At 73.6% G+C, this 57,671-nt stretch carries 45 protein-coding genes, 1 pseudogene and 1 riboswitch (1 of these 47 running past the window's edge); of the genes and pseudogenes, 22 read left to right on the top strand and 24 right to left on the bottom strand.

Annotated elements, in window-relative coordinates:
- From LO763_RS24825 to LO763_RS24800, 6 genes are all read left to right on the top strand, one after another.
- Positions 1-680, top strand: the 3' portion of a protein-coding gene (locus tag LO763_RS24825) for a M20/M25/M40 family metallo-hydrolase (RefSeq protein ID WP_230790385.1). It extends 643 nt beyond the left edge of the window; the window shows 680 of its 1,323 coding nt (coding positions 644-1,323); the start codon falls outside the window, past its left edge; it ends in the stop codon at positions 678-680.
- Between the two features lie 108 nt (positions 681-788).
- Positions 789-2,723 (top strand): prolyl oligopeptidase family serine peptidase, encoded by a 1,935-nt coding sequence (locus tag LO763_RS24820; RefSeq protein WP_369432081.1) that lies wholly within the window; start codon positions 789-791, stop codon positions 2,721-2,723.
- Entirely contained in the window at positions 2,720-3,652 is a 933-nt protein-coding gene (locus tag LO763_RS24815; RefSeq protein ID WP_230790379.1) for a S66 peptidase family protein, read from the top strand. Before LO763_RS24820 ends, LO763_RS24815 begins: the two co-directional genes overlap by 4 nt.
- A 208-nt stretch (positions 3,653-3,860) precedes the next feature.
- Positions 3,861-5,639, top strand: a complete 1,779-nt coding sequence (locus LO763_RS24810; protein WP_230790376.1) for a glycoside hydrolase family 3 protein — start codon at positions 3,861-3,863, stop codon at positions 5,637-5,639.
- 9 nt (positions 5,640-5,648) lie between these two features.
- Positions 5,649-6,899, top strand: a complete 1,251-nt coding sequence (locus tag LO763_RS24805) for an exo-beta-N-acetylmuramidase NamZ family protein (protein ID WP_230790373.1) — start codon at positions 5,649-5,651, stop codon at positions 6,897-6,899.
- Positions 6,900-6,922: 23 nt separating this feature from the next.
- Positions 6,923-8,671, top strand: coding sequence for a serine hydrolase domain-containing protein (locus LO763_RS24800; RefSeq protein WP_230790370.1), 1,749 nt, complete (start codon positions 6,923-6,925; stop codon positions 8,669-8,671).
- Positions 8,672-8,745: 74 nt separating this feature from the next.
- Here LO763_RS24800 and LO763_RS24795 read toward each other — a convergent pair whose 3' ends face one another.
- Positions 8,746-9,747 carry an SDR family oxidoreductase gene (locus LO763_RS24795; RefSeq protein ID WP_230790367.1) on the bottom strand — a complete coding sequence of 334 codons (1,002 nt, stop codon included), beginning with the start codon at positions 9,745-9,747 and terminating at the stop codon, positions 8,746-8,748.
- 88 nt (positions 9,748-9,835) lie between these two features.
- Positions 9,836-9,900, top strand: a riboswitch (guanidine-III (ykkC-III) riboswitch).
- A 14-nt stretch (positions 9,901-9,914) separates the two neighbouring features.
- On the opposite strand from LO763_RS24795, the gene LO763_RS24790 reads away from it, so the two are divergent.
- Both LO763_RS24790 and LO763_RS24785 read left to right on the top strand, forming a co-directional pair.
- Positions 9,915-10,229 carry a DMT family transporter gene (locus LO763_RS24790; protein WP_230790364.1) on the top strand — a complete coding sequence of 105 codons (315 nt, stop codon included), beginning with the start codon at positions 9,915-9,917 and terminating at the stop codon, positions 10,227-10,229.
- Position 10,230: 1 nt separating this feature from the next.
- Positions 10,231-10,590, top strand: coding sequence for a DMT family transporter (locus LO763_RS24785; RefSeq protein ID WP_230790358.1), 360 nt, complete (start codon positions 10,231-10,233; stop codon positions 10,588-10,590).
- Here the strand turns inward: LO763_RS24785 and LO763_RS24780 are convergent.
- Complete coding sequence (locus LO763_RS24780; protein ID WP_230790343.1) at positions 10,556-10,738, bottom strand: hypothetical protein; 183 nt, start codon at positions 10,736-10,738, stop codon at positions 10,556-10,558. The genes LO763_RS24785 and LO763_RS24780 overlap by 35 nt on opposite strands.
- A gap of 98 nt (positions 10,739-10,836) precedes the next feature.
- Here LO763_RS24780 and LO763_RS24775 point away from each other — a divergent pair, with 98 nt between their 5' ends.
- Entirely contained in the window at positions 10,837-11,484 is a 648-nt protein-coding gene (locus LO763_RS24775; RefSeq protein ID WP_230790338.1) for a hypothetical protein, read from the top strand.
- A 55-nt stretch (positions 11,485-11,539) separates the two neighbouring features.
- On the opposite strand, the gene LO763_RS24770 is transcribed toward LO763_RS24775, so the two are convergent.
- Positions 11,540-11,950, bottom strand: a complete 411-nt coding sequence (locus tag LO763_RS24770; RefSeq protein ID WP_230790335.1) for a VOC family protein — start codon at positions 11,948-11,950, stop codon at positions 11,540-11,542.
- A 53-nt stretch (positions 11,951-12,003) separates the two neighbouring features.
- Positions 12,004-12,672: a TetR/AcrR family transcriptional regulator C-terminal domain-containing protein gene (locus tag LO763_RS24765; protein WP_230790330.1), complete on the bottom strand. Its 669-nt coding sequence runs from the start codon at positions 12,670-12,672 to the stop codon at positions 12,004-12,006.
- A 103-nt stretch (positions 12,673-12,775) separates the two neighbouring features.
- Here LO763_RS24765 and LO763_RS24760 point away from each other — a divergent pair, with 103 nt between their 5' ends.
- The 3 genes from LO763_RS24760 (at position 12,776) to LO763_RS24750 (ending at position 14,960) form a co-directional block, all read left to right on the top strand.
- Complete coding sequence (locus LO763_RS24760) at positions 12,776-13,696, top strand: alpha/beta fold hydrolase (protein ID WP_230790300.1); 921 nt, start codon at positions 12,776-12,778, stop codon at positions 13,694-13,696.
- 95 nt (positions 13,697-13,791) lie between these two features.
- Positions 13,792-14,580 carry a hypothetical protein gene (locus LO763_RS24755; protein ID WP_230790298.1) on the top strand — a complete coding sequence of 263 codons (789 nt, stop codon included), beginning with the start codon at positions 13,792-13,794 and terminating at the stop codon, positions 14,578-14,580.
- Between the two features lie 119 nt (positions 14,581-14,699).
- A complete protein-coding gene (locus LO763_RS24750) occupies positions 14,700-14,960 on the top strand; it encodes a hypothetical protein (RefSeq protein ID WP_230790296.1) in 261 nt (86 codons plus the stop codon).
- 28 nt (positions 14,961-14,988) lie between these two features.
- Here LO763_RS24750 and LO763_RS24745 read toward each other — a convergent pair whose 3' ends face one another.
- Genes LO763_RS24745 through LO763_RS24735 form a run of 3 tightly spaced genes read right to left on the bottom strand, consistent with a single transcriptional unit; the run spans position 14,989 to position 16,360 of the window.
- A complete protein-coding gene (locus LO763_RS24745) occupies positions 14,989-15,246 on the bottom strand; it encodes a hypothetical protein (RefSeq protein WP_230790293.1) in 258 nt (85 codons plus the stop codon).
- A gap of 2 nt (positions 15,247-15,248) precedes the next feature.
- Positions 15,249-15,719 (bottom strand): DUF2269 family protein, encoded by a 471-nt coding sequence (locus LO763_RS24740; protein ID WP_230790290.1) that lies wholly within the window; start codon positions 15,717-15,719, stop codon positions 15,249-15,251.
- Positions 15,716-16,360 carry a DJ-1/PfpI family protein gene (locus LO763_RS24735; RefSeq protein ID WP_369432080.1) on the bottom strand — a complete coding sequence of 215 codons (645 nt, stop codon included), beginning with the start codon at positions 16,358-16,360 and terminating at the stop codon, positions 15,716-15,718. Before LO763_RS24735 ends, LO763_RS24740 begins: the two co-directional genes overlap by 4 nt.
- A gap of 161 nt (positions 16,361-16,521) precedes the next feature.
- On the opposite strand from LO763_RS24735, the gene LO763_RS30140 reads away from it, so the two are divergent.
- The 3 genes from LO763_RS30140 (at position 16,522) to LO763_RS24720 (ending at position 21,549) form a co-directional block, all read left to right on the top strand.
- A complete protein-coding gene (locus LO763_RS30140; RefSeq protein WP_230790282.1) occupies positions 16,522-17,460 on the top strand; it encodes a GlxA family transcriptional regulator in 939 nt (312 codons plus the stop codon).
- 240 nt (positions 17,461-17,700) lie between these two features.
- Complete coding sequence (locus tag LO763_RS24725; RefSeq protein ID WP_230790280.1) at positions 17,701-20,418, top strand: pectate lyase family protein; 2,718 nt, start codon at positions 17,701-17,703, stop codon at positions 20,416-20,418.
- Positions 20,419-20,613: 195 nt separating this feature from the next.
- On the top strand, positions 20,614-21,549 hold the full coding sequence (locus LO763_RS24720; RefSeq protein ID WP_230790277.1) for a diacylglycerol/lipid kinase family protein: 936 nt from the start codon (positions 20,614-20,616) through the stop codon (positions 21,547-21,549).
- 27 nt (positions 21,550-21,576) lie between these two features.
- Here LO763_RS24720 and LO763_RS24715 read toward each other — a convergent pair whose 3' ends face one another.
- On the bottom strand, positions 21,577-22,371 hold the full coding sequence (locus LO763_RS24715; protein ID WP_230790275.1) for an SDR family NAD(P)-dependent oxidoreductase: 795 nt from the start codon (positions 22,369-22,371) through the stop codon (positions 21,577-21,579).
- 883 nt (positions 22,372-23,254) lie between these two features.
- Between LO763_RS24715 and LO763_RS24710 the strand changes: the two genes are divergently transcribed.
- Positions 23,255-23,578 carry a hypothetical protein gene (locus tag LO763_RS24710; RefSeq protein WP_230790273.1) on the top strand — a complete coding sequence of 108 codons (324 nt, stop codon included), beginning with the start codon at positions 23,255-23,257 and terminating at the stop codon, positions 23,576-23,578.
- 600 nt (positions 23,579-24,178) lie between these two features.
- On the opposite strand, the gene LO763_RS24705 is transcribed toward LO763_RS24710, so the two are convergent.
- Both LO763_RS24705 and LO763_RS24700 read right to left on the bottom strand, forming a co-directional pair.
- A complete protein-coding gene (locus LO763_RS24705; protein ID WP_230790271.1) occupies positions 24,179-25,828 on the bottom strand; it encodes an MGH1-like glycoside hydrolase domain-containing protein in 1,650 nt (549 codons plus the stop codon).
- 193 nt (positions 25,829-26,021) lie between these two features.
- Positions 26,022-27,023: pseudogene (locus tag LO763_RS24700) on the bottom strand (ABC transporter substrate-binding protein); the annotation flags it as partial.
- Between the two features lie 673 nt (positions 27,024-27,696).
- On the opposite strand from LO763_RS24700, the gene LO763_RS24695 reads away from it, so the two are divergent.
- Together LO763_RS24695 and LO763_RS24690 are read left to right on the top strand one after the other, a co-directional pair.
- Entirely contained in the window at positions 27,697-28,638 is a 942-nt protein-coding gene (locus tag LO763_RS24695; RefSeq protein WP_230790269.1) for a carbohydrate ABC transporter permease, read from the top strand.
- Positions 28,628-29,524, top strand: a complete 897-nt coding sequence (locus tag LO763_RS24690; RefSeq protein WP_230790267.1) for a carbohydrate ABC transporter permease — start codon at positions 28,628-28,630, stop codon at positions 29,522-29,524. The genes LO763_RS24695 and LO763_RS24690 overlap by 11 nt, the downstream gene beginning before the upstream one ends.
- Here LO763_RS24690 and LO763_RS24685 read toward each other — a convergent pair.
- Entirely contained in the window at positions 29,517-31,838 is a 2,322-nt protein-coding gene (locus tag LO763_RS24685) for a M28 family peptidase (RefSeq protein ID WP_230790265.1), read from the bottom strand. The two genes, LO763_RS24690 and LO763_RS24685, sit on opposite strands and share 8 nt — an antisense overlap.
- A 41-nt stretch (positions 31,839-31,879) precedes the next feature.
- Positions 31,880-34,957 (bottom strand): DUF5107 domain-containing protein, encoded by a 3,078-nt coding sequence (locus tag LO763_RS24680; protein WP_230790263.1) that lies wholly within the window; start codon positions 34,955-34,957, stop codon positions 31,880-31,882.
- A 91-nt stretch (positions 34,958-35,048) separates the two neighbouring features.
- On the opposite strand from LO763_RS24680, the gene LO763_RS24675 reads away from it, so the two are divergent.
- Together LO763_RS24675 and LO763_RS24670 are read left to right on the top strand one after the other, a co-directional pair.
- The gene (locus LO763_RS24675; protein WP_230790260.1) at positions 35,049-35,912 is read left to right on the top strand and encodes a helix-turn-helix transcriptional regulator; all 864 of its coding nucleotides are present in this window, start codon (positions 35,049-35,051) and stop codon (positions 35,910-35,912) included.
- 63 nt (positions 35,913-35,975) lie between these two features.
- Positions 35,976-36,482 (top strand): GNAT family N-acetyltransferase, encoded by a 507-nt coding sequence (locus tag LO763_RS24670; RefSeq protein ID WP_230790257.1) that lies wholly within the window; start codon positions 35,976-35,978, stop codon positions 36,480-36,482.
- A 49-nt stretch (positions 36,483-36,531) separates the two neighbouring features.
- Here the strand turns inward: LO763_RS24670 and LO763_RS24665 are convergent, their stop codons facing one another.
- The 8 genes from LO763_RS24665 to LO763_RS24625 all read right to left on the bottom strand — a co-directional run bounded on the left by LO763_RS24665 (position 36,532) and on the right by LO763_RS24625 (position 49,844).
- Positions 36,532-37,449 carry an aldose epimerase family protein gene (locus LO763_RS24665; protein ID WP_230790255.1) on the bottom strand — a complete coding sequence of 306 codons (918 nt, stop codon included), beginning with the start codon at positions 37,447-37,449 and terminating at the stop codon, positions 36,532-36,534.
- Positions 37,439-39,583, bottom strand: coding sequence for an alpha-galactosidase (locus LO763_RS24660; protein ID WP_230790252.1), 2,145 nt, complete (start codon positions 39,581-39,583; stop codon positions 37,439-37,441). The genes LO763_RS24665 and LO763_RS24660 overlap by 11 nt, the downstream gene beginning before the upstream one ends.
- Before the next feature lie 5 nt (positions 39,584-39,588).
- The gene (locus LO763_RS24655; protein WP_230790249.1) at positions 39,589-40,452 is read right to left on the bottom strand and encodes a carbohydrate ABC transporter permease; all 864 of its coding nucleotides are present in this window, start codon (positions 40,450-40,452) and stop codon (positions 39,589-39,591) included.
- Positions 40,445-41,368, bottom strand: coding sequence for a carbohydrate ABC transporter permease (locus tag LO763_RS24650; RefSeq protein WP_230790246.1), 924 nt, complete (start codon positions 41,366-41,368; stop codon positions 40,445-40,447). Before LO763_RS24650 ends, LO763_RS24655 begins: the two co-directional genes overlap by 8 nt.
- Entirely contained in the window at positions 41,365-42,612 is a 1,248-nt protein-coding gene (locus LO763_RS24645) for an ABC transporter substrate-binding protein (protein WP_230790243.1), read from the bottom strand. Before LO763_RS24645 ends, LO763_RS24650 begins: the two co-directional genes overlap by 4 nt.
- 2 nt (positions 42,613-42,614) lie before the next feature.
- Entirely contained in the window at positions 42,615-45,440 is a 2,826-nt protein-coding gene (locus tag LO763_RS24635; protein WP_369432079.1) for a glycoside hydrolase family 97 catalytic domain-containing protein, read from the bottom strand.
- Positions 45,441-45,617: 177 nt separating this feature from the next.
- Positions 45,618-48,260, bottom strand: a complete 2,643-nt coding sequence (locus LO763_RS24630) for a glycoside hydrolase family 97 N-terminal domain-containing protein (RefSeq protein ID WP_230790240.1) — start codon at positions 48,258-48,260, stop codon at positions 45,618-45,620.
- 315 nt (positions 48,261-48,575) lie between these two features.
- Positions 48,576-49,844 (bottom strand): cellulase family glycosylhydrolase, encoded by a 1,269-nt coding sequence (locus LO763_RS24625; protein WP_230790238.1) that lies wholly within the window; start codon positions 49,842-49,844, stop codon positions 48,576-48,578.
- A 289-nt stretch (positions 49,845-50,133) separates the two neighbouring features.
- Between LO763_RS24625 and LO763_RS24620 the strand changes: the two genes are divergently transcribed.
- Complete coding sequence (locus tag LO763_RS24620; protein ID WP_230790236.1) at positions 50,134-51,327, top strand: ROK family transcriptional regulator; 1,194 nt, start codon at positions 50,134-50,136, stop codon at positions 51,325-51,327.
- Positions 51,328-51,723: 396 nt separating this feature from the next.
- Here the strand turns inward: LO763_RS24620 and LO763_RS24615 are convergent, their stop codons facing one another.
- The gene (locus LO763_RS24615; RefSeq protein WP_230790429.1) at positions 51,724-52,731 is read right to left on the bottom strand and encodes an N-acetylglucosamine kinase; all 1,008 of its coding nucleotides are present in this window, start codon (positions 52,729-52,731) and stop codon (positions 51,724-51,726) included.
- The gene (locus LO763_RS24610) at positions 52,728-53,978 is read right to left on the bottom strand and encodes a family 4 glycosyl hydrolase (protein WP_230790234.1); all 1,251 of its coding nucleotides are present in this window, start codon (positions 53,976-53,978) and stop codon (positions 52,728-52,730) included. Before LO763_RS24610 ends, LO763_RS24615 begins: the two co-directional genes overlap by 4 nt.
- Positions 53,979-54,164: 186 nt before the next feature.
- Here LO763_RS24610 and LO763_RS24605 point away from each other — a divergent pair, with 186 nt between their 5' ends.
- Positions 54,165-55,514: a cytochrome P450 gene (locus LO763_RS24605; protein ID WP_230790232.1), complete on the top strand. Its 1,350-nt coding sequence runs from the start codon at positions 54,165-54,167 to the stop codon at positions 55,512-55,514.
- Positions 55,515-55,745: 231 nt separating this feature from the next.
- On the opposite strand, the gene LO763_RS24600 is transcribed toward LO763_RS24605, so the two are convergent.
- Positions 55,746-56,168: a hypothetical protein gene (locus LO763_RS24600; protein ID WP_230790230.1), complete on the bottom strand. Its 423-nt coding sequence runs from the start codon at positions 56,166-56,168 to the stop codon at positions 55,746-55,748.
- Positions 56,169-56,375: 207 nt separating this feature from the next.
- Positions 56,376-57,311, bottom strand: a complete 936-nt coding sequence (locus LO763_RS24595) for a phosphotransferase family protein (RefSeq protein WP_230790228.1) — start codon at positions 57,309-57,311, stop codon at positions 56,376-56,378.
- Between the last annotated feature and the right edge of the window lie 360 nt (positions 57,312-57,671).

Here is a 57,671-nt window from a genome sequence, read left to right as displayed (position 1 = left end):
CGGCCGGCCACGGGTCGAAGGCCAACCCCGACAACGCCGTGAGCAAGCTCGCGGCCGCCGTCGCGCGCATCGGCGCGCACGAGTGGCCGGTGCGCCTGACGCCGACCGTGCGGGCCGCGCTGACCGAGCTGAGCGCGCTGTACGGGGTCGAGCCGGACTTCGGCGACGCGGACGGGACGGTCGCGAGGCTCGGCCCGGCCGCGCAGCTGGTGGAGTCGACGCTCCGCAACAGCGCCAACCCCACGGTGCTCCAGGCCGGGTACAAGGTCAACGTCATCCCCGAGCACGCGAGCGCCGAGGTGGACGGCCGGATGCTGCCCGGGGCCGAGGACGAGTTCGCCGCCACACTGGACGAATTGTGCGGTCCGGACGTGCGGTGGGAGTTCCAGCACCGCACCAGTCCGCTCGGCGCGCCCGTCGACTCGCCGACGTTCGCGGCGATGCGCGAGGCGGTCCGCAGGTTCGACCCCGAGGGGCACCCGGTGCCGTTCTGCATGTCCGGCGGCACCGACGCGAAGCAGTTCGCGGCCCTCGGCATCACCGGCTACGGCTTCTCCCCCCTGGGGTTGCCCCCCGAGTTCGGGTACGGAAGGCTGGCTCACGGCGTGGACGAGCGGGTCCCGGTCGAAGGGCTCCGGTTCGGCCTGCGGGTCCTGGACGACTTCCTGCGGCGCGCATAGCCACCGACGCCGACCTGAACAGCACCGGCGCAGACGAACAGCACTGAGGAGCCCGTCATCTTGCAGCAGTCCCCTTACGGCACGTGGGAGTCCCCGATCACCACGGCGATGGTCGCCGCGGCGGACGGCAGGCCGGGCCATCTCGGCGCCGTCGGCGGCGAGCTGTGGTGGACCGAGCCGCGGCCCGCCGAGGGCGGGCGCCGGGCCCTGGTGCGCCGCCGCGAGGACGGGACGGCCGAAGCGGTCCTGCCCGCGCCGTGGAACGTGCGCAACCGCGTCCACGAGTACGGCGGGCACCCGTGGGCCGGGACCGTCGGCGACGACGGCCCGCTCGTGGTCTTCACGAACTACGCCGACCAGCGGCTGTACCGGTTCGAACCGGACGCCGGGGGCGAGCCGGTGCCGCTGACCCCGGCCCCGGCGATCCCCGGGGGGCTGCGCTGGTGCGAACCGGTGTTCGCGGACGAGTTCGGCGAGGTCTGGGCGGTCCTGGAGGAGTTCACCGGAGAGCGGCCCACGGACGTGCGCCGCGTCCTGGCGGCGGTCCCGCTCGACGGCTCGGCCGCGGGCGACCGCGCGAAGGTCCGGGAGCTGACCGACGACGCCTACCGGTTCGTCACCGGGCCGAAGCTGCACCGCTCCGGGTCGGCGGTGGCGTGGATCGCCTGGAACCACCCGCACATGCCCTGGGACGAGACCGAGCTGCGCGTCGCCGAGATCACCGCGGACGGCCGCCTGGAGGGGGCCGCCACGGTCGCCGGGGGCGAGGGCGAGTCGATCGCGCAGGTCGAGTGGGCCGGGGACGGCACGCTGGTCTTCGCGGGCGACCGCACCGGCTGGTGGAACCTGCACTGGGTCGACCCCGAGAACGGGAACACCGGCGAGATCCACCCGGCGGAGGAGGAGTTCGCGGGACCCATGTGGGGGCTGGGGATGCGCTGGTTCCAGCTCCTCGCCAGCGGCGACATCGCCGCCGTCCACGGCAGGGGCGGGCAGCGCCTGAGCGTCTTCGACGCCTGGGACCGCGAGCTCAACCCGGTCGAGGGGCCCTGGACCGACTGGGCGCCCGGGCTCGTCGCCGTGGGCGACAGGGCCTACGGGCTGGCCGCGAGCGCCTCCAGCGGCTACGAGGTGGTCGAGGTCGACACCGTCGAGGGCACCGCCCGCGTCGTCGCCGCCGCGCACACCGACGCGGTCGACCCGGCGTACTACCCCGTCCCCGAGCACCGGACGTTCACCGGCCCGGACGGGCGCGACGTGCACGCCCACGTCTACCCGCCCCGCAACCCGGACTTCGAGGCGCCCGAGGGCGAGCGGCCGCCGTTCGTCGTGTGGGTCCACGGCGGGCCCACCAGCAACGTGCGGGCCGTGCTCGACCTGGAGCTGGCCTACTTCACCTCGCGGGGCATCGGGGTCGTGGAGGTCGACTACGGCGGCTCCACCGGCTACGGGCGCGAGTACCGCGAGCGGCTGCGCGAGCAGTGGGGCGTGGTCGACGTCGAGGACTGCGCGGCCGCGGCGCGGGCCCTCGCCGCGGAGGGCGCCGCCGACCCGGCGCGCCTGGCGATCCGCGGCGGCAGCGCGGGCGGCTGGACCTCGGCCGCGTCGCTCACCTCCCCGGCCGCGGCGGGGCTGTACGCGTGCGCCGTGGTCAAGTACCCGATCCTGACCCTGGCGGGCTGGACCGGCGACGACACCCACGACTTCGAGGCGCAGTACGTGCACTCGCTGGTCGGCCCGCCGGAGGTGCTGGAGGAGCGCTCGCGCGAGCGGTCGCCCGTGGACCACGCGGACCGGATCGCGGCGCCGTTCATCCTGCTCCAGGGCCTGGAGGACGAGATCTGCCCGCCCGCGCAGGCCGAGCGGCTGCTGGAGCGCGTCGCCGGGAAGGGCGTCCCGCACGCCTACCGCGCCTACGAGGGCGAGCAGCACGGGTTCCGGCAGGCGTCGACCATCGTGGACGCCGTGCTCGCCGAGCACGCCCTGTACGCGCGGGTCTTCGGGTTCGAAGGCCCCGACTTCGATCTGGAGCTGCACCCGTGAGCCTCGAGCCGCTGCGGCGGCCCCGCCGACTCGCCCCCGGGGACCGGGTCGCCGTGGTGTCCCCCTCGAGCCCGTCGCCGCCGGAGGGCGTGGACACCGCGCTGGAGGTGCTGCGGCGGTGGGGACTGGAGCCGGTCGAGATGCCCCACGCCCGGGACCTCCATCCGTGGTTCACCGCGCTCGCCGGGACCGACGAGGACCGCGCCGCGGACTTCCAGGCCGCCTGGGAGGACCCGTCGATCGCGGCGGTCGTGTGCGCCCGCGGTGGGTACGGGGCGAACCGCATGGTCGACCTGGTCGACTGGGAGGCGCTGCGCGGGCGCGAACCGAAGGCGCTCATCGGGTTCAGCGACATCACGACCCTGCACGAGGCGGTCGCGCTGCGGCTGGGCGTCGCGTCGGTGCACGGGCCGATGCCGACCTGGTCGGTGTTCCTGGCCGACGAGGGCACCCGCGAGCACCTGCGCCGCACCCTGTTCGAGCCCGAGGGGGCGCGGCGGGTCGAGTCGGTCGCGGGGCGGCCGCTCACCGGCGGGACGGCCGCCGGGGTCACCGTCGGCGGGTGCCTGTCGATGCTCGCCGCGGGCGTCGGCACCGCCGAGCACCGCGACGACCTCGGCGGGGCGATCCTGCTCATCGAGGAGACCGACGAGCGGCCCTACCGGATCGACCGGATGCTCACCCAGCTGCGGCGCGCGGGCTGGTTCGACGGGATCGCAGGGGTGGCGCTGGGGTCGTTCACCGACTGCGGCCCCTACGAGGAGGTCCGGCCCGTGCTGCTCGACCAGCTCGGCGGACTGGGCGTGCCGGTCGCCGAGGAGTTCGGGTTCGGGCACTGCGCGCCCGCGCTCACCATGATGCTCGGCGTCGAGGCCGTGCTCGACGCCGACGCCGGAACCCTCGAATACCGCGAGGAGCCGCTGCGCTGAGGGTGGGCAACGCCGATCGGTTGGGCCGCAGCGGGCTTGGGTTCGACGGGCGCGGGCGCCGGCGGCGCCCCGCCGAAACCAGTTACGAAAATTCTCTCCGTAGTCTTGCCTTCACCTGAAAGTTTCTGCCAGGATGAGCGGATCGGGCCATACCCGGTCGAAAAGGGACCCCATCCCCCGTTCACCCGCACAGAGTGGAGCCCTGTCAATGGAGACGCATCCCCGCCGGACCGTGCTCGCCGCCGCCCTCGGGGCCGCCGCCGCGGTCGCCACCGCCGGCGCCGCCCAGGCGCACGGCGACCGGGAGCGGCGCCGGTTCGTCAAGCGCCGCCTCAAGGCCATGAGCCTGGAGGAGAAGGTCGGCCAGCTCTTCACCACGTACGCGTACGGCCGGACCGCCGACACCGCGGACCCCGCCGACGTCGCCAAGAACCAGGCCGACCACGGCGTCGACAACGCCGTCAAACTCCTCGAGAAGTACCGCCTCGGCGGGGTCATCTACTTCGCATGGTCGAACAACGTCGCCGACCCCGACCAGATCACCGCGCTCTCCAACGGGCTCCAGGAGGCCGCCACCGCCTCGTGCGGCACGCCGCTGCTCATCGCCACCGACCAGGAGCACGGCCTCGTCACCCGCATCGGGCCGCCCGCGACCCAGCTGCCCGGGGCGATGGCCCTCGGCGCGACCCACGACCCCGAGGTCGCGCGCGAGGCGGCCGCCGTCGCCGGGGCCGAGCTGCGCGCCATGGGGCTCAACCAGAACTTCGCGCCCGACGCGGACGTCAACGTCAACCCGGCCAACCCCGTGATCGGCGTCCGCTCCTTCGGGTCCGACGCCGAGCACGTCGCCGGCTTCGTCAAAGCGCAGGTCGAGGGGTACCAGGCGCGGGGCGGCCTCGGGTCGTGCGTCAAGCACTTCCCCGGCCACGGCGACACCGAGGACGACAGCCACGCCGAGCTGCCGCGGATCGACCACACCTACGAGGAGTGGCAGGCGATCGACGCGCCGCCCTTCCGCGCCGCCATCGCGGCGGGCGTGGACGCGGTCATGACCGCCCACATCCAGTTCCCGGCCCTGGACGAGAGCCTGCGGCCCGCCACGCTCTCCGAGCCGATCCTCACCGGGCTGCTGCGCGAGGAGCTCGGCTACGACGGCGTCGTCTTCACCGACTCGCTCCAGATGGAGGGCGTGCGCGAGGGCTACGGCGACGACCGCGTGCCCGTGCTCGCGCTCCAGGCCGGCGTCGACGTGCTCCTCATGCCGCAGGACATCGGCCTGGCCTACGACGCGGTGCTCGCCGCCGTCGCCGGCGGCGAGCTCACCGAGCGGCGCATCGACGAGTCGGTCACCCGCATCCTCGACCTCAAGTACCGCCTCGGGCTGTTCCGCGACCCGTACGCCGACCCCGAGGAGGTGGGCGAGGTCGTCGGCGTCCCCGAGCACCTCGAAGCGGCGCAGGCGATCAGCGACCGGACCACGACCATGGTCGTCAACGACGGGACGCTGCCGGTGGTCACCGACGGCGGATTCGCGCTCGTCACCGGCTGGGGCGAGACCACCACGAGCGTCCTCGCCGACGAGTTCGGGCGGCGCGGCTGGTCCGCGACCAGGCTGGTCACCGGGATCGCTCCGACGCAGGCGCAGATCGACGCCGCCGTCGCCGCGGCCGAGGGGCAGGGGCTGATCGTCGTGGCCACCAACGGGGTCGCGGACAACCCGGCCCAGACCGACCTGGTGAAGGCCCTGGCGGCCACCGGCGTCCCGGTCGTCGCGCTCGGCGTCAGGAACCCCTACGACATCGCGCATTTCACCGACGACGTCGCCGCCTACCTGGCAACCTACTCGTACGCCGCGGACGGCCTCGAGTCCGCGGTCGGCGCCGTCCTCGGCGGCGCGCCGCCGCAGGGGAGGCTCCCGGTCGACATCCCGCGCGCCGACGACCCCGAAACGGTCCTGTTCGCCTTCGGCCACGGCCTGAGCTACTAGGAGGACGACATGCAGCGCAGAAGACTCCTCGGCGGCGCCGTCGCCGGGACCGCCCTCGCCGCCACCGCGGCCGCCGTCCCGGCCCAGGCGCGCGGGCGCCGGGTCGCCACGGGCATCGAGGTCCTCGCCGACGACGACTTCGCCGAACTCGCCGGCCAGAAAGTCGGCGTCGTCTCGAACCCGACCGGCGTGCTCCCGGACCTGAGCCACGAGGTGGACCTCATGCACGGCAGCGGGAAGGTCGACGTCGTGGCCGTGTTCGGCCCCGAGCACGGCTTCCGCGGCGTCTCGCAGGCGGGCGAGGGCGAGGACTTCTTCCTCGACCCGAAGACCGGCATCCCGGTCTACAACGCGTACAACGACAAGGACCGGATGGCCGAGCTCCTGGCCGAGGCCGGGGTCGAGACCCTGGTCTTCGACATCCAGGACGTCGGCTCGCGGTTCTACACCTACATCTGGACCATGTACCTCGCGCTGGAGGCGGCCGGGGAGCTGGGCCTGCGGTTCGTCGTGCTCGACCGGCCCAACCCGATCGGCGGCCGGGCCGCGAGCGGCCCGGTGCTCCACCCCGAGCACGCGACGTTCGTGGGCCTCAAGCCGATCGCGCAGCGCCACGGCATGACCGTGGGCGAGCTGGCGGGGCTGTTCAACGCCGAGTTCGTGCCCGAGCCCGCCGACCTCACCGTCGTGAGGATGCGCGGGTGGAAGCGGGACATGTACTTCGAGGACACCGGCCTGCCGTGGGTCGCGCCCTCCCCCAACATGCCCACGGTCGCGACCGCGGTCGCCTACCCGGGGACGTGCCTGTTCGAGGCCACCGCGCTCTCGGAGGGGCGGGGCACGACCAAGCCGTTCGAGCTGCTCGGCGCGCCCGGCGTCGACCACGCGTGGTCCGAGGCGGTCCAGGGCCTGCCGGGGACCCGGTTCCGCGAGGCCTACTTCACGCCGACGTTCTCCAAATGGGCCTCGGCGGTGTGCGGCGGCGTCGAGCTCCAGGTGACCGACCGGAGGGAGTTCGACCCGATCCGGACGGGCCTGGCGATGATCATCGAGCAGCGCCGCCTGTTCCCCGAGTACGGGTGGCGCTCGCAGGACGTCACCTCGTTCTGGCTGGACAAACTCACCGGCAACCAGGCGGTCCGCCTCGCGATCGAGGCCGGGGCGGACATCGACGAGGTCACACCTTTGTGGACTGACGAACTGGATGCGTTTTCCGAGCAAAGAGAGTCGCACTTGCTCTATCGCCGCACCGCTCAGTGATGGCACGATAACCAGGAGACACGATGCAGCGTCGAACCATGCTCGGGGGCGCGGCGGGGGCGATCTGTTCGGCGCTCGCGCTCGCCTCCCGCGCCAACGCCGAGGAGCTCCCCTCCATGCCCGAACTGACCGGCCCGCCGACAGCCGGACCCTACGACGTGACCTTCCCCGAACACCCGATGCGACTGCGGTACGGCTCCTGCGGCGAGGCCCGCCTCACCGCCGCGCACCTCGACCGGATCGCGCCCGGCCTGGAGGCCTTCACCGCCGGCCCGGCCCCCTCCTTCCCCGGCTACACCGTCCTGGCCGCCCGCCACGGCGTCGTCGCCCTGCACGAGGCGGGGGGCCACCGGCTCCGGTACGAGGGCTGGGACGAGGCGGCGAAGACCGCCGTCGAACTGCCCGAGGACCGGTGGGAGCCCGCCGAGAAGGACACCGTCTACGACCTCGCCTCCATCTCGAAGCTGTTCACCGCCACCGTCACCGGGAGCCTCATCGACGAGGGCCTGATCGACCTCAAGAGCCCCGTCGTGGAGCACCTGCCCGAGTTCGACTCCTTCGACCCCGAGAAGAGCCCGATCACCTTGGGGCACCTGTTGTCCCACACCTCCGGGATGATCGCGTTCATCAACCTCTACGACGAGCCCGACGAGCAGTCCCGCATGGCGGCGATCTACGCCCACCCGCTGCGGCGCCCGCCCGGCAGCGGCTACGAGTACTCCGACCTCAACCTCATCGTCCTGGCGAAGGTCCTGGAGGCCGCGGCCGGGAAGCCGCTGGACCGGCTGGTCGACGAGCTCGTGTGCGAACCGCTCGGGCTCAAGGACACCGGTTACAACCCGCCGGACCCCGGGCGCACCGCGGCCACGGAGTTCCAGCCGTGGACCGGGCGCGGCATGGTCCGCGGCGAGGTGCACGACGAGAACGCGTGGGCCTTCGGCGGCGTCGCCGGGCACGCGGGCGTCTTCGCGACCGCCTGGGACCTGGCCGTGTTCGGCCAGATGATCCTCAACGGCGGCCGCTACCGGGGCGCCGAGGTCCTCACCGAGTCCACCGCGCGGCTGGTCTTCACCGACCAGAACGCCGGGATGGGCGAGAGCGCCGCCCGGGGCCTGGGCTGGCAGCTGGGGCAGCGCTGGTACATGGACGCGATGAGCTCGCCGGTCACGGTGGGCCACACCGGGTACACCGGCACGTCGCTCGTGCTCGACCCGCTGGCCGGGACGCTGCTGGTGCTCCTGACCAACCGCGTGCACCCGACCCGCAACTGGGGCACCGCGAGCGCCTACCGGCGGGCGGCGAGCCGCCCGATGGGCCGGGCGGTGCCGGTGCGCCCGCGCACGGGCGGCCACGCCTGGTACTCGGGGCAGGTCGACGGCGCGTCCGCGACGCTGACGGCTGCGCTGCCGACCGCGAGCCTGGGCGCCGAGGCCGAGTTCGCGCTCTGGTACGACACCGAGGCCACCGACGAGGCGGCGCTGGAGGCGAGCCCGGACGGGCGGGACTGGGCGCCCGTGCCGCTGGACCTGCGCACCGACGACCACCACTGGCGGACCGAGGGGGCCTTCTCGGGCTTCTCGGGGCGCCAGTGGATCAAGGCCCGCGCGCGGGTGCCCGACGGCACCCTGCGGCTGCGGTGGCGGTACACGAGCGACCCGGCCTACCAGGGCCGGGGCGTGTACGTCGACAAGGTGAAGGTCCGCGAGGGCCGGTCCGTGGTGCACGACGGCACGGGCCTCGAGGCGGACGGCTGGGAGCTCGTGCGGGACTGACGGCGTGGGGGCGGCGGCCGGGGACCGGAGTCCGGTTCCCGGCCGCCGCGCGTTTCAGGGCCGTCCGGGGGGCGTCACAGGGGCCGGGGCGCGTAGCGCTCGGCCAGGCGGTCCATCAGGGCGTCCGTCTCGGCGTCGGCGACCTGGTGCTCGGGGTGGGCGTCGTACCAGGCGAGCACCTCGCGCGCGCCCAGCTTGTACGGAGTGGTGCTCCGCCCGAACTCGGGGACGAGGGCCTTGACCTTCGCGTTGTCGAAGACCATCGAGTGGGCCTTGTCGCCGAGGAGCCCCGCGCCCCAGTTCGCGTCCGCGGCGGCGATGGCGTCGGAGGGCACGTGGACCAGCTCCGGGTCGTCCACGCCCGCGGCGTCGGCGACGTGGCGGAAGATCTGGTTCCAGGTGGGCGCCTCGTCGCCGGTGATGTGGAAGGCCTCGCCGATCGCCGCCTCCTTGCCGAGCAGGCCGGTGAAGCCGACCGCGAAGTCGCGGCTGTGGGTGATGGTCCACAGCGAGGTGCCGTCGCCGTGCACGATGACGGGCTTGCCCTTGCGCATGCGGTCGACGACGGTCCAGCCGCCGTCGAACGGCAGCATGGTCTCGTCGTAGGTGTGGGAGGGCCGGATGATCGTCGCCGGGAAGTCCGCGTCGCGGTAGGCGGCGACGAGCAGCTCCTCGCAGGCGATCTTGTCGCGCGAGTACTGCCAGAAGGGGTTCTTCAGCGGCGTGGACTCGGTGACAGGCAGGCGCGCGGGCGGGGTCTGGTAGGCCGAGGCGGAACTGATGAACAGGTACTGGCCGGTGCGCCCGGCGAACAGGTCGATGTCGCGCTTCACCTGCGCGGGCGTGAAGTTGACCCAGTTGACGACCGCGTCGTAGGTCGCGTTCCCGAGCGCGTCGCGGACCGCCTGCGGGTCGTTGACGTCGGCGGTGACGGTGTCCACGCCGGGGGGCAGCGCCCGCTCGCCGGTCCTGCCCCGGTTGAGGACGGTGACGTCCATGCCCTGGCGGACCGCCTCCCGCACGCACGAGGTGGAGATCCGGCCGGTACCGCCGATGAACAGCACGCTGACGCTCACGTGAAACCCCTTTCAAGTCGAAGACGGTCCCACCCTACTCGGCGGTCCCGGTTCCCCGCCGGAGTCGAGAGCGGTTGCTAGCATTGGCGCGGGGCCCGGCGATCGGGCCCGCGGACGAGGGAGCTGTACCCGCACCACGACAAGACGGCCACGGAATCGAGGTCGCCATGGCATGGATCGTGCTGATCGCAGCGGGGATGATGGAGGCCGTCTGGGCCACCGCGCTCTCCGCCTCCGACGGTTTCAAGCGGCTCCGGCCCGCCCTCCTGTTCTTCATCGCGCTCGCGCTGAGCATGGCCGGCCTGGCCTGGGCGATGACCTCCCTGCCCACCGGCACCGCCTACGCGGTGTGGGTCGGCGTCGGCGCGTCCCTGACCGTGGTGTGGGGCCTCTGGCGGGGCGAGGAGCGGCTCACGCTCGCTCGGTCGCTGCTGCTGCTCCTCCTGATCGGCTCGGTCGTGGGCCTGAAGGCGGTGAGCTGACGTGCCGTCGGCGATCCTGCTCGCCAGCGCCGTGCTCGAGGCCGTCTGGGCCACCGCGCTCGGCCGGTCGGACGGGCTCAGCGAGCCCGTCCCGACCGTCGTGTTCTTCGCCGCCCTGACCGGCAGCATGATCGGGCTCGGCCTGGCCGCGAAGCACCTGCCGATCGGCACCGCCTACGCGGTGTGGGTCGGGGTGGGCGCGGCCCTGACGGTGGCGTACGCGATGGCCACGGGGGCCGAGGACGTCTCGGTCGGCAAGGTCGTCTTCCTGGCCGGCGTCATCGGCGCCGTCATCGGGCTGAAGCTCGTGTCGAACGGGTCCGAGGCTAGCGGAACACGCGGCGGCGCCGGAGGCGCTTGAAGGACCGGTGCTCGCCGCTGACGGCGGCGCCGACCGCGAACCCGATGAGTCCCAGCAGCAGCGCCAAGAGCACGCCGAGGCCCCCGCCCGCGACGATCGCGACGGCCAGCAGCATGCCGGCCAGGAGCCCGGTGAAGGACGCTCGCATGGCGTCTCCCTTCGTCGACTCCACTGTGGCTACCCGGTGGCGGGCGTTCGAACCGCGCTCGGCCGGGCCGGCGGGACGCGGCGGGCATAATCGGGCCGGTGCGCACACCTGATCCCGCCGTCCCGTGGGGGCGGCCCGTCGTGGCGTCGATCCCGCTGCCCCCGTTCGCGTCCCCGGCCGAGCACCAGCGCTTCACGCGGGCCCTCCAGCTGCATGTGGCGCTGGTGGACGACGCCGCGCCCTCGCTCGCGGCGAAGGTCCTCGGCGAGCAGCTCGCGGCGCAGGGGCGGGGGGCGGACCTGACGCCGTTCGAACTCGGCACGGCCATGGCCACGTACTTCCCCGCGCCGTGGACCCCCGGAGCGCTCGCGGCGGCGCTGGCGCAGGGGCGGCGCGACGCGCCCCGCCTCCTCGAGGACGGGCGCTGGAGCTGGCTCTACGACCCCGACTTCACCGCCGCGCCGCGCGAGGGCGGCGGCTGGGAGGTCGAGCGGCACGAGCGCGGCTCCCGCCGCGCCGAAGCGGTCCTGGAATCGGAAGGCGACCTGGTCCTGATGTGGATGGACCACTTCCACAGCCACTTCGACTACCCGTACGGGTGGCGGGTGGACGAGCCGGACCTCGACGCGTTCGCCGCGGCGGCGCGGGCGGTCCGCGCGGCGCACGCCGTCGACGCCGCGAGGCCGTACCTGGCGAACTGGCGCGCCGAACGCGAAGCGGCCCTGGGAGCGCCGGCCGCGGACTGAGCGGTCCGGTCCCGCCGGAGGGGCCGCGGACCCGTCCGGCGGGACCGCCGCCGGTTCAGGCGAGTTCGCTGATGCGGACCATGTTGCCCGCCGGGTCGCGGAAGGCGCAGTCGCGCACGCCCCACGGCTGGTCGGTCGGCTCCTGGACGACCTCGGCGCCGCGGGCGACGGCCTGCTCGAAGACGGCGGTGAGATCGGCGGCGGCGAGGTTGACCCCCGCGTAGGTGCCCTTGGCCATCATCTCGGCGATGACGCGCTTCTCGTCGTCGGTGACGCCGGGGTCGGCGGCGGGCGGGTGGAGCACGATGGAGGTGCCGGGCTGGCCGGGAGGGCCGACGGTGATCCAGCGCATGCCGTCGTAGCCGACGTCCTTGCGGACCTCGAAGCCGAGGATGTCGCGGTAGAACGCCAGGGCGGCGTCCGGGTCGTCCTGCGGGAGGAAGCTCGATTGAATGGTGATGTCCATGCCCGCAACGGTATGGCGGGGGCGCGGCCCGGGGCTTCTCGATTCCTGACCGATCAGACCAGTCCGGTGAGGACGCGGGAGACGACCCGGTCGAAGGCCTCGCCGGGGCCCTCGGGCGGGGCCGGGGCGGGGTCGGCGAGCGCGGCGGCCAGGTGCGGGCGGCGCCCTTCGGCGGCGAGGCGGGCGAGCGCCGCGGGGCCCGCGGCGTCCCGGTCCGCGCCGGCGGTCTCGGCGCGGACGAGCATCACGACCAGGGCGTTGAGCACGCCTATCGCCTCGAACTTGGTGCGGGTGTCGGTCTCGGCGGATTCGAGGACGCCGAGGGCGCGGTCGAGGTAGTCGGCGGCGTTGGGGCCGAGCGGGCGGGGCGTCTCGGCGACCTCCAGGAGCCAGGGGTGGCGCAGGAGCATGCGGCGGCTCTCGCGGGCGAGGGCGAGCAGTCCGGCGAGCCAGTCCCCCGCGGGCGCGGCCTCGCCGTCGATCTCGCCGTAGGCGGCGTCGGCCATGAGCTCGACCAGTTCGTCGCGGGTGCGGACGTAGCGGTAGAGCGAGGCCGGGCCGGTGCCGAGGGCCGCGGCGACCGCGCGCATGGTCACGGCGGCCAGGCCGTCCGCGTCGGCGAGCGCCAGGGCGGCCGCCGCGATCCGGTCGAGGTCGTGCTCGGGCGCGGGGCCGCGGCGCCCGCGCCGCGGCCGCTCCCAGACGCCCGGTGACTGCTCCACGATGTCTCCTTCCACACCGACCCCTTTTCTGCGAACGACGTGTGCAGTATAGTGGCGGCAAGATACTGCGAACATCGATCGCAGTAAAAGGAGGGAAACCGCCATGGACCGCGACACGACACGACGGGGACGCGCCGGCTGGACGGCCACCGCGTACGCCCGGAACGGCGGGGCCGACCTGGCCTACGACCGCCGCGAGGGCGCCGGGTCCGAGCCGCTGCTGCTCATCATGGGCCTGGCCACGTCGCGGTTCTGGTGGCCCGAGGGGCTGTGCGACGCGTTCACCGGGGCGGGGTTCGACGTCGCGCGGTACGACCAGCGCGACGCGGGCGAGTCCTCCCGCATGGCCGAGACCGCCGTGGCCAATCCGTTCAAGGCGCTGCTGCGGCGCCAGGGGTCGCCGTACACCGCCGAGGACATGGCCGACGACGCCGCCGCGGTGATGGACGCGCTCGGCTGGGAGCGGGCGCACCTCTTCGGACACTCGCTGGGCGGGGCCGTCGCGCAGCGGGTCGCGCTGCGCCACCCGGACCGGACGCTCAGCGTCACGTCCTCGGGCGCGGCCCCCAGCGACGCGGCCGGGCTCGGCGTCCTGCGCCACCTGCGGTTCGGGCTCCTGGCGAAGCTCGCGCGGACGCGGTTCCCGGAGGGCCGCGAGGGCGACGTCCAGGCCTCGCTCGCCGTCTGGCGCGGGATCGCCTCCCCCGCCTACCCGTTCGACGAGGCGGCCGCGCGCGCGTGGATCGAGTCCGAGGTCGACAGCGGGCCGAGGGACGCGAAGGCGCAGAGCCGCCAGATCGGGGCGCAGTGGAGCGGCCCGCGGCTGCGGGAGCTCAAGGCGCCCATGCTGGTGCTGCACGGCGAGGCCGACCCGATCCTCAGGGTCGGCGCGGCGCGGGCGACCGCGGGGGCGGTCGAGGGCTCCCGGCTGGTGACGTTCCCGGGCGTGGGCCACGACCTCCCGGAGGCGATCTGGCCGCGGATCGCGGCGGAGGTGCGGCGGAACGCCGCGAGAGGCCGATGAGGGACGCCGGTTTCGAGCGCTGGGCGCTCGGCGTGCACCGGCTGGCCGCGCAATTGCGATTGACGCCCCGGAGCGGGCGCGGCTACGGTCGGCCGGTGCAGACGCCGACCGAAGACGTCCTCGCCGCGTTCGGCGCGAGCGGCGGGCCCCGGCCGCTCGACGGCGGCCAGGGCCGGACCTGGCTCGCGGGCGCGACCGTGCTCAAACCGGTGGACCTCGCGGTCGAGTCGCGGTGGCGCGCCTCGGTGCTCGACGCGCTGCCCGAGACGGACCGGCTGCGGATCGCCCGCCCCGTCCGCGCCGCCTCGGGCGACTGGGTGCACGGCGGCTGGGAGGCCTCGCGCCACGCCGCGGGCCGGACCGACCCGACGCGGTGGGACGAGGCCCTCGAAGTGGGCGACGCGTTCTGCGAAGCGCTCGCCGCCGTGCCGAAACCGTCCTTCCTGGACGAGCGCGACAACCGGTGGACCCGGGCCGACCGCGCCGCCTGGGACCTGGCGGCGAGCGCGGACGAACCGCTCCTCGACCGCCTCATGCGGGCCCGGACGCCCGTCGCGGCCGATTCGCAGCTCGTCCACGGCGACCTGCTCGGCAACCTCCTCTACGAGCCCGGCCTGCCGCCCGCGGTCATCGACTGGGCGCCGTACTGGCGCCCGGCGGCGTGGGCCGCGGCGGTCACGGTGGTCGACGCGCTCTGCTGGCACGGCGCCGACGCGGCCCTGGTGGAGCGCGGGTCCCGGCGGGAGCAGTGGCCGCAGCTGCTCCTGCGGGCCCTGCTGTTCCGCATGGCCACCGACCGGGAGGCGGTCCGAGAGGGCGGCGGAGCCTGGCGGCCGCACCCGGCGCACGGGCCGGTCGCGGACCTGGTGCTCGCGGCCGTCTGAAGCCGCTCCGCGCCGGACACGCGCGCACCGGAGCTGCGCGACGGGCCGCCCCGCGGCTACCGTTGTGAGTGTCCACCATGTGGCGCAACGACCCTCGAAACAGTGAAGGACCACTGCTCATGGCCAGTACCGCAGAGATCAAGGCGCAGATCCAGGCAGCGATCGAACAGGCGAACGAGGCATCGGGGGCGATCGGCTCGTCGATGACCCAGCTGGAGACCGCGGTGGCCTCCGGCATGGAGGCCACCCAGGAGACCTCGAGCTCGCTCCCGCCCGAGGCGATCGGCCAATGGCAGCAGGCGCGCGAGCGCCTCGAAGAGGTCCTCGGCCTCATCCAGGCCGCCAACGGCACCTTCGAGCAGTACATGAACACCATCTGAACGGGCCCCGGCCTGCGGCCGGGCCCGTTCAGGGCGTCCGCGGCGGAATGCCGCGGGCGGCCAGCAGCCCGCCGGCCCCGGGTATCAGCGCCAGGAGCCAGACCCGGTGGCGGCCGGCCGCCAGCAGCGCGGCGGCGACGACGGTGCCGGTGTAGACGAGGCCGTGGAGCGGGCCGACGACGTCGGTGACCACGGGGTGGTGGACGGTGCCCAGGTTCAGCAGCATCAGGGCGAGCGTCGCCAGTTCGGCGGTTCCTGCGATGTGGAGGATGCGGCGCGGGTCCACGGTCAGACTCCCGTCGTCGAGCCGGGCCGGTAGATCATCAGGACGACCACGATCGCCCAGAGCAGGTTGAAGACGCCCGCGTGCATCGCGAGCCGGCCGGACGGCGGCGCGGCGCCGTCCTCCTCGGCGGCGGCGCCGAGGTCCGCGAGGGCGCGGCGCTGGGCGGGGAGGACCAGGGCGATGAGGACCGCCGCCGCCCCGGCGGTGAGGACCATCGAGGCGATGAGCCACGCGTCGCCGAGGACGCCGAGGCTCGCGCCCGTGGCGAGGCCGAAGACGGGGACGACCGCGCCGATCGTCGCGTAGACGCGCGTGACGCGGTGCAGCACGGCGGCCGCGGCGGCCTTGCGCGCGTTCGCCGGGTCCTGCGCGGCGGCCCGCCACGCCGGAGGGAACATGCTGGCGGCGACGGCGACCGGGCCGACGGTCAGGATCGCGGCGAGGACGTGGACGGAGAGCAGGAACGCGGTCACCGGCCGGCCCGCTTCCCGTCGGGGCGCCGCCAGGCGGTGCCGCGGCGCTCGTACTCGAAGAGCTCCTCGACCGCGAGGGCGGCCTGCGGCCCGAAGTCGCGGTCCAGGAGGTGGAGGGCGAGGTCGAGGCCCGAGGTGACGCCTCCAGCGGTGACGAGGTCGCCGTCGTCCACGACGCGGGCGCGCACGACGCGCGCCCCGGCGGCCTCGAGCATGGCGAGGCCCATCGCGTTCGTGGTGGCGCGGCGCCCCGCGAGGAGCCCGGCCATGGCCAGCGCCAGCGAGCCGCCGCAGACGGTCGCGACCGTCACCGCCGGGTCGTCGACGACGCGGCGCAGGAGCGGCGCGGCGGCGCCGGAGGCGAAGCGCGCCAGGAGGTCCGGGATCGTGTCCGCGCCGGGTTCGGGGGCCGCGGGCCCGGAGGCGCCGGGCACGACGACGTAGGCCGCGGTCGGGTCCAGCGCCGCGGTGGCGGTCAGGGAGACGCCCGGGGTGCCGGAGGCGACCTGGCGCGGGCCCTCCGCGGTCACGAGCGCGACGTCGAGCCGACCGAGGCGCTCGTTCGCGGCGGTGAGGACTTCGAGCGGGGCGACCACGTCGAGCGGGTCGAAGCCGTCGAAGAGCACGAATTGGGCGCGGATGTCGTCCATGGTGTTCCTTCCTTCAGGAGGTGCCACCATGTTCGCCCGGCGCCCCCGGGATCGTCAGTGTCCGTCTCGCCAACTTCCTCCTGGATCCGGCCATCGCCGCGACGACCGGTCCGGCCGTCTCGGAGCGCCGGTCGACCGGCTAGCATCGGGTCGTGCACACCGTCGCCGTGCTCTCGCTCGAGGACTCGATAGCGTTCGATCTGGCCACGCCGGTCGAGGTCTTCGGGCGCGTCCGCCTGCCCGACGGGCGGCCCGGCTACCGGGTCGTCGTCGCCGGGGAGGCGCCCGTCGTGTCGGCCGGTCCGCTCCGCATCGCCACCGACGCGGGGCTGGAGGCGTGCGAGCGCGCCGACCTGGTCGTCGTGCCCGGGCGCAACGAGCCGACCCGGCCGACCGCGCCCGCCGTGCTCGACGCGCTCCGCGAGGCGGTGGAGCGCGGCTCGCGCGTCGCCTCGATCTGCGTGGGCGCGTTCACGCTCGGGGAGGCGGGCCTGCTGGAGGGCAGGGAGGCGACGACGCACTGGCTCGCCTCGGACGAGCTCGCCCGCCGCCACCCCGGCGCCCGCGTCGACCCTGACGTGCTCTACACCGACAACGGCGACGTCCTCACCTCGGCGGGCGCGGCGTCCGGCCTGGACCTGTGCCTCCACATCGTGCGGTCCGACTACGGGGTGGCCGTGGCGGCCGACGCCGCGCGCCTGGCGGTGACGCCGCTCCAGCGCACGGGGGGCCAGGCGCAGTACATCCTCCGCAACCGGCCGACCTGTCAGACCGCGACGCTCGAGCGGGTCCTGGCGTGGATCGAGGAGCACGCGCACCGCGGCCTCTCGCTGGCCGACATCGCCGCGGCGGCGGGGCTCAGCCCCCGGACGCTCACGCGGCGCTTCGCCGCCGAGACGGGGCAGAGCCCGATCCAGTGGCTCGGGGGCGTGCGCATCCGCCACGCCCAGGAGCTGCTGGAGACCACCGACCACACCGTCGAGCGGATCGCCGCCAGGACGGGGTTCCCCAGCGTCTCCAACTTCCGCGCCCAGTTCGCGCAGACCGTGGGCGTGACGCCGGGCGCCTACCGGAGGGCGTTCCGGACCTGACGGCCCCCGCACGGTCTGCCCCTCAGGGCCGTTCAGCTGGCGTTTCGAGCGCTTCAGCAACCGCTGGCCGCCTGGCGGGGCACCTCCCGGGACCACTGCGCCACGGGGTTCGCCGTGACCGGCGGCGGAAAAATTCGAACTTCTAGGCAATCGGTTGCAGATTTCCCTTGACTCCTTGAAAGCCCTTGCCTTAAATTCATTCAAATACCTCAATGTCTCCCTCAAGAGAGGTACTCAATGATGAGACGAAAACTCCTACTCAGAGTCGGAACGGCGGTCGCGACCGCGGCCGTCGTGGTCGCGGGCGTCGCGCTGTCGATGACGACGGCCGCGGCGCAGACCACCGGGGCCACCGGTTACGCGACCCAGAACGGCGGGACCGACGGCGGCGCCGGCGGACAGGTCGTCCAGGCCAGCTCCGGCACCGACATCCACGAGGCCCTGTGCAACCGGGCCTCCACGGACACACCGGTCATCATCCAGGTGTCGGGCACCATCAACCACGGCAACACCAGCGACGTCGACGGCGACAGCTGCGACACCGCCGACGACGTCATCGAGCTCAAGGGCGTCAGCAACATCTCGATCATCGGCGTGGGCGGCGGGGCCACCTTCGACCAGATCGGCATCCACATCCGCGACTCCAGCAACATCATCATCCAGAACGTCACGGTCAAGAACGTCAAGAAGTCGGGCTCGCCCACTTCGAACGGCGGCGACGCGATCGGCATGGAGAGCGGGGTCCGCAACGTCTGGGTCGACCACGTCACCCTGGAGGCCTCGGGCGGCGAGTCCGAGGGCTACGACGGCCTCTTCGACATGAAGAACGACACGAAGTACGTCACCCTGTCGTACAGCATCCTGCGGGGCTCCGACCGCGGCGGCCTCATCGGCTCCGGCGACAGCGACACCGACAACAGCTTCGTCACGTTCCACCACAACCTGTACGACAACCTCAAGTCCCGCGTGCCGCTCCTGCGCGCCGGCACGGCCCACACCTACAACAACCACTTCACGGGCATCTGGGACTCCGGCATCAACTCCCGGGTCGGCGCCAAGGTCAAGGTGGACAACAACTACTTCGAGGACTCCAAGGACGTCCTGGGCACCTACTACACCGACTCGATGGGCTACTGGCAGGTCAGCGGGAACGTCTTCGACAACGTGACCTGGTCGGCCGAAGGCAGCGACAGCCACCCCGCCGGCCCGAACCCGACCTCGACCACCACGGTCAGCATCCCGTACTCGTACCCGCTCGACCAGGCCAGCTGCGTGCCGTCCATCGTGGCGGAGACCGCGGGCGCCAACAAGGGCCTGAAGGTCTCGGACGGGAACTGCTCAGCAGAGACGCCGTCGGAGGACCCGGACGACCCCACCACCGACCCCGACGACCCGACCACCGACCCCGGTGAGGAGCCCGGCGGCGAGAACCTGAGCCTCAGCTCCGACGCGGGCGCCGACGGCTCCGGCAAGGCGAGCGGCACCAGCTACGGCAACGTCATCGACGGGGACATGGGCACCTACTGGTCGCCGAGCGGCTCGACCGGGCGCGTCTCGGTCAAGTGGGACAGCGCCAAGACGGTGTCCGCCATCGTCATCCGCGAGGCGTCGGGCGCCGAGGGCAACATCGGCTCCTGGCAGGTGGTGAACCACGCCAACGGCGACGTGCTGGCCTCCGGCAGCGGCGCGGGGACCATCACCTTCTCCGCGACCTCGCTGAAGAAGATCAACTTCGTGATCACCAGCGCCAGCGGCACGCCCAGGATCGCCGAGTTCGAGACCTACGCGAGCTCGGCCCCCGGCGACGGCGACCCGACCGACCCCGACGACCCGACCACACCGCCGGACGACGACGACCCGACCGACCCGCCGGCGGGCGGCGACGAGCTCTACGTCGCCCCGAACGGCAGCTCGAACGCCTCGGGCACCCAGTCCGACCCGACCTCGCTGGTCTCGGCCATCGACCGGATCGACCCGGGCGGCAGGATCTACGTGCGGGGCGGGACCTACAACCTCTCCTCGACCGTGCACATCGAGCCGGGCAACGACGGCTCCTCCGGGAACCGCACCGAGCTCTTCGCCTACTCGGGCGAGACCCCCGTGCTGAACTTCTCGGCGCAGTCCGAGGACTCGGCCAACCGCGGCCTCGCCATCGGCGGCGACTGGTGGCACATCAGGGGCATCATCGTCGAGCACGCCGGCGACAACGGCATCCTGCTCGGCGGCAACAGCAACATCATCGAACGGGTCGTCACCCGCCACAACGCCGACACGGGCCTCCAGATCGCCCGGTACACCGCCGGGGCGCCCAGCAGCGAGTGGCCGTCGAACAACCTCATCCTCAGCTCGGAGTCGCACGACAACGTCGACTCCGACGGCGAGGACGCCGACGGCTTCGCCGCGAAGCTCACCTCCGGCGACGGGAACGTCTTCCGGTACTGCGTGGCCCACAACAACATCGACGACGGATGGGACCTCTACACGAAGGACGACACCGGCCCCATCGGCGAAGTGACCATCGAGGACTCGCTCTCCTACGACAACGGCACGCTCTCCAACGGCGGCCAGGCCGGCAACGGCGACCGCAACGGCTTCAAGCTCGGCGGCGAGGACATCGCCGTCGACCACACGGTCGTGCGGTCCATCGCGATCGACAACGGCAAGCACGGGTTCACCTACAACTCGAACCCGGGCTCGATGACGATCTCGAACAACCTCGCCATCGGCAACGGGGAGCGGAACTTCAACTTCGACGAGGGCAGCCACGTCTTCCGCGGCAACACCTCCTGCGACAGCGGCTCGAACGACCGCATCGTGGGCAACTCCGACAGCTCGAACCAGTGGGACACCGGCTCCAACGGGTCCCGGTGCTCCCAGTACTCCGGCAGCCTCGGCTGGAGCTTCGGCTCCGGCGGCGCGCTGACGGTGACGCTGGGCGGCGACGTGGTCGACCTGTGACCGACCCGGTCGGCGGTCCGTGAGGCGCCGCCGACCCCTCACAGCGCCCCCGGCGGCCCCGCCGCCGGGGGCGTCTCCGTGCCCGGGGGCGGGCGGGGGCGGTACGCTCACGGTCAGCATCGGGCGAGGGATCGCACGGGGGGCCGCACCGCGGCCGCGAGGCCGTGCGGCCCCGTGCGCGGCAAGGAGAACATGATGGCCGAGGGCCGGATCGCGATCGTGTGGAACCCGTCGAAGACGTCGCGGGAGGACCTCGAGGAGGTGCTGCCCGAGGACGCCGCCGAAGCGTCGGTCTCGTGGTACGAGACGAGCGTCGAGGACCCCGGCGGCGGGGCCGCCGGGGAGGCCCTGGCCGCGGGCGCCGACGTGGTCGTCGCGGCGGGCGGCGACGGGACCGTGCGCGCGGTCGCCGAGCGGCTCGCGCGGGACGAGGCGGCGGCCGACCTCGCGATCGTCCCGCTCGGGACCGGGAACCTCCTCGCGCGCAACCTCGGCGTCCCGTTGAACGACGCCGCCGGCGCGCTCGCGCGGGCGTTCGGGGGCGAGCCGCGCGCGATCGACCTCGGCTGGGTCGAGGCGGACGTCGACGGTGAGCGGGTGCGGCAGGCGTTCGCCGTCATCGCCGGGTTCGGGATCGACGCGCACATGATCGTCGAGACCGACGAGGACCTCAAGAGCAGGATCGGCTGGCTCGCCTACGTGGAGTCGCTGGGCCGCGCCCTGAGCGCGAGCGAGGTCGTGGAGATCGACCTCGCCGTCGACGGCGGGGCGGCCGAGTGGGTCTCGGGGCACACGCTCATGGTCGGCAACTGCGGGACCCTCCAGGGCGGCATCATGCTCCTGCCCGACGCCGACCCGGCCGACGGCGCGCTCGACCTGCTCCTGCTGAGCGCCGAAGGGCTCGACGAGTGGACCGACACGCTCCGCTCGTTCGTGTGGGACAACGGCATCCGCAGGCTCCTGGGCGGCGGGGAGCCCGCGCGGAGCGCGGACACGACGACGCATGCCAAGGTGCGCCGCCTGTCGGTGTCGCTGTCGGAGCCGCGCGTGCTGGAGATCGACGGCGAGGACCTGGGCGAGACCGGGGGCTTCACCGTCGAGGTGCAGCCGAACGCCGTGCGGGTGCGCTGAGCGGCGCTCAGGACGGCCGGGCGCGGTTCACGACGGGCCGCCCGCCCGGCCTACCACCGGGCGCCTGCCGGTCCGGGTGAGCACCAGGTCGATCAGGCGCATCGGGAGCAGTCGCGCGAGGACCACGATGATCTTGTACCGCCAGCCGGGGACGCTGAGCGCCTTGCCCCTGCGCGAGTCCCGCAAGGCCCTCGCGACCAGGAAATCGGGCTCCAGCCACAGGAAGCGCGGGATTCCGGACATGTTCATCCCGGCGCTGCCGTGGAAGTCGGTGCGGGTGAAGCCGGGGCACAGCGCCGTCACCGCGACGTTGCGCGGCCGCGTCTTGACGGCGGCCGACCGGCTGAAACTGATGACCCAGGCCTTGGTCGCGGCATACGTCGAGCTCGGAAAGAATCCGAGCACTGAGGCGGTGTTGATGACGCCTCCGCTGCCGCGTTCGATCATCGGCGGCAGTGCGGCGAGCGTGCAGCGGAGGACGGCCTCGATCTGGAGCCGGGACATCGCGGTCTCGGCCTCGACGGGGGTGTCGAGAAAGCCCGTGGGATGCCCGAAGCCGGCGTTGTTCACCAGCAGGTCGAGGCCTTCGGCGCACCGCTCCTCGACACGGGCGACCTCCCCGTCCACCGTGAGGTCGGCGGTCATGAGCTCGCATTCGGCGGGCAGGGCGCCCGCGACGGCTCGCAGCGCCTCGCCGTCGCGGTCCACGAGGACGAGTCGGTAGCCCTCCTGCGCCAGCGCTCTGGCGAAGGCCGCGCCGATGCCCGCTGCGGCGCCGGTGATGAGGGCCGTCGGTTGCGAGGATGGTCGCCCGTCACTCATCGATGGAGCCTACTAAGCGAGTCCTCGGTTCCGGTTCGGAGTGTCGATGGGAGGCGAACTCTGCAAAAAGCGGCAGCGACGACGAAGTGAGTGGGGCTGATGCCGTTGTGCGGGGCCGGGGCGGCGGGGCTTGCGCTGAGGGTGGCGGCGATGGAGGGGTGGGGTGGCGCCGGGGGTGGGTCGGTGGGTTGCCGGTGGTGCGGGGGTGGTGGTCAGGGCGGCGGCGACGAAGCGGTGTGTGGGGCTGGGGTCGGTTGGCGGGCTCGGGGGCCGGTGTGGGCCGGGCGGGCGGAGCGCCATTGTGGATCTGGTGGTCGGTGTCGTTGCGGGGCAGGGGGTCCGGTGGAAACATGAGGGTTCTCTACCCGTGTGGGTGTTGCCGCCAGGAGGCCGATGGGAGGAGAATTGGGGTACGTACAGGGTTACGGAATCAGTGCAAGCGAACGAGATGTGTTCATTTAATGCAGACTACGACAGCCTCTGGCCGCTCGTACCGCCCACTGGTGTCGGGGCCGCCCTCGCAGCTAGGACGGGGGTTGCTTGTCCCGCGTTCCGGTCCTGCGCTGGTACCACCGTCACCGCGGTCTACGGGCATGTGACGGGAGCGCGGCCTCCTTGAGGAGGTACCGCCGGCCAGCACAGTCGGAGTCCCGCACACACCCCCAGGCGTATCCAGCACACCCACCCGACCACCACCGACAGAAAGGACAGGACGAACCGAGCCACATCCGGCACGCCGGATAGGACCGGCAGGCCGCTACGGCGACTACTCGACGGCGATGCGAGACCCCGCTGCGAGACAGCACTGCTCAGCGACGCCACCGAGCAGCACGCTCACGACCGCGTGCCCGCGACCACGCCTTTGGAAGGAGGTGAACCCACCATGACCACCACGACCACGACGATGCCCTGCGCGAGCACTGCCATGACACGCACCGCGCGCAAGGCCGCCCGGCGACAGGCCGCTGCGACGAACCCGGCAGCCACCGACCCCGCAGCGACGACCGGCCCCGCCGCACCAGCGCTCACCGACCCCGCCGCCGCAGCGAGGACCGGCCGAGCCGCCACCGCACCGGCAACCACCGGCCCCGCCACCACCGGAGCGCCGTCGCCCGGTCCCGGCGCGACCCACACCGCCCCGGCCCCGGCGACCACCGCAGGACCGACCCCTCCGCCACACCGTCGCCGCCGCCCGAACTTCACGTGAGCGCCGACCCGGCCCCGGCAGGCCACCCCGGCCCCGGCCTCCACGCCTCCGTCGCCGCCCGCCCGAACACCGGACACGAACCACCCCGGCCCCGGCGACCACCGCAGGACCGACCCCTCCGCCACACCGTCGCCGCCGCCCGAACTTCACCCGAGCGCCGACCCGGCCCCGGCAGGCCACCCCGGCCCCGGCCTCCACGCCTCCGTCGCCGCCCGCCCGAACCCCACCCACACACCCGCCCGGCCTCAGCAGCGCACGCAGCACCAGCCACTCCGCCGCACCGTCGTCGATTGACTGCCCCCCGAGCACCAGCCCCGCCCCGGCAACACCGCCACCACCGATCCCTCCACCACGCCGTCGCTGCCACCCGAACCCCACCCGCGCACCAGCCCGGCCTCGGCGATGCACCCAAACCCGCTCCGCCGCCTTGTCGCCGCCGACTGCTCGAACACCGCTCGAGAATCCGCCCGGCCCCGGCGACGCATGCCGATCGGCATTCCACCTCGTCGTCTACTGCTCGAACCTCACCCGAGCACCGGACCGGCCTCGGTGACACACCGGAGTCCGCCACCGCTCGTCTCGGTCTGATAGCGGTGCCTGTCAGCGGCCGAAACCGGGCGGCACGAACGTCACCGCGGACCGCCGGGCGACCGCGCCGCGGTCGTCGAACTCGACGCGCTCGTTGGGGGCCAGCGACAACCGCTCCGCCTCGCCGCGCACGCGCAGTTCACCGGACACCGTGGACGGGCTCATGCCGACGACGGCCCGGACGGTCCCTTCAGGGCCGGTCTCGACGCGCCAGCCGCGCGGGAAGGCGAGCCAGGGGGCGCCGTCGCGGTGGACCTCGGCGCGCTCGTCGTCGGCCGCGAGCTCGTAGCGCGCGCCGCCGACGCGCCGCGCGTAGGCGGTGGCCTCGGCGGCCGCGCCGTGGTCGAGCCGCGTCGGCGCCAGGCCCGTGAACCAGACCCGCCCGTCGGGGCGCGGCAGGACGCCGCAGGCGCGCTCGACGGCGTCGAGGAACCACAGGATCGACGGCGAGTACACCGAGGTGAAGCCGGGCGCGCCGGACCAGGGGTCGAGGCACTGCGGGAAGCGGTCGGCGACCGCCAGCGCGGCCAGCGCGGGCGCGGAGGCCACGGCCAGTTCGGCGACGTGCCCGTGGTGCTCGAACGCCTGCGGGGCGCGGAGCATCGACAGGAGGTTGACCGGGCCGCCCCAGGAGTTGCGGGAGGCGTCGGCGTCGAACCGCGGGTCGTCCATGGCGAGCGAGGTGAACCCGTAGTGCGACAGGAACTTCCGGGTGTTCATGAGATGGGCGCGCAGGGCCCGCTCGAAGAGCGCCCCGTCGCCGACCTCGCAGGCGAGGACCCGCAGCAGGACGTCCGACTGGACGCGCACGTGGGCGCCGCTCCGGTCGCGGTCGTAGAACGTGCCGTCGGCCTCGTCGAAGCACTGCTCGTAGAGCGCCGCGGTGGAGGCCGCCGCCTTGCGGCGCCAGGGGTCCGGGTCCTCGCCGAGGGCCTCGGCGATCCGGGCGAGGTAGGCGCGCTGGCAGGCGACGTTGGCGGTGAGGTCGGGGGCGATGTACGGGAGCGTCGGCGAGTCCGGGTCGCAGTGCCGGGCGTCGCCGCGGAAGGCGCGGTCGGGCGCGAACCAGAACCGCGGTGAGAGGTCGTGCCCGGTGTCGAAGGCGCAGAACGCCTCGACGGCGCCGGTGCCGCGGGTGTCGCGGTAGCGCGCGAGCCAGTCGTCGTAGCGGGCCATCGCGCGGTACATGCGCTCGAGGAGGGCCGGGTCGCCGCCGGTGAGGCGGTGGTGGTGCCAGACGGTGCGGGCGAGCGGGGTGACGACCTGGATCTGGCTGAAGGCCGGGCCGGCGGCGGTGACCTTGTAGGGGATCATGCCGTCGTCGCGCTGGTGCTCGGCGAACAGGAGCTGGGTGTCGCGGGCGGTGCCGGGGGCGAAGCGGGCGAGGACCTCGGCGTTGACCGTGCCGGTGCTCTCGATCCACGTGCCCTTGTAGACGCCGCCTTCGTTGAGGACCGGGACGGTGCCGTCGAGCGGCCTGATGCACTGCGCGAGCTGGGCCAGGGCCCGGTGCCAGCGGTCCTCGAGGGGTCCGCCGACGGCGGCGAAGCCGAGGCCCCGGTCCTCCAGTTCGGTGCCGAGGGCCGCGCCCCCGAGTCGGGCGCGGTGCACGGTGTCGTTGTCGCGCAGGCGGTGCAGGGCGGCGTCGATCGGCGTCGTCATGGTGCCTCTCGTCAGGGTCGTCCTTCGGCGGCGCCGCCGGGGGCGGTGCCGTCCGCGGTCAGGAGGGTCCGCCGCCGAGCGGCGGCGGCCTCCGGCGCGGCCGAGGCGGACGGTCCGCCTCGGCCGCGCGGGCCGTTCACCGGGATCGCCGCGGCGGACCCGGACGAGCGGCCGCGGTCCGCGCGGGCCCGGGTCACTCGAGCGCGGCGCCGAGCTCCTCGGCCCACTGCTCGGCGGCCTCTCCGGGGGAGAGTCGTCCGAAGAGGACCTCGGTCTCCATGCGCTGCGACAGCTCGTTCATGATCGAGCCGCCGGCGGGCTGCGGCGGGGCCACGACGCCTTCGTCGAAGATCCGCCCCACGTAGTCGGCGGCGGTCAGCGCCGGTCCTTCCAGGTGCGGCGAGACGACCTCGAGGGTGTCGGGGTTGAACGGGACGCCGCGGGTGTCGAGGATGAGCTCCGCGGCGGCGGGTTCGTGCAGGAACCAGTCGACCAGCATGGCCGCGGCCTGCGGGTGCGGGCTGGCGGCGTTGACCGACCAGTACGCGGAGGGCAGGAGCGCGACGCCCGAGAGGTCGGTGTCGGTCGGCGGCAGGAGCATCCGCACGTCCCCGGCGGCGCTGTAGGCGGTCATGAGGTTGGTGTAGCCGAAGGTGACCGCGGCCTGCCCGAGGGTGAAGGGCTGCTGGTCGGGCGGGAGCTGCCAGTTCGCGGTGACGATCGACGGGTCGGGGAGGCCGCCGCCCTCCAGGAGCCGCTCCTCGATCTCGTACCACCCGGCGATGTCCTCGGCGTCGACGCCGAGGCTCCCGTCCCAGTCGTACATGCCGACCTCGCTGACCTGGGCGGCGTAGGTGCCGAGGATGTCCTGGACGCGCAGGTCGATGCCGTAGACCGGGTCGCCGGCGGCGTTGGCGAGTCCGGCGGAGCCGATCTCGTTGGCGGCGGCGACGAGGTCGGGCCAGGTCCAGCCCTCCTCGGGGAGGGGGACGCCGGCCTGGGCGAAGACGTCGGCGTTGACGAACGCGGCGGTGGCGTTGCCGCCGGTCGGCAGCCCGTAGAGGGTGTCGTCCACGATGGCACTGGTGAGCGAGAAGTCGGGGTAGCCGGCGGCGTCGAGTTCGCCCTCCACGGTGGAGAGGTCGAGCAGGGCGCCGAGTTCGCCGTACTCCTGGGGCTTGGCGCCGCCGAGCGCGAAGACGTCGGGGCGGTGTCGCCGCCGCCGGCGAAGTCGGTGGCGAGGCGGTTGAAGAGGTCGTCGGGGGCGCCCACGGGCGTCTCGACGATGGTGATGTTGGGGTGCTCGTCCTCGAACCGGTCGATGACCTCGCCGAAGAGGCGGGCGCGGTCGTCATCGCCCCACCAGGAGATCTCGAGCTCGATCTCCTCGTCGGGGTCGTACTCCCCCGCCGCTCCGCCGTCGCCCGAGCCGAAGCACCCGGAGAGGAGGAGCGCCGACGCGGCGATGGATCCGACGGCCGCGCGCGAGCGTGCTGTACGCGTCATGGCGCCTCGATTTCGTTGTCGTGGTGGCGAACCACCGGGTTGCCGTTGATCCGGACGGGCGAGGGGCCATCCGAGTGGTGGTCCGGTCGAGCCTGCCGTGGACTGCAACCGCTTGCGCGGGAAATTAGCACTCACAGAGAGGGTTGTCAATATTCCACTTGCTCGATGTGTCCGCCGTGGACGACGAAACAGTTTCCCTTCGAGACTTCCACACGTCAGCGCCCCCATCGGCCGCTAGCTGGGAACAAGTCGGCTTCGCTCCTTGACGGAGACATCGACGACCGTCATAATCTATTCCATCCAGAAAACGTTTACTCCATTATGGTCGGACAACGGCGGTTCGGCTCCCCGAAGGAGACTGCATGAGCAGCCTTGGCGAACTGCGCCGACTCGCCGTGCGCCGCCGCGAGGGCGCCTCCCGCACCAAGGAGCGGTACCCCGACAACAAGGCCGCGTACCTGTTCCTCCTCCCCTGGCTCATCGGGCTCCTCGGCCTCACCGTGGGCCCCATGGTCGCCTCGCTCTACCTCTCGTTCACCGACTACAACCTGCTCCAGCCTCCCGAGTGGACCGGCCTGGGGAACTTCACCGCGATGTTCCAGGACGAGCGGTTCTGGAACTCCTTCCGCGTCACCGTCGTCTACGTGCTCGCGGGCGTGCCGCTCCAGCTCGCGCTGGCCCTGGCCCTGGCGCTGCTCCTCGACAAGGGGATGCGCGGCCTGCCGTTCTACCGCTCGGTGTTCTACCTGCCCAGCCTCCTCGGCGGATCGGTCGCCATCGCGATCCTGTGGCGCCAGGTCTTCGGCAAGGACGGCCTCGTCAACGGCGCCCTCGGCTGGTTCGGGATCGACGCGCCCGGCTGGATCGGCCACCCCGACTTCGCGCTCGGCACGCTCGTCGTCCTGCACGTGTGGACCTTCGGCTCCCCCATGGTCATCTTCCTGGCCGGGCTGCGGCAGATCCCCGAGATGTTCTACGAGGCCGCCGCGATCGACGGCGCCGGGCGCGCCAGGCGGTTCCTCCAGATCACCCTGCCGCTGCTCACCCCCATCGTCTTCTTCAACCTCGTCCTCCAGGTCATCTTCGCCTTCCAGGCGTTCACGCAGGCGTACGTCGTCTCCGGCGGCACCGGCGGGCCGGGCGACGCGACGATGTTCTACACGCTCCTGCTCTACAAGGAGGCGTTCACCGAGCTCGACATGGGCTACGCCTCGGCGATGGCCTGGTTCCTCGTGCTCGTCGTCGCCGCCTTCACCGCGTTCAACTTCTGGCTCTCGAAGTACTGGGTGTTCTATGACGACTGAAACGGCCGCCCTCCCGCGCTCCCCGGCGCGCCCGCCCCGGCGGCGCGCCCGAACCGCCTGGCAGCGGACGCGGTCGATCGCCAAGCACGCGCTCCTGGCCGCCGCCTGCGCGGTCATGGTCTACCCGCTGCTGTGGCTGGTCGTCTCGAGCTTCAAGCCCAACGCCGACATCTTCCGCGACCTGAGCATCTTCACGACGGACCTGACCGCCGAGAACTACGCCAACGGCTGGAACGACCTCCAGTACCCGTTCGGGGTGTTCCTGTTCAACTCCTCGGTCATCGCGCTCGGCGCGATCGTCGGGAACCTGGTGAGCTGCTCGCTCGCGGCGTACGCCTTCGCGCGGCTCCGGTTCCGGGGGCGGAACCTCCTGTTCGCGGTCATGCTCGGCTCGATCATGCTCCCGTTCCAGGTGCTCATGGTGCCGCAGTTCATCATCTTCAAGGAGCTGAACTGGCTCAACTCGTTCCTGCCCCTGATCGTGCCGAAGTTCCTGGCGACCGAGGCCTTCTTCGTGTTCCTCATGGTGCAGTTCATCCGGAGCCTGCCGAAGGAGCTGTTCGAGGCCGCCCGCATCGACGGCGCCGGGCACTTCCTGTCCTACACGCGGATCACGCTGCCGCTCATCACGCCCGCGCTGGCGACGACGGCGATCTTCACCTTCATCTGGACGTGGAGCGACTTCTTCGGGCCGCTGGTGTACCTGCGGGTCCCCGAGTCGTGGCCGGTGTCGGTGGCGCTCAAGGGGTACCTGGACGCGCAGTCCAGTTCGGACTACGGCTCGATGTTCGCCATGAGCGTCGTCTCGCTGCTGCCGATGTTCCTCGTCTTCGTGTTCGGGCAGCGCTTCCTCATCAAGGGCATGGCGACCACGGGCATCAAGTAGCCGCGGCCGCCACGGTCACGGTGTCGGACAGGCGGTCGCTCGACCGCATGAGGCCCTCGGGGCGCTCGGTGTACCAGCCGATGCCCTCGAGCCCGTGGGTCTGGTCGAACACGGTGACGTCGAACAGGCGGGCCTGCCCGTACAGGGTGAGGGTGAAGCCCTCGTCGGGGACGTTGTAGAACCAGACCCGGCTCGGGTCGCCGGGCTCGGCGGGCGGCTCGATCGCGAGGTCGGCGGCGGTGCCGTCGGCGAGCCGGACCTCGGCGCGCTCGGGCAGGCCGTAGACGGCCAGCCACATCGTGTCGGCGCCGCGCGGGGAGGACACCTGGAGGGTCGCCGAACCGGCCGAGCGGGACGTGTACACGGCGCCGGGCGCCTCCAGGTCGACCGCCTCGGCCACCCCGTAGCCGGCCTCCGGCGGGGCGGACTCGATGTAGGCCCTCGGCAGGCTCGACGTCTCCAGGCCGTCCTCGGTGACGTAGTCGTCGGTCCAGTCCGACCGGTCGCGGTCGTGGGACACCCAGACGGCCAGGCCGGTGTCGGCGTCGAGCACATAGGACAGGTACGCCTGGCGCGGGTGCTCGGCGTCGAAGCGGTCGGCCACCAGCCCGGTGAACACGAGGGCCAGCGCGGTGACCGCGGCGGCGGCCGGGACGAGGCGCCCGGCGCGCCCGTCGAGCCGGCGGCACAGGTGGAGGACCGGCAGCGCGGGGGCGGCGAAGAGGACGATGAGGACCGCCGGGACGGCCGCGAGCCCCATGCCGAAGGCCTCGACGAGGTTCGACGTCCAGCTCAGCTGGACGGCCGCCGGGACGAGCCCGATCGCGAAGAGCGCGTAGCCGAGCAGGCGCGGCCGCCGCGACCGCGGTTCCAGCAGCATCGCGGCCAGGAGTCCGGCCGCGGCGAGCGCGGGGAGGGCGAACACGAACGACACGCCCGGTACCGCGAAGGCGGTGGCGACGGCGAGGAGGGCGAGCCACGCGAGCGGGGCGAGCGCGGCGGCGGCCGGGCCGAGGCGGCGGCGCACGAGCACGTACCAGGCGGTGAGCAGTGCGAGGCCGAAGACCAGGAGCGCCAGGTAGTACCAGGTGCGGTCGAACAGGAGTCCGCCGGTGTCGGCGTAGCCGGGGCGCATCGCCTGGAGCCAGGGCCAGAGGCCGACCGCGGCGGCCCCGGCGAGCGCCACGGGCGCGGGGAAGGCGAGGATCGCGAGCCCCAGGCGCGGGAGGCTGAGGAGGCGCCGGGCCCGGGCGAGGGCGGCGGCCGCGGTGACGGCGGCGAGGCCGACGAGCGCCACGGGCAGGTTCCAGGCCTCGCCGTAGTGGACGAGGAGGCCGAAGAACCCGAAGAAGGTCTGGTCGTGGTCGGACTCGAGCGACGCCAGGTCCATGCCGGCGAGTTCGCGGGCGGTGCCGAGGGTGTTCTCGCCGTGGTGCTGGAGGCTGGCCGGGTCGAGGTGGCCGGTGTCGTCGTGCGGGGTGTGGTACCAGGAGGCGCCGCCGATGAAGGCGTTGTTGAGGCCGATGTACCCGGCCTCGTGGAAGCGGGTGAAGTCGGTGTCGTTGGGCAGCTGGCGGTACGCCTCGATCGCGGACGAGTCGCCGTGCGGGTGCGGTGCGGCCGAGGCGAACACGTCGATGAGCGCGGCGTTCTCCCGCGAGGTCTCGAACATGAGCGAGGGCCCGGAGACGCCGCGGGCCTCGAGGTTGAAGACGACCGTGGGCGCCTCGGAGGCGGGGTGGGACCGGGCGTAGGCCTCGGCGCCGAACAGGCCCATCTCCTCGCCGTCGGTGAGCAGCACGACGAGGTCGTTGCGGTGCGGCCCTTCGAGGCTCAGGGCCCGGGCGGTCTCGACGATCGCCGCGACGCCGGAGGCGGCGTCGGCGGCGCCGGGACCGGACGGGACCGAGTCGTAGTGCGAGGTCAGCAGGACCGTGCCGGTCGAGTCGGCGCCCGGGAGGGTGGCGACGATGTTCTCCACGACCCCGAAGCGGGCCAGGCCGTCCGCGCCGCCGTCGCGGGCCAGGTCGGTCTGGACCTCGACGTCGAACCCGAGGGCGGCCAGCTCCGAGGCGAGCAGGTCGCGGACGCGCTCCTTCTCGGGCGTGCCCATCGGGTGCGGCTCGACCGCCATGGCCTCGACGGTCGCCCAGGCGCGGTCGGCGCTGAACTCGGCGGCGGGGGCGTCGGCCGGGGCGGGATCGGGCGAGGAGGCGTCGATCCGCCAGTTGGCGACGCCGAGGGCGGCGAGCACTGCGAGCAGGGCGACCGCGGCCCAGGGCCGGTCGGGCGGGTTCAGGATGCGGCCGCGCATGTTCGGTCCTCGGAGGTCGGGGCGGGTGGGCGCCCCTCACTCTACGACCGGGTAACCGGCGTCACTCCCCCGGTTCGGCGCGGCGGGAAGAGCAGCATGTCCGGCAGCGAGGTCGCGAAGTAGTCCACCGCGCCGTCCTCCGCCTCGGCCGGGGGCTCCTCGGGGAGGGCGTCGCGCAGCGCCTGCGCTTCGGCGCTCCGGCCGAGGCGTTCGAGGAGGTCGGCCCTGCGGGCCAGGAGCCGCACGGGGTGCGCGGTCTCGATGCGGGCCTCGCCGAGGCTGGAGGGCGGGTCGAGCGCGCGGTCGACCAGGTCGAGGGCGGCGGCGAGGTCGCCGTCGTCCTCCGCGGCGGCGCTGGACGCGAGCATGAGCGATTCCCAGGCGGCGAGGGCGCGGCCTTCGCCGCCCTCCCACGGCGCGAACGCGCGTTTCTCCATGATGGACAGAGCTTCGCCGAGGCGGCCGGCCTCGGCCAGCAGCTCGCAGTAGGCCACGGTCGCGTCGTCGCGTTCGAGCACGAGGTCCCTGCACGGGTCGAGCCCGGCGAGCCGCTCCTCGGCCGGGGCGCCCCGGCGGGCCAGGAACTGGTCGAGCTCGTAGACGAGCCGGGCGTCGCGGCGCAGCCCGATCGCGGTCTGGAAGTACCGCGGGATGCGGTCGTCGTCGCCGTACACGGCGTAGGCGGCGAGGGCGGCGTTGCGGTACAGCACCGGGTCGTCGAGTCCGGCCGCGATCGCGAGCTCCCAGTGTTCGAGGGCCTCCTCGGAGCGGCCCCGGTCGAACAGGAGCATCCCCAGGAGGGCCGCGGCGCGGGCGTCGCCGGGGTCGGCGGCGAGGGCGGCGCGAAGCGCGTCGTGGTCGTCGAGCCCGGCGGGGAAGCAGCGGTCGGCAGGGGCCCGCCGGGCCGCTTCGCGGGCGCGTTCGGCCTCGTCGGGGCGGCCGAGGGCGTCCAGGAGGCGGGCGCGGTGGTATGCGGCGACGGGCCGGACCTCGCCGGCGGGGGTCGGCTCGCGGGTCCCGGCCTCGGCGAGGAGCGCGAGCGCTTCACCGCGGGCGCCGGTCTCGGCGAGTTCGAGGGCGACGTCCACGAGGGTGCGGGCGTCGCAGTCGAGGGCGCGGCCGTCGAGGGCCTGCGCGACCTGGTCGAGCGGGTCGTCGGCGAGCCTGGCGGCGAGGGCGTCGGCCGCTTCGGCGGCGCGGCCGAGGCGGCGCAGGACCACGGTGCGGACGGCGTGGGCGCGCGAGTCGTCCGGGGCGAGGCGCAGCGCGGCCTCGGCGCGGGCGAGGGCCTGCTCGAGGCGCCCGGCGCGGGCGTCGATGCGGGCGATCTCGAGCGAGGCGGGGGCGAGCCACCGGACGTCCCAGGCGGCCTTGGCGAACGCGTCGACCGCGGCCTCCTCGCGGCCGGTGCGCCGGAGGACGAGGCCGAGCAGGTAGGACGCCTCGCCGTCGCGGGGGTTCAGGTTGCGGCGGGTGAGGCGTTCGAGGGCGCGCCTGACGTGGCGTTCGGCGGCGTCGTACTCGGCGCGGCGGTAGGCGTCGTCGGCGAGCGCGAGGCTGCACCGGACGTCGCCGGGGTCGCGGCGCAGGCCCTCGGTCCAGTACGGGATCGGCGAGCGGCTCGGATGGCGGTACTGGGCGAGGTGGACGCCCGTGTAGTAGAGCTCGTCGACGCTCTCGACCGACTCGGGCGGCGGGGGCGCGGTGGCGGGCCGGGGTTCGGGCGCGCCCCGCTCGGGGCGGGGCCGCCAGCGGATCAGCTCGGCGCCCTCGTGGGTGACGACGAGTTCCACTTCGGTCGGCCGGCACGGCTCCGCCGTGTCGAAGGCCTCTTGGAGCGGGGCTCCGGGTTCGAGGTCGGCGGTGCGCGTCCAGACCGCCTCGCCGCCGCGGCGGACCGCGACGACGGCGCCCTCGCGGGGGCGGCTGACGCAGACGCCGACGGTGACGCGGGCCCCGTCGACGTCGAGCCGGACGGCGGCCTCGTCGTTCGCCTGGTGGGCCGGGCCGATGCCGTGGATCGGGTACCAGCACTGCGTGAAGGACTTCGTCTCGCCCGGCTCCAGCCAGGAGAAGTCCGGCTGGTTGTCGGTGTAGACGCCCGCCATGAGCTCCACGTAGGGGCCGTCGCCGTCGGTGAGGTGGCGGTCCCAGGCGTGCCCGAAGGGGGCGTCGCCCCAGGTCCACTGTTTCTTGCCGGGGGCGATGCGGCGGTCGGCGACGTGGACGAAGCCCGCCGCGGCGGCGTGGTCGTAGCCGCCGAAGAAGTCGTCCTGCGTGTCGGTGACCATGTAGGAGGTCGGGACGGTGATGTTGCGGTACAGGTCGAGCCGGTCGCGGCCCTCGCCGCGGGCGGGGTAGTCGACGCCGTAGTAGGGCCGGTCGGCACGGGGGAAGGCCGTCACGGCGCGGCGGGCGTGGTCGGCCACGTAGCGGACGTCGGTGGGGAAGAACGACTGGTAGTCGTCGTGGACGCGGGCGGCGACGTTGGCCCACCACAGGAACGTCTGCGTCTCGCTGGTGCGGTTGTGCAGGCGCACGACGAGTTCGACGACGGCGCGGTCGGGGTGCAGGCGGACGCCGTGCATGCCCTTCATGCGGGTGAAGGGGTCGTGGTCGGCGCACCAGACGGTGACGGCGCCGTCCGCCTCCGCCTCGATCGCGGTCTGCACGGGCAGGAAGGTCGCGGGGCGGTGGTGCTGGGGCCAGTTGAACTCGACGCCGCCGGAGATCCAGGGCCCGGCGAGGCCCACGAGCGCCGGTTTGACCACGTTGTTGCGGTAGAAGAAGTCGTAGCCGGCGGTCTTGTCGAAGCCCACGTGGATCCTGCCGCCGAGTTCGGGGAGGACCATGAGGCGCAGCCAGCGGTTCTCGAGGTGGACCGCCCGCCACTGGCGCGGCGCGCCCTCGCGCGCGATCCGGTCGATGAACGGGATCGGGTAGACGCGGCCGCTGGAGCCCTGGTAGACGCGCCGGTCCAGGAACATCGGGTACGGGTCGGGCTCGGCCGGCTCGTAGGTGGTCATCGAGACCGGTTCGCTCCAGGCCACGGCCTCGCCTGCGGCGAGCCGTGCGGCCAGGTCGGTCGGGGCGTCGGGAAGGTGCAGTCGGTCGGTCACGCCTCCAGTGAAGCCGGTCCGGCGGCGTTCGGGAATGGCCGATGGAGCAAGGGGCCTGGACGATCCGCCGGTTCTGGTGGATGATGGGCCCATGCCGATCGAAGAGGGCTTCCGCGGGCAGCGCCTGGTCGTCGTCCCTCGCCCGCAGGTCGCCGAGGCGCTGCGGCGACCGGTGACGCGCCGGCTCCTGGTGACCGACGCGGGCTACTACCCGGCCGCCGCCGACCACAGGATGCAGCGGCCGCGGGGCACCGACGAGGCCATCGTCATCGTCTGCGCCTCGGGGACGGGGTGGGCGCGGGTGGGCTCCGGCGCGCACCGGCTCGGCGCCTGGCAGGCACTCGTGATCCCCCGCGGGGTGCCGCACTCCTACGGGGCGGATGAACGCGACCCCTGGACGATCTGGTGGGCGCACCTGGCGGGCACGGACGTCACGGAGCTCGTGGAGAGCCTGGAGGCCTCGGCCGAGCGGCCCGTGGTCCCGGTCCGGGCGATCGACCGGGCGGTGGCGCTGCTCGACGAGATCGTCTCGGGGCTGGAGCGGGACCAGTCCCCGATCCGGCTGCTCGGCGCGGCCGGGGCGGCGTGGAAGCTGCTGACGCAGATCAATGTGGACCGGATGCTCCCCGAACCGGGCGACCCGCTCCAGCGGGCGATGAACTACCTGGCCGAGCGGCTCGACGGGAAGGTGAAGGTGCCCGAGCTCGCGAGCCTCGTGGGCGTCTCGCCCTCGCACCTGAGCACGCTGTTCCGCAAGGCTACCGGCGGCGGCGTGCTCGCGCACCACACCGCGCTGCGGATGGCGCGGGCGCGGCGGCTCCTCGACGCGACCGACGCGACGGTCACCGAGATCGCCTTCGACGTGGGCTTCGACGACGCGTTCTACTTCTCGCGGGTGTTCCGCAGGCACCACGGGATGAGCCCGAGCGAGTTCCGCAGGCGCTACAGCGGTTAGGACCTGGACGACATCCGCCCCGAGGAGCCCCGCCGCCGCCGGAGGTCCTGGCACAGTGGGTCCATGTCCTCCTCCTATGCGCCGATGTCGTTCCACCTGGAGACCGAGCGGTTGATCCTGCGGCCGTGGGCCGCCTCGGACGCCGACGGCCTCTACGCCCTCCACACCGAGCGCGGCGGCGACCCGGCGTCGCTCGAACGGGCCCGGGAGGTCATCGCGCGCGGGCTGTCCACCGCGGCCGCGACGGGGATCGCGCTGCTGCCGATATGCCGCCGCGCGGAGGGCGACTTCATCGGCTACTGCGGACTGACCGTCGGCCGCTCCACCCTCGACGAGCCCGAGATCGCCTACGAGCTCTTCCAGCGCGTGCACGGCAACGGCTACGCCACCGAGGCGGCCCGCGCGGTCCTGGACGCCGCGGTCGCGACCGGCCGCAGGCGGCTCTGGTCGACCGTCCGCACCTGGAACACGGCGTCCTTCCGGGTGCTGGACAAGATCGGCTTCGAGCGCGACCACGTCACCGCCGACGACCGGGGCGAACTGGTGTGGCTCACCCGGACGCTGCCCTGACCGCGGGCGTCCGCCGCGAAGGCCCGCCCGCCGCCGGTGCCGCGCGGGCTCATACGAGCCGCAGCCCCCAGCGGACCGTCCACGTCTCGTCGGGGTCGACCCAGTGCAGGCCCTCGCCGGTGCGCAGGGCGTTGGGCGGGGCCGTCATCGGTTCGAGGGCGACCGCCCGGCGCGGGCCCTCGTCCGTGTCGAGGGCGTCGTCGATGTAGAGCTGGAACCAGCGGTGGTGCTCGTCGGCGCGGAGTTCGACGGCCGCGCCGTCCGGTGCGGACAGCCGGTGCCGGGACGGAGCGGCGGTGGTCCGCTCGTAGGTCGAGTGCCTGGGCAGCTTCGCGAAAGGCGCCCCGGCCCGCAGGTCGTACGGCGTGCCGGCGACGTCGAGCGGCGGCCCCGGCAGGTGGGTGGGGCCCGGCACGCGGAAGGCGTCGGCGTCCAGGCGCAGCGTCAGCGCCTCGGCCGGGGCGGCGCCGACCCGCGGGTACGGGTGGGCCCCGGCGGCGACCGGCGCGGGCAGGGCGCCCCGGTTGGTGAACGCGGTCGCCACGTCGACGCCGTCGGGCCGGAGCCGGTAGGTCACGGCCACGTCGAGGTCGAACGGGTACCCGGGGTGGCCGTTGACCGGCGCGGTGAAGGTGACCGCGTCGGCCGAGGCGGCCCGCACGGTGAAGTCGTGCGCGGCGAGCAGCCCGTGGTTGGCGTGCCCCAGTTCGGGTTCGGTCACGGCGAGGCGCTGCTCGCCGCCCAGGTAGCGCCAGCGGGCGTGCGCGACCCGGTTGGGCCAGGGGACGAGGACCGCCCCGGCCATGCCGGGCGGGTCGACGGCCCGCGTAGTGGGCTCGACCAGGTCGAGGCCGCGGACGCGGAGCGCGCGCAGGGAGGCGGCCCGCGGCGAGACCTCCGCGCTGGAGGAATCGCCGGCGAGGCTGACGAGCCCGCCCGGGCCGCGCTCCGGTCCGTCACCCGACATCGCTGAGGCGCAGCAGGACCGAGCGGTCGACGTCGAGGGACGGGGCCTCGATGCCCGTGGCGGCGAGCGCGCTCCCGGGGAGGACGAGGCCGGTCGCCATCCACGGCGGGCGCTGCCCGGCGGGGACGGGCTCGGTCACGGCGAGCTCCTCGACGCGGTAGCGGCGCCCGGGGTCCAGGCCGGGGAGGCGCAGGCGCGGCGGCGGCCACGCGGCGGGCCGGGCGAGGACGGCGAACTGGAAGAGCGCCTCGCCGCCGTCGGCGGCCACGACGCCTTCGAGCCGGAACTCGGGGTCGGTGTCGGCGTGGACGACGTCGCCGGTGTGGAGCAGGTCCCGGTGCTCGCGGTGCGCGGCGACCCAGGCCTTGAGGTCGGCGAAGGTGCGGTCGTCGGCGCGGGTGAGGTCGATCTCGACGCCGAGGTGGCCCCAGATCGCGGTGGCGGCGCGGAACGGGAGGGTCGCGACGCGGCGGGTGGTGTGGGAGGTCTCGGCGCCGATGTGGGTGCCCTGGAGCTCGGGCGGCAGGAGCAGGCCGGTCCAGCGCTGGATGTCGACGCGCTCGTGGGGGTCGTTGCAGTCGGAGGGCCAGACCCGGTCGGTGTGCTCGAGGACGCCGAGGTCGACGCGGCCGCCGCCCGAGGCGCACGACTCGATCTCCAGGCCCGGGTGGGCCTCGCGGAGCTCGCGCATCATGCGGTAGGCGCGCTCGGTCTGGCGGTGGACGCCGGGACGGCCGTCGGCGCTGTGCCCGGCGTCGGTGAGGTACCGGTTGTGGTCCCATTTGACGTAGGCGATGCCGAGGCGCCCGACCAGGGCGGAGACGCGGTCGCGGACGAGGTCGTAGGCGCCGTCGTGGCCGAGGTCGAGCACGTGCTGGTGCCGGGAGGGCGCGCCGGGGCCGTGGCCGCCGTCGAAGACCCACTCGGGGTGGGCGCGTGCGAGCTCGGAGTCGAGGTTGACCATCTCGGGTTCGAACCAGAGCCCGAAGTCCATGCCGAGTTCGCGGACGCGGTCCGCGAGGGGTTCGAGGCCGTCGGGCCAGACCTCCGGGTCCACGAGCCAGTCCCCGAGGGAGGTGTGGTCGTCGCGGCGGCCGAGGAACCAGCCGTCGTCGACGACGAATCGCTCGGCGCCGAGTTCGGCGCTGCGCTCGGCGAGGCGCATCAGGCGCTCGGGGTCGTGGTCGAAGTAGACGGCCTCCCAGGTGTTGACGAGGACGGGGCGGGCCGTGCGCGGGTGGCCGGGCCGGGCGCGGAGGTGGCGGTGGACCTGGGCGGCGAGGGCGTCGAGGCCGGTGCCGCGGGCGCCGTACAGCCATGGGGCCGTGTAGGTCTCGCCGGTGTCCAGGACGATCTCGCCGGGCAGGAGGAGTTCGCCGCCGCGCAGGGCGCGGGTCCCGGCGGGGGTGCGTTCGGCGGCGAGGACCTGGTTGCCGCTCCAGCCGAGGTGGGCGCCCCAGGCGTCGCCGCCGCGGAAGCCGAAGCCGGGCTCGCCCGCGACGAGCATCGTGGGGGCCTCGAGGCCGGGCTTGCCGCCGCGGCTCTCGCGGACCCACGCGCCGACGGGGAACGGGTGGCGCTGCGGGACCCGCTCACGGGCCCAGCGGCCGGTGAGGTCGAGGAGTTCGCCCGCGCGGTCGGGCAGGGGCAGGGCGAGTTCGAGCGCTTCGAGGCGGTAGGGCCCGCCGTCGTTGCGGAGGGCGGCGCGGGCGCGCAGGAGCCCGCTCGGCTCGAGGCGGAGTTCGACGGTGAGCGCGAGTCCGCTCGCGTCGTCGGCGGCGTCCACTTCGAGCACGGCCGCTTCACCCGCGGTGTCGGTGAGGCGGGCGCCGGTGGCGGTGAACAGCGGGGCCCAGGCGCGGCCGTCGCGGGAGCCCGCTATGCCGGGGCGGCCGAGCCAGCTCTCGGCGAGCTGCGGGACGACCGGGACGGGCTGCGGGTAGGTGACGGCGCTGTCGCCGATGGTCGGCAGGGTCGCCGTCCGGAGGGCGTCGAGCTCGGCGTCCGCGAGGTCGCCGAGGTCCTCGCCCCAGTGGAGGATCCGCGGGAGCCGGGCGTCGGTGAGCGACACGACGACGCTCGTGCCTGCGCGCCGCAGGTGGACGACGTCCGCGGTGGTGTCGTTGGCGGTCATGGGTCTCAGCCTTTCAAGCCGCTGCTGGCGATGCCGTTGAAGAACTGCCGCTGGAGCACCAGGAAGATGACGATGAGCGGCAGCGACGCGACGAGCGCGCCGGCCATGAGGGTCGGGTAGTCGGTGCCGTACTGGCCCTGGAGCCCGGCCAGGCCCACGGTGAGGGGCCGGTTGTCGCCGCGGGGCGACACGATGAGCGGCCACAGCAGGTCGTTCCAGGAGTACAGCGAGGTGAGGACCGCGAGCGCGCCGAGGGTCGGCTTGACCATCGGGAGCATCACGGACCAGAAGGTGCGCAGCGGCCCGGCGCCGTCGAGCCGCGCGGCCTCCTCGTAGGCGGTCGGGATCGACATGAACGCCTGCCGCATCAGGAAGATCCCGAACGCCGAGAACATGCCGGGGATCGCGAGCGCGGGGATCGTGTCGAGCAGCTCGAGGTCGCGGATCAGCTCGAACTGCCCGATGAGGAACAGCTGGCTGGGGACCATGAGCATCGCGATGAACAGCCCGAACAGGAGGGTCCGGCCGGGGAAGCGCAGCCGCGCGAAGGCGTACCCGGCGAGGGCGGCGACCGCGAGCTGGCCGAGGACGCGCAGTGCGAGCGCGGAGGCCGAGACGGTGAACTGGCTCCAGACCGGCACCGAGTCGAAGAACGTGGCGAACGCGTCGCCGGTCGGCTCGGCGGGCCAGAGCGTCGGCGGCGACTGGGAGGCCTCGCCGGTGGTCTTGAACGCGGTGACGAGCTGCCAGGCGAAGGGCGCGACCATGAGGACGGCCGTGACCGTCAGCGCGAGGTGCAGGACCCATTCGCCGCGGTGGGACGGCTTGGCGCCGTTCGCCTTACGGGGCCGGAGGGCGGACTCAGTCATAGAACACCCACCGGCGTTGGAGGCGGAACTGGAGGACGGTGGCGAGCATGATCACCAGGAGCAGCACGACCGCGATGGCGGCGCCGTAGCCCTGGTCGAACTGGACGAACGCCTTCTCGTAGAACAGGTAGACGATGGTCTTGGAGCCGTCGAGCGCGGTGTTGTCGACGCTGCGGAGCATCACGAAGACCAGGTCGAACATCTGGAGCGCCGAGATCACGGTCAGCACGGTCACGAGGAAGACGCTCGGGGACAGGAGCGGCAGGGTGATCTTGAAGAACTGCCGCACCCGGCCCGCGCCGTCCATCGAGGACGCCTCGTAGAGCTCAGGCGGGATCGACTGGAGGCCCGCGCCGAGGATGATGAGGTTGACGCCCAGGCTCATCCAGATGCCGACGACCCCGATCGCGTAGATCGCGTACGCGTCGTCGGCGACCCAGTACTGGCCCTGGACGCCGAACAGGGACAGCACCCAGTTCAGCAGGCCGAAGTCGCCGTTGTAGATGAACCGCCACACCATGCTGATCGCCACGGGCAGGGTGACCACGGGCAGGAAGTACAGGACGCGGTAGACGGCGCGGCCGCGGCTGATCTGCTGGATGAGCGCCGCGAGCACCGTCGCGATCGGAACGCCGAGCAGCAGGATCGCGGTGTAGATCCCGGAGTTCCCGAAGGCCTGCCAGAAGTCGCCGTCGCCGAGCAGATCCGTGTAGTTGTCGAGGCCGGTCCAGGTGCCCGGCCCGAAGGCCGGGGTGTCCATGAAGCTCTTCGCGAAGGTCTTCAGGAAGGGCCACAGGTAGAGCGCGGCGAGGCCGATGAACGCCGGGGCGATCATCGCGTAGCCCCACCACGGGGAGGGGCCCAGCCCGCCCGCGCGGCGGCGCCGCGCGGGGGGCGGGGCGGTCCGGGCGGTCACTCGGCGAGGACCTCGTCGATGGCCGCGTTGTACGCCGCGGCGGCTTCGGCGGCGGTCTGCTCGCCGTTCCAGGCGGGGGCCAGGTACTCGGTCTCGAGCCCGGTCCACTCGGCGGCGTTGCCCGCGATGGGCAGCGGCACCGAGTACTCGACGGCGTCGACGAAGACCTGGAGGTCGAACTCGGGCATGGCGTCGAGCCAGGTCTGCTGCGTGCCGTCGTAGGCGGGGAGCACGGCGCCGCTCTCGCCCTGGAGGCGGGCGGCCTCCTCGCCGCTGGCGAAGATCAGGAACTCGGCGAGCTCCTCGGGGTGCTCGCTGCCGGCGTACCCGGCGTTGAGGATGCCGCTGATCATCGAGGCCCGCTGCTCGCCCATGGGGAGCGGCGCGACGCCGACGTTCGGGCGCAGCGCCTCGTCGCCGTAGAGGCGCTGGGCCCAGAAGGACCCGGAGAAGTACATGGCGACCTTGCCGTCCATGAACATCTGCACCGCTTCGGTGTCGGAGAGCTGCTGGAGGGTGGGCGAGGAGCCGTCGGCCTGCATCCGGGTCCAGAACTCGATGCCGGCCACGGCCTCGGGGGTGTCGATGGCGGCCTTGCCGTCGTCGCCGATCACCTGGCCGCCGGCCTGGTAGATCGAGTTGTAGTAGCCGCCCTGGCGGTCGATGGGGGCGGCGATGCCCCACACGCCGGCGTCCGCGTCGGTGAGCTCCTGCGCGGCGGCGCGGGCGTCCTCCCATGTCCAGGTGTCGTCGGGGTAGGCGACCCCGGCGGCGTCGAAGAGGGCCTTGTTGAACCAGACGGCGTTGGTGTCGAAGTCCTTGGGCAGGCCGTAGAGCGCGTCGCCGGTGTCGTAGAGGTCCATGACGGACTCGGGGTAGGCCGAGAGGTCCACGTCCGCGTCGGCGACGGCGTCGGCGATGTCGAGCAGCTGGCCGCCCTCGGCGTAGGCGGGGAACTGGTCGGCGAGCATCCAGAACGCGTCGGGCGCGGTGCGTCCGGCGGCGCCGACCTGGAGGGTGGACCAGTACTCGGGCCAGGGCAGGACCTGGACCTCCACGTCGACGTCCGGGTGGTCGGCCTCGAACGCCTCGGCGATGGCCTCCATCGCGGGCTTCTGGTCGTCGCTCCAGGTGGCGTAGGTCAGGGTGACCTCGTCGCCGTCGCCGCCGCCGGAGCACCCGGCGAGGACGAGGGCGGTGGCGGCGACGGCCGCGGCGGCGGACCGTCTCTTGCTGTGTCGCATGGTTACTCCTTGTTCGCCGACCGGGCGTCGTCGCCCGGTTCGGTTTCGGCGCTGGGCACGGTGCCGACATGGGATCGGGCGGCGGTGTCGTCGGGGCGGGGTCGGGCGGTGTCGGTGTCCGGGCGACCGGTGGCATCGACGTGCAATCGGCCTGCGGCCCAGTCGACGTGCGCCGGTTCGGGGTGCTCGGGCAGGGGGTCCGAGCGGAGGCTGAGCGCGGTGATGCCGCGCAGGTCGAGAGCGACGTCGAGCGCGGGTTCGCCGGAGCGGACGTCGGCCGCGAACAGTTCGCGGCCGTCGCCGTGGACGCTCACGCGCGCGGCGGTGCCGGGCGTCTCGTCGTCCACGCCGACCCGGACGGCGAGGCGGTCGGCCCCGCCGCCGGGGTGGAGGTCGATGCGGGAGGGGGTGGAGGCGCCGAGGCCGTCCTCGAAGGACTCCCCGGCTATGGACATGGCCGTGCCGTCGGCGGGGTTGCCGCCGCCGTTGGTCATGTCGCGTTCGACCGGGCCGCTCTCGTTCGCGAACGCGGTCATGGACAGCGACGAGAGCCGGTGCGCGCCTGCGGTGAGCGGGCGCACGACGCGGGCGTGGGCGACGACGGGCACCGCGGGCCCGCCGGAGCGGGCGCTGGTGTCGGAGCCGGAGGTCTCGACGGTGACCACGCCCGCGCGGCCGGGGGCGAGGGAGCGCGGCGCCCGGATCCTCCAGCGGCCCGCGCCGAGGTCGTCGGCGCTCCAGCCGGGGGCGAGCCTGAGGAAGGCGCCGGGCGCGGTGCGGATCTCGGCGGTGCCGTCGGCGGCGGCGAGCTGCACGGCGGGCTCGACTGCGGGGGCGGGCAGTTCGGGGCGCTCCTCGGCTCGGAAGAGCGGTGCGCCCACGGGTGCGAGGATCGCGGCGAAGCCGCCGTTCTCGGCGAGGTCCGCGGTGAGTTCACGGTGGACGGTGCGGTGCTCGGCGGTGAGGCCGTCCGGTCCGTCGGTCACGATCCACGCCTGGAGGCCGGTGCGGCCTGGTCGCGCGGTGCCGTCCGGTTCCGCAGTGCTCCCCTCCGACGCGGTGCCGTTCGGCGGCGCGCCGTCCGGTCGGGCGACGCGGTCGAGCGGGACGGTGATCGTGCGGGCCTCGCCGGTGGCGACGGCGCCGACGAACCAGCGGTCCCCGGAGCGGCGGGCGAGGACCGCCTCGCGGTCGGGGTCGCCCGCGAGCAGCAGGGTCTCGTCCCATGCGGGCGCGAGCTCGGCGAGGAACCGGGCCGCGTCCGGGCGGGCGAGGTAGGCGTCCACGTCGTCGGCGAAGTGCGTGACGCCGCACTCGAAGGCGGCGCTGAGCGCGAGCTCGTGAGCGTCGCTGGTGGTGCGCCCGGGGGCGGTGAAGGCGACGGGCGTGTAGTCCATGGCGCCGACGACGTTGCGCGTGAACGGCTGGATCACGTTGTGGGCGGCGGTGAGCGGCGTGTCGTCGTAGAAGACGTAGTACTCGCTGCCGCGGATCGCCTCGTACCCGATCACCTGCGGCCAGGTGCGGGCCCAGCCGCGCGGGACCACCGAGCCGTGGAAGTTGACGTGCAGGCCCAGGCGGGCGGTCTCGGCGAGGATCGCGTCGTACCAGCGGTACCGGTCCTTGGACTCGGACTCCATGAAGTCGACCTTGACGCCCGCGACGCCCCAGGAGCGCCAGAGCGCGAGCTTCGCGAGGCCCTCGGGTCCGTCGAGGTCGTGCCAGACGGCCCACAGGTGGACCTGGACGCCGCGGCGGCTCGCGTAGGCGACGATCTCGGGCACCCAGGTCTCGTCCCAGCCGCAGTCGATGAGCAGGTGCTCCCAGCCGAGGCGGGCGGCGGCGTCCACGAAGTGCTTCTGGCGTTCGAACTGGGCGCCGGAGTAGAAGTCGGACCACCAGGACCAGGCGGCGCGGCCCGGGCGGACCCAGGCGGTGTCGGCGAAGGCGTCGAGGGGCGCGGGGGCGAGCTCGTCGACGAAGCGGCTCTCGACGATCGCGGCGAGGTCGCCGTGGAGGAACACGCGCCAGGGTGTGAGGGGGCCGCGCGTGACCTCGGTCGAGGCGTCGGCGGCGGTGAAGGAGAGGACGCCGTCGGCGTCGACGTCGGCGTGCGCGCCGCTGAAGCGGCCGTCGATCCCGGCCTCGGTGACGAGGAGGTACCGGCCGGGGCCGGTCCTCGCCAGGAGCGGGAGGCCGTAGGCGCCGGCGTTGAGGTCGGCGAGGTCTGCGCCGAAGCGGGGCGTCTCGTACCAGGTCTGGTAGTCGAGGGCCCAGACGCGGGGAGCGGTGTCGGCCTGGACGGCGGTGGCGCCGCCGGCCTGCGGGCCGGCGTCCGAGGCCGCGCCGGACGGCGGGCCCGCGTCGGAAGCGCGGTTCTCAGAAGTGCGGTCGGGCCGCAGGCTCGTGTCCGAGGCGCCGCCCGGCTGAGCGTTCGCGTCCGAGGCGCCGCCGAGGCGCAGGCGCGTGTGGTCGGCTTCAAGGCGGCCGTGGCCCTCGAGGCGGGCAGCGGCGTAGCGGACGGCGAAGCCGTCCGCGCCGGAGCGGACGTGGACCTGCCACTCCAGGCCGCTCTCGTGCCGCAGCTCGTGGACCTGCTCGCGGTGGACGTACCGGTGGGTGCCGACGGCCTTGCCGGAGCGGGCGGTCCACTCCTCGGCGATCTCGCGCTCGGTGCTGCGGACGAGCGCCGAGCCCGTGCCGAGGTCCGCCCCGTTGAGGCGGATGCCGAGCCCGAGCCCGCCGACGCCCGGCGCGCGCAGGACGACGCCGTCGCCGCGCACCCCGATCTCGGGTGCCGCGGGCCCGCTGCTGCTCTCGTTGACCACTTCGTCTCCGTGTTGCCTGTGGGACCGGTGGGCATGGTGCGCACCGGCAGTTTCGAGGCTAACGGCCGAAGGGCCCCTCGGGAATGTTCGATCGCACGGGTCGCCTGGACGATTCGCCGCAACGCGGCGGGGCCGGGGAGCGGCAAATGCTTGCCCCCCGGCCCCGGGCTGGGACGATCAGCGCACGACGGTCAGGCCGTCGACGCCGACGCCGGGCGCGGACGCGCCCGACACGGTGACCGCGCCGCCCGAGGCGGGCAGGTCGAGCCCGATCGTCTTCGTCGCGACCGCGGTGTCCGATCCGGTCGCGGGCAGCGCGACCTCGACAGGCGCGCCGCCGCCGACGCCGACCAGGACCGTGGCGTCCACGGCGCTCGCGTAGTGGAGCCGGACGGTGTGGTTCCCGGCGGCGGCGGTGCCCAGGTCCGCCACGGTGAGGGAGCCGGTGCCGTCGAGGCCGGTCACGAGCGAGCCGCCGGAGCACTCGTCGCAGGTCGCGACCGCGGCGCCGCCGTTCAGCGTGTTCCCGGGGTCCTCGGCCTCGGCGGTGGCGCTGACGGTGATCGCGTCGATGTCCGGGGCGTACTGGTCCGGGTTGTCGAAGCGAATCGTGTTGGACCCGGCTTCGAGCGGGACGTCCACGGTCCACTGGTTCACGAACTCCCAGCCGCCCGAGTCGGTCAGTGCCTCGGTCGAGAGGACCTCGCCGTTCACGGTGATCCGCACGTCGCGCGGGTCGCCGGAGGTGTAGGTGAAGGTCATCTCGTGGGTGCCGGCCTCGGTCGCGGTCACGTCCGCGAACTCGACCGAGCCGCCCGCGCCGAGGTAACCGACCTTGGCGCCTTCGGAGCAGCCCTTGCACGCGCCGACCGCGGCGGAGCCGCCGAGGACCTGGTCTTCCGCTTCGTAGCGGGTGTCGTCGGCGCCGATCTGCTCCAGCGGCGTGCGCGACAGGTGCACCGAGACGCCGCCGGTGGCGATCATCGGCAGCGACAGCGTGTCGCCGCTCGTCACCTCCTGCGTGCTCACCTCGACGCGGCCGTTCGCGTCGTCGGCGAAGACCGTCGCCGTGTAGGTGCCGCCGTCGTCGGAGGGACTGTCGAGGAAGTCGAGCGGGACGGTCGCGGTGCGGGCCCCGTCGGTGAGCGCGCCGATGAACCAGTCCTCGCCGCTGCGGCGGGCCACCGTGACGTGGTCGCCGGGGAAGCCCTCGACGACGTGCGACTCGTCCCAGACGGTCGGCACGGCCCGCAGCAGGTGCCGCCCGGGCCACTGGCCGTAGGCGGCGGCCGAGTCGGCGTAGTTGACCATCGCGGAGGTGAACACGATCGACTGGGCGAGCGTGTGCGCCTGGGTGAGGATCGAGTCGTTCTGGGAGATCATCGCCGGGGTGTAGTCCATGCTCCCGAGCGGCCCGCGCGTGAACGGCAGGGTCGCGTCGAGGCGCGCGGTCGTGGGCGGCGGGTACTTGTAGTGCTCGGTGCCCGCGACGGCCTCGGTGGTGAGGACCCACGGCCAGGTTCGGTTCTCACCGCTCGGTTTGGTGGAGCCGTGGAGGTCGAGCATGAGCTCGTTCTCGCCCGCGGCGTCCCCGATGGACTGGTACCACTCCTGGACCTCCTGCGAGTCGTTCAGGAAGAAGTCCACTTTGAGCCCCGCGACGCCGTACGCCTTGTGCTCGGCCGCGAGGGGGCCCGCGAGCTCGGGCGTGGCGAACGGCTCGGCGGTGACCCACGCGAAGATCTCCACACCGCGCTGGGCGGCGTACTCGCTGATCTCGGGGAGGTCGGCCGCCGGGTCGTAGCAGCAGTCGACGGTGACGTACTCCCAGCCCATGGAGGCGGCGAAGTCGACCATCTGCTTCTGCTTGTCCATGTCGGCGGCGCTGTCGTCGTCGGTGTACCAGGTCCAGCCGGCGCGGCCGGGCGCGACCCAGTCGGGCTGCTCCTGCGCCGCCGGGTTGAGGTTCTGGACCAGGTCGGTGTTGTAGAGGGCGTCGAGGTCGGCGGCGACCACGGCGGTGCGCCACGGGGTCTGGAACGGGTAGGCGCTCGCGATCGGGAAGGCCTGGTCGGGCGTGCGGGCGACCTTCAACAGGCCGGTGCCCTGGCCGTCGCCTTCGAGCATCGCGGGCGCGTAGCCGGCGTTCGCGTTGTAGACGTTCGCCTCGGTGATGAGCGTGAAGTACTCGTTGTCGCTGATGGACGCGAGGAGCGGCATCGTGAGGTCCGCGCCCGAGTTCAGCTGCGCCGCGCCGCGGTAGACGTAGTCCTGCTCGTAGTTGCCGTTCCAGTCGGCGGCCCAGCCGCCGGTGCCGGCGGGGAGGCGGAAGCCGCTGGCCTCGTCGGTGATGGTCAGGTCGCCGTCGCCGGGGAGGCGGTACCGGTAGGCGACGCCGTCGTCGTAGGCGCGGACGACGAGCTCCACGGCCTCGCCGTCCTTGGTGTACTCGAGGACCAGCTCCTCGGCGTGGTCGCGGTAGCTCGGGTCGGTTCCGGCCGGGAGCGTGTAGGTCTCGTCGATCGAGGACCGCTCCTCCCCCGCGAACGCGAGCCCGGAGCGGAAGTCGACGCCGTCGGTGGCGATGCCGAGGGGCGACTCCTCGAAGATCGTGGTGGACCCGGCGGTCACCTCGTAGGTGAGGGAGCCGTCGGGCTGGTCGGTGACGGTGAAGGTGATGGACCCGTCCGGCGACGAGACACTGTGCGCGGCGGCCGCGTGGGCCGGGCCGCCGGCCACGACGGTCGCCGCCGCGGCGGCCGTCACGACCGCCGCCGTGAACGCGCCGATGGGACGCCGTCGTCCCCTCATACTGCTCATGGACCACTCCCTGGATCGAGGGCTCCGGGAACCGGTCGGGCCCCGGGCACCCCCGACGCTAAGGCGCGGCCCGATCCGGGGAGAAGCCGAAAAACGCTTCCGCACCTGGACGTTCTGACGCAACCCGGGCGTCGCACCGGTCCGCGAGGCCGCGGCCGGAACGCGTAGGCGGCCCGCTCGCAGTCGCCCGGGTCTCGAACGCGCGGGCGCCTCTGCGGCGCGCGGGTGTTCGAACCTCCTTGCGGGGCAGACGAAAAGGCCGGGCCTGGTCGACATGGTCGGCCGGGCCCGGCCCTCGGCGGCGGTCGGGACGCGTCAGACGGGCGTCCACAGTGCTGGGACGTTGGGCGGTTCCCAGCCGGTCAGCGCGGTGTGCGACTGGACGCAGCGGTAGGTCGCGCCGCCGTAGGAGGCGAGGTCGCCCGCGGCGTAGTACTCGCCGGCCCGCCAGGTGCCGGTGTCGCCGGTCGGGTCCTCAGTGGGCTCCTCGGTCGGGTCGTCGGTGGGCGGGGAGCTGGGGCCGCCGCCCTCGAGGATGCGGTCGCGGATCCACTCCCCCGCCTCCTTCAGGTTGCCGCCGTCGCCGTCGAACGGGCCGCCGGGGCAGGTGCCGGGCTCGAAGACCGCGCCGGAGCGGTGGTCGTCGGAGTAGTTCCAGTTGACCCAGCTGATGCCCTTCTCCTCCATGAGGTCGAGGTAGCGCTGCGACATCGCGAAGTCGTTCGCGCCCTCGCCGGAGTAGTTCTGGGTGCCGAACTCGGTGACGAACATGGGGATCTGGTCGGCCGCGCGGGCGAGGCCGTCGAGGTGGTAGTCGTCGTGCGAGGCCGCGTAGAAGTGGAAGGTGTACATGATGTTCTCGGCGTCCACCTGGTCATTGATGACCTCCTGCTCGTTCGAGCCGTCGGAGAGGCCGAGGGAGGACCAGTGGGGGGTGCCGAGCAGGATGATGCCGTCGTCGTCGTACTGCCTGATCACGGGGATGATCGCCTCGTGGTAGGACTTGATGCGCGACCACGAGACGCCGTTCGGCTCGTTCGCCACCTCGTAGAAGATGTTGTCCTGGTCGCCGTGCTCGCGGGCGATCTCGGTGAAGAAGGTCTCGGCCCGCTCCAGGTTGTAGTGGGGGTCGCCGGGGGTGAGCATGTGCCAGTCGACGATGACGTACTGCCCGCGGGCGGTGACCTCGTCGATGAGCTCGTGCATCCGGGCGGTGAAGCCCGCGGGGTCGGTCTCGTAGCCGTCCTCCTGGATGTACATGGAGAGGCGCACGACGTCGGCGCCCCAGTCGTAGGCGAGGGCGTCCAGCGAGGCGTCGTTGAGGCACTGCGAGTACCACTGGAGGCCGTGCGTGCTCATGCCGCGCAGCTGCACGTGGTCGCCGGAGGCGTCGCAGAGCCTGGTGCCGCACACGGACAGCTGACCGTGCTGGGCGGCGGGGGCGGCGGACTCGGCGGCGGGCGCGGGGTCGTCGTCGGCGGGGTCGCCCGAGGCGGCGTTGACGCCGAGCGGGCTGAGGATCGCGACGGCGGCGAGGGCCGCCAGGAGGCCCAGTAGCCGTTTGCGTCGGGGCAGGAGCGCCATGAACATCTCCTCAATAGTTAGGCAGTGTTACTATCTATTGCCCACAGTACGAGGATCGCGAATCCGAGTCAATAGATTCATTAAGGTCAATATTGTCGGATTCGCGGGAGGATGGGGACCGCGCCGCGGCGACCGAGGGGCCGCCGAGGCGGACGTGCAGCGAGTTAATGGTTAGGTAGTGTTACCAACTATTGCCGCCGATAGTATGTTCAGCGAGCCTCCGGGTCGACATCGGCGCGAAGAGACTTCCCGCAGGCCCGGCCGCCGGGCACGTTCAAGAAGGGCGCTCATGCGAACCAACGGTCCGCCCGACCAGCCGGTCCCCTCCGGCTCGTCCCACCTGCTGCGCACCATCAACGAGCGCGCCGCGCTCTACCACCTGCTGGAGCACGACACGCTGACGCGCGTGGAGCTGCGCAAGCTCACCGGCCTGGCCAAGCCCACGGCCTCCCAGGTGATGCTGCGGCTGTTCGAGTCCGGCCTCGCGGTGACGCTGGGGCGCACCACCGCCAGGCAGGTCGGACCCAAGGCGGAGGTCTACTCGGTGAACGCCGACTACGCGTTCGCCGCCGCCGTGACGCTCCGCGAGCCGGACGGCGTCACGGTCGCCATCGCCGACCTGAAGGGGCACGAGCGCGTCTCGTCCACCAGGAGGATCGACTTCACCGCCGTCTCCCCCGACCGGGCGGTGCAGGACATGCTGTGGCACACCGCAGAGGACGCCGGGATCGACCGGGACCTGATCTCGGTGGTGCACCTCGCGGTGCCGGGCGCGTACGACGCCGAGAACGACGAGATCGGCTACGCCGACATCCCGGGGGCGGAGGACCTGCGGTTGCGCGCCGCCGTCGAGGAGTTCACGGGCTGCGCGGTGACGGTCCACAACGACGTCAACGCGGCCACCGTCGCCGAGCGGCGCAACCCGGCGGTCTCGGGCGGGCTGGTGCTGCTGTGGCTGGGCCGCGAGGGCATCGGGACGGGGATCGATCTGAGCCACGGCCTGGTGGTCGGCGCGCGGGGGGCCGCGGGCGAGCTCGGCTACGTGCCGGTCTTCCCCGACCGGACGGGCCCGGACGACCCGACGTACCAGGACTGGATCGGCGCTCCCGCCGTCATGGAGCTCGGCCGGGAGCACGGAGTCGAGGGGGCGAACGCCGCGGCGGTCGTGGCCGCGGCGGTCAAGCGCGGCGCGGCGGGGTTCCTGGAGGCGTACGCGGACCGGGTGGCGGGGGCGCTGCACCTGCTCGCGTGCCTGTTCGACCCGCCGCGGCTGGTGCTGGGCGGGGAGATCGCCCGCGCGGGAGGGGAGACGCTGGTGGAGCACGTGCGGCGGCGGTCCGGGGCGCTCGGGGACCTGGTGCTGCCGTCGGCGGTGTACGGCGACGCCGTCGCGATCGGCGTCCTGGACCTGGCGTACGCCGATCTGAAGGGCCGCGTCCTGGACGCGGCCCTCGAAGGCCGCGAGGGGCGATCGGGCTCCTAGCGGTCCGGACCGCCGCAGCGGCAGGCCGACTTCCGAAGACGCACCGGTGGCCGGAGGCCTCCCGAGGCACAGGCGAGCCGGCGGCCTCCGCTCGCCGATGACGCCGCACCGACCCGCCGGCGTCGGTCACCCCAGCGCGGCCGCAGGCGGCACCACGCCGCCTTGCCGGGCCTCCGGAGGCGCATCGGCGCCCGGAGGCCTTCCGCCTCGCAGGCCCACCGGCGGGGTCGGGCCTCGACTCGCCGATCACGCCGCACCGACTCGACGCCGCCTGGCACAGCCACAGGCCGCGCCACGCCGTCTCGCCGGGCCTCCGGAGGCGCACCGGCGCCCGGAGAGCTTCCGCTCCTCAGGCGAAGCTCGCGGGCTCTCGGTCCATCGGGTTCGCGGGCGCCGCTAGGCGATCCGCAGCGGCTCCCTGACCGCGAGCTCGGCGGCCAGCCGCCGGTGGGCCGGGCCGTCGACCTCTCCGGTGAGGGCGTCGAGCGCGGTCCACGCGGCCCCGAGCACCGGCGGCCGGTCCAGGGCGGTGTACGTCGCGAGCGGGAACTCCGCGGCCAGCCTCGGCGACAGGTGGCGGTGCAGGGCGGGCGGCGCGGCCGCGAGGACCCCGCCGCCGCCCACGATCGTGAACGGCGCCCCGCCGAGGCCGAGCCGGCGCGCCGAGACGCGCACCATCGCCGCGATCTCCTCGGCCTGGCGCTCCACGATCGACTCGGCGCAGGCGTCCCCGGCGTCCGCGGCCGCGAACAGGAGCGGCACCAGGCCGTGGACCAGTTCGCGGCCGAACGTCCCCAGGTGCAGGCCGATCGCGGCCTCCTCCACCGTGTCGGTGCCGAAGCGGGTCCGCACCGCGTCGCACAGGGCCGTCGCGGGGCCGCGGCCGTCCTCGGCGCGGGCGGCGTGGAAGAGCACGTTGTCGCCGAGCTCCTCGCCGCCGCCCCAGTCGCCGGTGATCGGCCCGAGGGCGGGGAAGCGGGACCATTCGCCGCGCTCGTTGCGCCCGATGCTGTTCATGCCCGCCCCGCAGATCACGGCGACGGCGTTGCGGTCGGCGGTCCCTGCTCGCAGGAGCGCGAAGGTGTCGTTGTCGACGTTGACGCGCTCGGCCCAGCCCCGCGAGCGCGCGTCGGCGTTCAACCGCTCCACCTCGACCGGGAGGTCCGCCCCGGCCAGGAGGGCGTCCACGCGCGCCGGCGGGGCCGCGCTCCCCCAGCCGGCCTCGGCGCTGACGGTCTCGACGAGCTTGCCGATCAGGTCGATCGCCTCGCGGTAGCCGAGCCGGTGCGGGGAGGAGGTCCCGGTGCGCACGTAGGCGCGGACGCGGCCGTCGGCGGTCGCGGCCACCACGTCGGTCTTGGAGTTCCCGCCGTCGACGGCGATGAAGCCGCGGTCCTCGTTCACGCCCAAGGCAGGTGTTCCCGTCCGGTCGCGATGAGGCGGTGCGTCAGGCCCTCGGCCAGGTCGTGCTGGCCGACGAGCGGGTGCGCGAGCAGCGCCTCGTAGACGCGGCGCTCGCCGCCGCGCACGGCGGCCTCGACGCCCAGCTCCTCGTAGGCCGAGACGGCGGCGACGAGGCCGCGCTGCCGGGGCCCGAGCGGGGCCCGGGCGGAGGGCGCGATGTCGGCGCCGACGCGGGCCGACACCTCGATGACGGCCTCGTCGGGCAGGTACGGGAGGAACCCGCGGTTGCGCACGTTCACGGCGTGGACCGCGCCGTCCTCGGTGAGGAGGGAGCGCATCAGGGCCACCGCCGCCTCCGAGTAGTAGGCGCCGCCGCGCCGCGAGAGGAGGTCGGGTTTGCGGTCGAGGGCGTCGTCGCGGTAGATGTCCCAGAGCTCGGCCTCGATGCGGGCGACCTCCCGCCCGCGCGAGGGCTCGGTGCGCAGCCGCTCGACCTCGGCGTCGTGGGCGTAGTAGTAGTGCAGGTAGTAGGAGGGGACGCGGTCGTCGGCGAAGGCGGCCTCCGGGAGGCCGACCTCCTCGGCCACCGCGGCCCGGTGCTTCTCGAGGAGTTCGGGGAGCACGTCGCGGCCGTCGAGGCGCGCCGCGGTCTCCCAGGTGAGGTGGTTGAGGCCGACGTGGTCGAGCACGACCTCCTCGGGGGCGCGGCCGAGGAGGCCGGCGAAGCGGCGCTGGAAGCCGATGGCGACGTTGCACAGGCCGACGGCCCGGTGGCCCTCGTCGAGGAGCGCCCTGGTGACCATGCCGACGGGGTTGGTGAAGTCCACGATCCACGCGCCGGGGGCGGCCAGGCGGCGGACGCGCTCGGCGATGCCGAGGACGACCGGGATGGTGCGCAGGGCCTTCGCGAGGCCGCCCGCGCCGGTGGTCTCCTGGCCGACGCAGCCGCACTCGAGCGGGAAGGCCTCGTCCTCGATGCGGGCCTGCTGGCCGCCGACGCGCAGTTGGAGCAGGACGAGGGCGGCGCCGTCGACGCCGCGGTCGAGGTCGGTGGTCCATGCGACGCGGGCGGCGCTGCCGTGGCGGCGCATGATGCGCTGCACCAGGGGGCCGATGACGTCGAGCTTGTCGGCGGCGGGGTCCACCAGGACGACCTCGTCGATGCCGAGGGCGGCGGCGTCGGCGCCGAAGCCTTCGGCGAGCTCGGGGGTGTAGGTGGATCCGCCACCGACCACGGCGATCTTCATGCAGGTCCTCTCGATCAGCGGCCGAGGGCAAGGCCATAAATAGTCAGATTAACTAACTAACAAATTCCTGTCAATGAGCGCGGCCGCTCCGCGCCGTCGGACCCGGGCGCAAGGGCGCCTTCGGATCGCCGTTTCAGGGCCCGGACCAGGGGTAACCCGCAGTGCCCGACTGCGGAGGAGGACGCCATGGACAAGACGGCCGCCGAGGAGACGCGCACGCCCTCGCACGCCGGGACCGCCGACACGCTCGGCGTCGCCGCGCGGGTCTTCGCCCCGATCGTCGCCGCGGGCGCCGTCAAGCGCCGCCCGAAGGCGATGGCGTTCGCCGAGCGCCGCCAGACCGACCGGGCCGCGATCGACCTGCTGCGGCGACTGCGCGGCGAGCACGGGCCGGGGCCGCTGGTCCTGTCGGTGCCGAAGCGGACCGTCGCGGTCCTGCTCGACCACGGGGACGTCGGGCGCGTCCTCGACCAGACGCCCGCGCAGTTCACGCCCGACACGGTGGAGAAGCACGCGGCGCTCGGCCGCTTCCAACGCCACGGCCCGCTCCTGTCGCGCGGCCGCGACCGCGAGCGCCGCCGCCCGTTCAACGAGACCGTCCTCGATCAGGACCGGCCGCTGCACCACCTCGCCGAGCCCTTGTGGCACAAGGTCACCGAGGAGTGCGACCGCCTCGCGGAGGCGGCGGGCCGCTCAGGGCGGCTCGCGTGGCGCGACTTCGAGCCGGTGTGGGCGCGGCTGGTGCGGCGCGTCGTGTTCGGCGACGCCGCGGCCGACGACCGCGGCCTCACCGCCCTCCTCGACTCCCTGCGCCGCGAGGCGAACTGGGCGTATCTGCGGCCGCGCCACGAGTCCGCGCGCGCCGAACTGGCGGACCGCCTCCTGGCGCGGCTCGAACCGGCCGATCCGGGCAGCCTCGCGGGGGCGGTGGCCGACGCCGCGCCGGGGCCGGAGGTGCACCCCGAGGACCAGGTCGCGCACTGGCTCTTCGCGTACGACGCGGCCGCGCTCGTGCTCATGCGGACCCTGGCGGCGCTGTCGGCGCACCCGGGGCCGCGCCACGGCGTCCGGACCGAGCTGGCCGCGGCCGGCGCCTCCGGGCCCGAGGAGCTGCCGTACCTGCGAGCCTGCGTCCTCGAGTCGCTGCGGTTGTGGCCGACGACGCCCCTGCTGCTGCGCGACGCCACCGCCGACACCGAGTGGGGCGGCGAGGTGCTCCCGGCGGGGACCTCGTTCGTGGTGTACACGCCGCTGTTCCACCGCGATCCCGAACGGCTGCCCTACGCCGACCGCTTCACCCCGCGGGTCTGGCTGGACGGGACCGCCGACGCCGAGCCGGCGATGACGCCGTTCAGCGGCGGCCCGGCCCGCTGCCCGGGCCGCAACCTCGTCCTGTTCACCGTCACGACCGCGCTCGCGGCCCTGCTGCGCCGCAACGAGTACCGGCCGACCGCCACGGGGCCGCTCGTGCACGGGCGGCCCGAACCGGCCACGTTGAACCCGTACTCGATGGTCTTCACCCCCACCGCGGCCTGAGGCCGGGCCAGTACCGGTGCGGGAGGGCGCGGACGGCAGCGAGGAGCGGTCCGAGAAGGACCGCTAGGCCCGCCGGCGCGGTCGGGGGCCCTGCTGCCGAAGGAAGCGTGAGGCGGTGCGCTCGCTGAGGCCCCCGCGCTCACACGGGCCGAACCCGCTGTTCGGGTGCGAGGCGGTGTGCCCGCGGAGGCCCGGATGAAGTAGCGCGGGCGGCGCAGGTCGGTGCCGGGTTCAGGAGGCCGCGGGTCGGCGGTCGGCTACCGCCGCCGCGACGAGCAGGCCGACGGTGGCGTAGAAGAGCATGAAGCCGCTGGGGCCGATCAGCCAGAGGCAGGCGGAGGCCCATGCGAACAGCGCGAGCGCGACGCCGAGGCCCACCCGCTCCCGGCGCCGCGCCGTCCGGATCGTCAGCAGGCCCGCCAGGAGGCCGGGGATCACGAAGCCGCCGGGGAGCGCCCAGAAGACGGCGACCGACTCCATGTCCGGTTCCGCGGTCCGCAGCGACCCGCCGGTCCAGTCGCCCCAGGGCGCCTGCGGGATGAAGACGGCGGTGTGGAGTGCCGCGATGGCGATGAGGGACCAGCCTGCGAGGCCGGTCAGTCGGGCGGCGGCCTTGGAGGCGCGCCCGGTGCGCTGGTGCTCGGTATCGGTCATGGTCCCGAACCTATGGGCGCCGCGGCCCGGCCTCCTCCCGCTGCGGGGTCGGGCCCCTCCCCCGCGAGGGGGATTGTGATGCGGGGAGCGGTGCGCGGCGGGGACCGCCGCAGGTCTGGAGCAGGGCCGCAGTCGGGCGCGGACGGCGGCGGTGAACGGGCAGGCGCGTTCGGCGGTGTGCGGCAGGCCCGTCCTCGACTACGGGCCTCAGCGCGGTGCGCAGTCGAGGAGTGCTGCGCACCAGCGGAAGTGGCCGTCGCTTCCATCGGAGGCGAACAGGTCGTACGTCGTCAGGGCGTAGGCCCGCTGGTAGAGCGCCAGGGTCTCCGGGGAGTGGTGCAGCTCGGCGGCGAAGCGGTCGGTGAGGAGCGCGGCGTGCGCCTCGGCGTGCGGGCCGTACATGTCCCAGACGGCGGCGGCGACCGCGGCGTCGAAGGCGGGATCGCCTGCGGTGGTGAAGAAGCCGAAGTCGAGGACGGCGACCGGGCGGCCGGTCTGGTCGACGTGGACGTTGGGCGGGACCAGGTCGCCGTGGACGAGGGAGGCGGGGGCGTCGGGCAGCGCCCTGAGCGCGCGCACGGTCCGGGCGACCGTCGCGGCGAGGTCGGGGACGTGGGCGGCGAGCAGGTCGCGGTGGCGGCCGACGGCGCGCTCGACGAGGTCCGCGAGGGCGTCGGGGAAGCGCGCGCGATCCTGCCAGAGCGGGCGGTCGTCGCCTTGGACCGTCAAGCGCCGCATGGACTCCGTGGCGGGAACGGCGGCCAGGCCGCGCAGGACGGCGAGGAGGGCGTCGATCTGCTCGGCGGGCACTTCGCGGGCCGGGGGCCGGTGCGCGGAGTCGGGGGCGAGGGGTGCCCCCGCCAGTTCGCGCTCGTAGGTGACGAGGACGCCGTCGACCTCTTCAGCCTCCAGGACCTCGGGGGTGGCGAAGGGCGGCCGGTGGCGCGCGATGTCGGCGTAGACCCGGCGTTTCAGGTCGAAGTCGGCCGGGGGTCTGCCGCTCCACACCTTGGCGACCGTGCCTGCTTCGAGCCGGTAGACGGCGCCTTCGACGCCGCTGGCGAGAGGGCGGGCGGCGGGGTGGCCGCGGCTCGTGAAGTACTGCACCCATGCCGCGGTGTGCTGCTGCCGGTGATCGACCATGCGGGAAGTAAAGCCGTCGTCCGCCGCGGTCGCAACCGAATTCGGGTACCGGTCCGGGCCGCTGCCCGGGATGCGGCGGGCGGTGCCGCCGCCGCGGACGAATCCACGTCGGGGCGTGGTCGCCGCCCGCGCATGGGTGGCACGGGTTCAACGGAACCGCCTGAGCACCCGCGCCGTCTCGCCGCCCGCGCGGGCGGCATGGGACTGACGCGCGCGGTGCCGTCTGCGGTCGGGCGGCGTCCTCGGCGGTCCCGGCCCAGGGGGAGGGCCGGGACCGCCGAGCGTTTCAGCGGACGCCGTAGAGGTGTTCGAGGGCGAGCTGGTCGAGCCGCTCGAACGCCATCCCCTTCGCCGCCAGGG

This window comes from Glycomyces amatae, from assembly GCF_020991375.1.
Classification (GTDB): domain Bacteria; phylum Actinomycetota; class Actinomycetes; order Mycobacteriales; family Micromonosporaceae; genus Glycomyces; species Glycomyces amatae.
Note: the sequence above shows the minus strand (reverse complement) of the source record. Positions and strands in the feature narration are given on the sequence as shown.

Excerpts from the sequence above, each read along its gene's own strand:
- LO763_RS24620 (WP_230790236.1), top strand. The coding sequence starts at position 50,134 with ATGCGAACCAACGGTCCGCCCGACCAGCCGGTCCCCTCCGGCTCGTCC.
- LO763_RS24780 (WP_230790343.1), bottom strand. The coding sequence starts at position 10,738 with ATGCGAGCGTCCTTCACCGGGCTCCTGGCCGGCATGCTGCTGGCCGTC.
- LO763_RS24820 (WP_369432081.1), top strand. The coding sequence starts at position 789 with ATGGTCGCCGCGGCGGACGGCAGGCCGGGCCATCTCGGCGCCGTCGGC.
- LO763_RS24705 (WP_230790271.1), bottom strand. The coding sequence starts at position 25,828 with ATGACGACGCCGATCGACGCCGCCCTGCACCGCCTGCGCGACAACGAC.
- LO763_RS24790 (WP_230790364.1), top strand. The coding sequence starts at position 9,915 with ATGGCATGGATCGTGCTGATCGCAGCGGGGATGATGGAGGCCGTCTGG.
- LO763_RS24750 (WP_230790296.1), top strand. The coding sequence starts at position 14,700 with ATGGCCAGTACCGCAGAGATCAAGGCGCAGATCCAGGCAGCGATCGAA.
- LO763_RS24600 (WP_230790230.1), bottom strand. The coding sequence starts at position 56,168 with ATGACCGATACCGAGCACCAGCGCACCGGGCGCGCCTCCAAGGCCGCC.
- LO763_RS24665 (WP_230790255.1), bottom strand. The coding sequence starts at position 37,449 with ATGTCGGGTGACGGACCGGAGCGCGGCCCGGGCGGGCTCGTCAGCCTC.
- LO763_RS24760 (WP_230790300.1), top strand. The coding sequence starts at position 12,776 with ATGGACCGCGACACGACACGACGGGGACGCGCCGGCTGGACGGCCACC.
- LO763_RS24710 (WP_230790273.1), top strand. The coding sequence starts at position 23,255 with ATGACCACCACGACCACGACGATGCCCTGCGCGAGCACTGCCATGACA.
- LO763_RS24625 (WP_230790238.1), bottom strand. The coding sequence starts at position 49,844 with ATGGCGCTCCTGCCCCGACGCAAACGGCTACTGGGCCTCCTGGCGGCC.
- LO763_RS24630 (WP_230790240.1), bottom strand. The coding sequence starts at position 48,260 with ATGAGCAGTATGAGGGGACGACGGCGTCCCATCGGCGCGTTCACGGCG.
- LO763_RS24660 (WP_230790252.1), bottom strand. The coding sequence starts at position 39,583 with ATGACCGCCAACGACACCACCGCGGACGTCGTCCACCTGCGGCGCGCA.
- LO763_RS24690 (WP_230790267.1), top strand. The coding sequence starts at position 28,628 with ATGACGACTGAAACGGCCGCCCTCCCGCGCTCCCCGGCGCGCCCGCCC.
- LO763_RS24810 (WP_230790376.1), top strand. The coding sequence starts at position 3,861 with ATGGAGACGCATCCCCGCCGGACCGTGCTCGCCGCCGCCCTCGGGGCC.
- LO763_RS24645 (WP_230790243.1), bottom strand. The coding sequence starts at position 42,612 with ATGCGACACAGCAAGAGACGGTCCGCCGCCGCGGCCGTCGCCGCCACC.
- LO763_RS24595 (WP_230790228.1), bottom strand. The coding sequence starts at position 57,311 with ATGGTCGATCACCGGCAGCAGCACACCGCGGCATGGGTGCAGTACTTC.
- LO763_RS24685 (WP_230790265.1), bottom strand. The coding sequence starts at position 31,838 with ATGCGCGGCCGCATCCTGAACCCGCCCGACCGGCCCTGGGCCGCGGTC.
- LO763_RS24675 (WP_230790260.1), top strand. The coding sequence starts at position 35,049 with ATGCCGATCGAAGAGGGCTTCCGCGGGCAGCGCCTGGTCGTCGTCCCT.
- LO763_RS24800 (WP_230790370.1), top strand. The coding sequence starts at position 6,923 with ATGCAGCGTCGAACCATGCTCGGGGGCGCGGCGGGGGCGATCTGTTCG.
- LO763_RS24715 (WP_230790275.1), bottom strand. The coding sequence starts at position 22,371 with ATGAGTGACGGGCGACCATCCTCGCAACCGACGGCCCTCATCACCGGC.
- LO763_RS24720 (WP_230790277.1), top strand. The coding sequence starts at position 20,614 with ATGGCCGAGGGCCGGATCGCGATCGTGTGGAACCCGTCGAAGACGTCG.
- LO763_RS24725 (WP_230790280.1), top strand. The coding sequence starts at position 17,701 with ATGAGACGAAAACTCCTACTCAGAGTCGGAACGGCGGTCGCGACCGCG.
- LO763_RS24655 (WP_230790249.1), bottom strand. The coding sequence starts at position 40,452 with ATGACTGAGTCCGCCCTCCGGCCCCGTAAGGCGAACGGCGCCAAGCCG.
- LO763_RS24695 (WP_230790269.1), top strand. The coding sequence starts at position 27,697 with ATGAGCAGCCTTGGCGAACTGCGCCGACTCGCCGTGCGCCGCCGCGAG.
- LO763_RS24610 (WP_230790234.1), bottom strand. The coding sequence starts at position 53,978 with ATGAAGATCGCCGTGGTCGGTGGCGGATCCACCTACACCCCCGAGCTC.
- LO763_RS24670 (WP_230790257.1), top strand. The coding sequence starts at position 35,976 with ATGTCCTCCTCCTATGCGCCGATGTCGTTCCACCTGGAGACCGAGCGG.
- LO763_RS24605 (WP_230790232.1), top strand. The coding sequence starts at position 54,165 with ATGGACAAGACGGCCGCCGAGGAGACGCGCACGCCCTCGCACGCCGGG.
- LO763_RS24770 (WP_230790335.1), bottom strand. The coding sequence starts at position 11,950 with ATGGACATCACCATTCAATCGAGCTTCCTCCCGCAGGACGACCCGGAC.
- LO763_RS24805 (WP_230790373.1), top strand. The coding sequence starts at position 5,649 with ATGCAGCGCAGAAGACTCCTCGGCGGCGCCGTCGCCGGGACCGCCCTC.